We start from the raw sequence: 57,671 nt of genomic DNA on the forward strand, positions 1-57,671 counted from the left end.
GGCTTGGCCCCTCCCGCGACCGGACTTTCACCGGCTAGAAAAAGAGTGCTTGGCTGGGCACGCTGCTTCCGATGTGACTTTCTGCGAAAGTCTTTAGCTCCTTCACGAACTTTCCCTCTGCCCTGGGGTTGGCTCAGCGTGAAACTTAAAAGACTTTTGTGGCGGCCGGGGTGGTCGCCTTTTTTGGGTTGGGGGAAATGCGTACCGGCCGGTATCTACGGCCGGCCAGATTGTCGAGAAACAATTTGATGTAAAGCCAATTAGGTAGGTTCGATTGGAATGAGATGTCGGGGAAAACGCTGGAGAAATAAAGCAAGCGGCAAGAAGAATCTAAATAGCTGCGTATATGCCCTTATTCAGGCCTAATCTTACGTTTTTGAGCAAATAACTGCATTGATACATCTATTTTGAGCTTTTTCGCTGTAATTCGGCCTTTGGCTCCCGAATAGCTGCACCTGCGTCGCTATTTAAAGAAATCGAAGGATTTTGCACAAAATAAGTGTACCTGTGCCGCTATTTTCCGATCGGAATCCTAACTGGCTTTCTCGATAGCCTGACCGGCCGGTGTTTACGGCCGGCTTAAGTGGACCGAAAAATCGGGGTTGAGCGGGCGTCATAATACACAGAGTAGTGTACAGCGGAATGTAGAGAAGAATGAAAATCGAAAGATAAATTGAACGTATGTTCGCATGGGGCGTGCTTTGGGGCGGAATTCTGGTATAATCGATAAATAGAACGAAGCAAGCGCGATGGAGGGGAATCATGGCCAAGTTAACGCCGATGATGGAGCAGTATCTGAAAGTCAAAGAAGAAGCGAAAGACGCGATTTTGTTTTTCCGGCTGGGGGATTTTTACGAGATCTTTTTCGACGATGCTCTGGTGGCTTCGAGGGAGCTTGAGATTACGCTGACCGGGCGCAACGCGGGAATGGAAGAGCGGGCGCCGATGTGCGGCGTGCCTTACCATGCGGCGGAAGGGTATGTGCAGCGGCTGATCGAGAAAGGATATAAAGTCGCGATCTGCGAGCAGGTGGAAGATCCGGCGACGGCCAAAGGCGTGGTGCGCCGCGAGATTATCCGCGTCGTGACGCCGGGCACGCTGATGGAAAGCCGCGCGCTGGGAGAGAAATCGAACAATTACCTGGTCTGCGTCACCCGTTCGAACGGCATGACGGCGATCGCGGCCTGCGATTTGTCCACCGGCGATCTGCATGTCACGTCCGCGCCGGACAGCGACGAATGGCTCAAAGGCGAAGTCGGCGTATACCAGCCGGCCGAAGCGATCGGCGACGCGCCGCTGCTGGACCTGCTGGCTGCGCAGACCGCGCCGATGGAACGCCGGCTTGTGTGCACGCCGTGGGACAAGTCCAAAGAAGACGGCGCGCGCGAGCAGTTCGGCGAAGCGGTCTGGGCGCGGCTCGACGAAGAACGGCGGCTGTGCGTAGCGCGGCTGTTCGCTTATCTGGCGGAAACGCAGAAGAGGGCGCTGGGCCAGCTGACGAAGATTTCGGTGTACGAGCCGAATCATTACATGATTCTCGATCCGTTTACGCGCCGCAATCTGGAACTGACGGAAACGGTGCGCGAGCGCTCGAAGAAAGGCTCGCTGCTCTGGCTGCTCGATCGTACGAAGACGTCGATGGGCGGGCGGACGCTGCGCCGCTGGATCGACAAGCCGCTGCTTCAGCGGGGCGTGATCGAAGAAAGGCTGGAAGCGGTCGAATATCTGCATCGCGATCTGATCCTGCGCGGCGACGTGCAGGAAGCGCTGCGGGAGATTTACGATCTGGAGCGCCTGGTCGGACGCGTGGCGTTCGGCAGCGCCAACGGACGCGATATGGTCGCGCTGCGCGATTCGCTGCTCCAGATTCCGGCGCTCAAAAACATCTGCCTGAACGCCGGTTCGCAGACGCTCGCGGCCACGGCGAACCGGATGGACGAATGCGCCGATCTTGCCGAGGCGATCGCGTCGGCGGTGACCGACGAGCCGCCGGTATCGGTGCGCGACGGCGGGCTGATCCGCAAAGGCTACCACGAACATCTGGACCAGCTGCGCGAAGCGAGCGTGAACGGCAAGCGCTGGATCGCCGAGCTGGAAGCGGAGGAACGCCGCGTCACCGGCATCCGCTCGCTCAAAGTCGGCTACAACAAAGTATTCGGCTATTATATCGAGATCACCCGCTCCAACCTGAACCAGCTGCCGGAAGGCCGCTACGAGCGCAAGCAGACGCTGGCCAACGCGGAGCGGTACATCACGCCGGAACTGAAAGAAAAAGAATCGCTGATTCTCGAAGCCGAAGAAAAAATGGCCGATCTGGAATACGGATTGTTTCTCGAACTGCGCGAAAAAGTGGCGGAACGCATTCCGCGGCTCAAATCGCTGGCGGAGCGCGTGGCCGAAATCGATGTGTACCAGGCGTTCGCCGAAGCGAGCGCGGAGAAATCATTTGTGCGGCCTTCGCTGCACGACGGTTACGACCTGACTGTCGAAAACGGGCGGCATCCGGTCGTCGAAGCGGTGATGGAAGGCGGGTCGTTTGTCGCCAACGCGACCGATCTGACGCAGCAAGGCGCGAATATCATGCTGATTACCGGACCGAACATGGCCGGCAAAAGCACGTATATGCGCCAGGTGGCATTGATCTCGATCATGGCGCAGATCGGCTGCTTCGTCCCGGCGGACCGGGCGAACGTGCCGCTGCTCGACCGGATCTTTACCCGGATCGGCGCGGCGGACGACCTGGTCGGCGGGCAGAGTACGTTTATGGTGGAGATGGCCGATATTCAGGTCATGACCCAGCAGGCGACGGCGGACAGCCTGATTATTATCGACGAGCTGGGACGCGGGACGTCGACCAGCGAAGGCATGGCGATCGCCCAGGCGGTGATCGAGCATGTGCATCAGTCGATCGGCTGCAAAGCGCTGGTTTCGACGCACTTCCATGAGCTGGCGCATCTCGAAGAAAGTCTGCCGCGCCTGCGCAATTACTGCATGGCGGTGCGCGAAAGCGGCGACAAAGTCGCGTTTCTGCGCAAGCTGGTGCCGGGCGCGGCCAGCACCAGCTACGGCATTTACTGCGCGCGTCTGGCGGGGCTGCCGGGCAGCATTATCGACCGCGCTTATGGCCTGCTGCAGGGCTTCGAGCACGCGGCGGCCGAAGTGGCGGTCGGAACGAACGTTTCCGGACCGACGACGGCCGGCGGCTATTCGGTCGCAAACGGCGCGGCGGCAAGAAATTCCCAGGCCGAATCGGCGGGAACTCCGACTTCGCAGCCGGCGGACGACCGTGAAGACGGCAACCGCCGCCTTGAAGGCGGAGCGGACTATGCTATTTTGAAAGACGCGGACGACCTGTCCGGCGAAGTGCGCGAGCGGAGCCTGGCGGACAGCCGGTTCGGCGATATCGTCGAAGCGGCGCGCGGCGAGGAAGCTGTGGAAGCGCGGGACGAGCAAGCCGAAAAAGCACAGCCGGAAGCGGGAGATTCGCGGCAGGCGGGACCGGCCGACGAAGTCGTGCAGCTGTCGATCTTCGGCGACGACGAGCGGCCGGCCAAAGCGAATCATACGGCTGCCGCCAAAGAAGATCCGAAAGTGAAAAAGATGCTTCAGCGCGTACGCGAACTCGATGTGATGAATATGACTCCGCTTCAGGCGATGCAGATGCTCAACGAATTGAAACTCGAAGCGCAGCGGCTGTAAAAGCGAAAACGCACGGTTTTTTATCAAAATCAAAACGGGAAAGGAGCAGCGACGATGGCCAAAATTAAAGTCCTGGACGAACATATCGCGAACCAGATTGCGGCCGGGGAAGTCGTGGAGCGGCCCGCTTCGGTCGTCAAGGAACTGGTCGAAAACGCGATCGACGCGGGAGCGACCAAAGTCGACGTGTGGACCGAGGAAGGCGGACTTTCTTCGATCCGGGTCACGGACAACGGCTCGGGGATCGAGCCGGAAGATTGCGAAACGGCTTTTTACCGTCATGCGACGAGCAAGATTGCCGGGGGACGGGATTTGTTTCAGATCACGAGCCTGGGCTTTCGCGGCGAAGCGCTTCCGAGTATCGCTTCGGTCGCCAAAGTCGAAGTGCTCACCGCCTGCGGAGACGACGGAGCGGGGCGGCGGCTGGTAATCGAAGGCGGCACGCTCAAAAGCAACGAAGACGCGCCGGCGTCGCGCGGGACGGATTTTCGCGTTCGCGAGCTGTTCTACAATACGCCCGCCCGTTTGAAATACATGAAAACGGTGCAGACGGAGCTCGGGCATATCTCCGATTATATGTACCGGATGGCGCTGTCGCATCCTGAAGTGGCGTTTACGCTGCGGCATAACGGCAACTCTCTGCTGCAAACGCTTGGCGGAGGCGATCTGCTCCAGGTTATCGCGGCCGTATACGGCACGACCAGCGCCAAAGCCATGCTGCCGCTGGAAAGCGAGAATCTGGACTTCGCGGTAAACGGCTTCGTCAGCCTGCCGGACTTTACGCGCTCCAACCGGAGCGCCGTAACGACGGTGGTCAACGGCCGATATATCCGCAGCCATGTGCTGAACCAGGCTATCATGCGGGCGTATCATACGCTGCTGCCGGTCGGCCGCCATCCGCTGGTCGTGCTGCGGCTTGCCATGCACCCGTCGCTGGTCGACGTGAACGTGCATCCGGCGAAGCTGGAAGTGCGCTTCAGCAAAGAAGCGGAGCTGATCGCGTTTGTGGAAGAAGCGATCCGCGCGGCGCTGTCGCGGGAGGTGCTGATTCCCAAAGCGGTCAATCAGCGCGTCGGCAAAAGCAATACGATCGTGCAGGAGCAGTTCCATTTTCCGAAACGGGAAAACTTGCAGGAAGAACTGGCGGCGGGCCTGCCGCCGCAGAGCAAAGACGTCCCGGCCGGGCCGCCGGGAACGGCTTCCGGCGGGAGCGGCCCGGCTGAACGGCCGGGAGGCGATGCGGCCGGCACGGCGCTTGTCGGCGGCGTTTCCGGCGGCCTGCCGGGAACGGCGGGCGCCGGCGCAAGCGGCGCGGATGCGCCGGGGATTCCGGCGCAGGAAACCGGCGCGCCCGGCGAAGCGCGCCCAAGCGGCGCCGCCGCCGGAGCCGCGGCGGCGGGAATCCCGGCGGCCCGCGTCGCGGCCGCCGGCGCAGGCAGCGCCGCCTACCCGGCGGGCGGCGCGCGGTCGGGGCTCCCGCAGCAGGTGCGGGAGCCGGGCCACGGCGCCGGCTACGAAGGCGCGGCCGCCGGAACTTACGGCGGCCGGGGCAAGCGCGAGCCGGCGCAGCCCGATCGCGCCGGGAGCGCCGCCGCTGCCGCGAGAGCGGCGGGCGTGCTTTATACGCCGAGCGAAGCGCCTCAGCGTCCGGCTTTTCCGGAGATGACGCTGATCGGCCAGCATCACGGGACGTATCTGATCGCGCAGAACGATCAGGGATTGTACCTGATCGACCAGCACGCCGCGCACGAGCGGATCAATTACGAATACTACTATGAGAAATTCGGCCAGCCGGAAACGGCTTCGCAGGAACTGCTGCTTCCGATTACGCTGGAGTTCACCTCCGCCGAAAGCGCCAAGATCCGCGACCGGATCGGCTGGTTCGAACAGGCCGGCGTATACATGGAGCCTTTCGGCGGCCAGACGTTCAGAGTGACCGCTTATCCGCACTGGTTCCCGGCCGGCGACGAAGCGTCGATCATCCAGGAGATGGCCGATTGGGTGCTGAGCGAACGCGCCATCGACCTGGCCAAGCTGCGAGAGAAAGCGTCCACGCTTTGCTCGTGCAAAGCTTCGATCAAAGCCAACCAGCGCCTGAGCGACGTTCAAGCCCAGACCCTGATCGAACGCCTGGGACAGTGCAAACAGCCTTATACCTGCCCCCACGGGCGCCCGATCGTCGTATCTTTCTCGTCGTACGATTTGGAGAAATTGTTTAAACGGGTGATGTAAAACCTTCCCCCAATCCCAAAAGCGATATAATCAGATTTTCGAAACGGAACGCTCCAATCCGTTTCGAAAATGACCCGGGAGCGATCTAATCAACTGGGGGAAGGTTAGCTTCTTCGAATCCCAATCCCAAAAGCGACTTCCAATCCAGCCCGAAGCGCCGCCAAAGGCCGGCGTTCGAGCGGCCCGGGAGCGATTCAATCAACTGGGGGAAGGCAGCTTCATCGAATCCCAATCCCAAAGCCTATTCACTTGTCTCAACTAAAGGAGCACAACACGAATGATGATCGTAACCACCGGCTATTCGCCGTCCGAACCCGAGCTGGCGAGGGCGAAGAAGATTGCTGAGGAATCCGGCATCCGGCTTGTATCGCGGGGCCGGATGTCGATTCCCAAATTATTCACAAGCACCGGCGCGGACGCCGTCCTCATCGTCACGCAGGGCAAAGTCCGGCTGCTGCGCCAGGATCATCCGGTGCTGGAATATCATCCGAGCATGGGCTATGTCCGCGCCAAGCGGCTGCTCAAAGGAGAGCCAGACCCGATGATTGCGGCTTCGCGCGCCGAAGCCGGCGATTCCGTGCTCGACTGCACGGCCGGCCTGGGCACCGATTCGCTGGTATTTGCGGTGGCGGTCGGCACGCAGGGACGCGTGCGCGCGCTCGAAGCTTCGCCGGAGCTGGCGATTCTGCTGCGCGAAGGTTTGGCCAGCTACGAAGTGGAGAAGCCGTCCGTGACCGAGGCGATGCGCCGGATCGAAGTGCTGCGGACCGATCATCTCGATTATCTCCAAAGTCTGCCGGACAACAGCTTCGATATCGTGTATTTCGATCCGATGTTCCGCAAGCCGGTTTACGATTCGTCGGGGATATCCCCGCTGCGGGCATTCGCGGATGCCCGGGCGCTGAGCGAGGCATCGATCAGGGAAGCGCGGCGCGTGGCCCGCAAAACGGTGATTCTCAAAGAGAAAAAAGGCAGCGGAGAAATGGAACGTCTCGGCTTTGCCGCAGACGGCCGCGAGCATGCCAAAATTACGTACGGAGTGATTCAAGTTGACTGAACAGTATGCGAATGAAATTCCCGGCGCCTCCAAACCCAAACTGCTCGTGCTGATCGGCCCGACGGCGGTCGGCAAAACGAAGCTCAGCATCGAACTCGCCAAGCATTTTTCGTGCGAGATCATCTCGGGCGATTCCATGCAGGTTTATCGCGGTATGGATGTCGGAACGGCCAAGATTACCGGGGAAGAAATGGACGGGATTCCGCACCATTTGATCGATATTCATGAGCCGGACGAACCGTTTTCCGTGTCCGAATTCCAGGAACGCTGCGATGTGCTGATCCCGGAGATCGCGTCGCGCGGCAAACTGCCGTTTATCGTGGGCGGAACGGGGCTGTATATCGAGTCGTTTTGCTACAGATACGAGTTCGCCGAAAGCGGAGCGGACGAAGAGTTCCGGCGCGAGCAGGCTCTTTTTGCCGAAAGTAACGGAGCCGAAGCGCTGCACGGACGGCTGCGGGCGATCGACCCGGAATCGGCGGAGCGTCTGCATCCCAACGATACGCGCCGGGTGATTCGCGCGTTGGAGATCCACAAGCTGACGGGCGAGACGCTTTCGCAGCGCCTGGCCGCACAGAAAAAGACCACGCCTTACGACCTATGTTTGATCGGTTTGACAATGGACCGCCAAATGCTATATAACCGTATTGAAGAGCGGATCGACCAGATGATGGAACAGGGGCTGATCGAAGAGGTGGAAGGACTCCGCAAGCGCGGGTATACCCCGGACATGGTGGCGCTGCAGGGTCTCGGCTACAAGGAGATCTGGCCTTACCTGGACGGAACGTCGACGCTGGAAGAAGCGGTGTACCGGCTGAAGCGCGATACGCGGCATTTCGCCAAGCGGCAGCTTTCCTGGTTTCGGCATATGCGGGATATCCACTGGGTGGACGTCTCCGAGCCCGAAAACTTTTCTGCGAGCTACGAGAACATTCGTGCTATAATAGCGGGAAGGTTCGGCTCCGATTTTTGAAAAACAGCGACAGCCAAATCACAATTGGGGGTACCGGTTATGAACAAATCCATTAATATTCAAGACACGTTCCTGAACCAACTGCGCAAAGAGAATATCCCTGCCACGGTCTACCTGACCAACGGATTTCAAATTCGGGGCACGATCAAAGCGTTCGACAACTTCACGATCGTAATCGACAGCGACGGCCGCCAGCAAATGGTTTACAAACATGCGATTTCCACGTTTATGCCGCAGCGCAACGTTTCGCTGGCGCAGCAGGAAAGCCCTGCCGCCGAGTAAAGTAAACCGCTGCGCGTCGAAGCGCAAAGTCGTCCGTCCGCGGTTCGATTCCGGCAAAGTCCAGTCGATCCGGTAACGAGCCGATGACAATAGTGTAACGGCGATTATTGAAACTTTTTTGCCGCAATCACGTCTAAATCAATAGTTTACGAGGGGAGCAACCTGATTCAGGTTGTTCTTTTCGTTAGCATGGCAAGCAATTGAGCAATGCGCGTGCCGTACAGAAAGCAAAAGGGGTGTCAACTCAAACCATGCCTAACCCACAGCTCAGCCGCTCCAACCGGACTACGGGAAGCGGCGGCGGGAACGGCGGAGGCAAGACTCCGCCCAATTCGCCCAAAAAGAAAAGCTCTTCCAAGAAAAAGAAAAGAATTACCGGGAAGAGAGTATTTTGGACTTTGTTTTTCACGGCCGCGTTCGCGGTGCTCTGCGCACTTGGCGGATATTTGTTTATTACGATTAACGGAGAAAAGATTTTAGCGTCCAACAAAGACAAAATCGAGATTAAAGCGCCGACCGTTATCTACGATCGGACCGGCGTGCAGATTGGCGAAGTGAAGATCCAGCGCGGCGAAGAGGTGCCTGCGGAGGATATTCCCAAGCTTCTCCAAGAAGCGTTCGTCGCGACCGAAGACAAACGGTTCTTCGAACACTCGGGCGTCGACCTGAGATCGATCGGCCGCGCGGCGGTAAGAGACGTCGTGGCCCGTTCCGCGGTCGAAGGCGGCAGTACCATTACCCAGCAGCTGGCCAAAAACATTTTCCTGTCTTCGGACAAAACGTTTTTCCGCAAAGCGACCGAAGTATCGATTGCGCTGGCGTTGGAACGCAACTATAAAAAGCCTCAAATCCTTGCCATGTACCTGAACCGCATTCCGTTCGGCGGCCAGTACTACGGGATCAAAGCGGCATCGGAGCGTTACTTCGGACAAAGCGACCTGAACAAACTGAAGCTGTGGCAGGTGGCGACGCTGGCGGCAATGCCCAAAGCGCCGACCCGCTATAACCCGATCGCCAATCCGGACAAGTCCAAAGAGCGCCGCGGCGTCGTGCTTCAGTTGATGTACGAGCAGGGCTATATTACGGAAAAAGAACGGGACGAGGCGGCCAAGATCAATTACAACTACAAGCCGCCGGAAACGAAAGATACGCATTACCAGGCGTTTATCGACTACGTGCTTCAGGAAGCCGAAGACGCCACCGCCCTGTCGGAAGACGATCTGAACCGCGGCGGGTACAAGATTTATACGACGATGGACGCCAAAGCCCAGCAGACGCTGGAAGAAGCGTTTAAAGACGATTCTTTGTTCGAGGACAGCCCGGACGACCAGCCGGTGCAGGCGTCGATGGTGATTACGAACAGCAAAAACGGCAGCGTGATCGCCATGCTCGGCGCGCGCAACTATCACAAAGGCGATTACAACCGCGCCGTCAACAGCCGCCGCCAGCCGGGTTCGTCGTTCAAGCCGATCGCGGCTTACGCGCCGGCGCTGGATTCCGGGCAGTTTACAGTCGATTCGCCGCTGAACAACGAACAGCAGAGCTTCGGCAATTACAGTCCGAAGAACCTGCACGGCTACAGCGGCACCGTTTCGATGAAAGAAGCGCTGGCCGAATCGATCAATATTCCCGCCGTCTGGCTGCTTAATCAGATCGGCGTGGAGACAGGCTTCCAGTTTGCGGAGTCGCTAGGCATTCCGCTGACCGAAAAAGACCATAACCTGGCAATCGCGTTGGGCGGTCTCGCCACAGGCACGAATACGCTGGAAATGGCGACGGCCTATAATTCGTTCGCCAACGGCGGCAAGTTCAACGAAGCTTATGCGATCAAATCGATCCAGGATTCGAATCAAATCGAAATCTACAGCCGGATCGCCAGTACGAAGCAGGTCATGAGCGCCGAAACGGCGTACGAAATGACGCAGATGATGGAGAGTGTCGTTACCGACGGCACAGGCCGCAAAGCCGATATCGGGCGGCCGCTGGCCGGCAAGACCGGCACGACGCAGAGCGGTCTCCCCGGCAACAGCGGCAACCGCGACGTCTGGTTCGTCGGCTACACGCCGGAGTGGACCGGGGCCGTATGGATGGGCTACGACAAACCCGACGGCGAGCACATGCTCAAGAACAGCAGCGGCTTGGCTGCTTCGATGTTCGCGCGCGTGATGAGCAAAGCGCTCGAAGGCACGCCGGCCAGCGACTTCAAAGCGCCGGATTCGCCGGCCGCGGAAGCGCCGGTGGAACAGCCGCCGGCCGAACCCGAAACAAAAGAGCCGGTCGGCAGTCCGTCCGGACTCGTCGCTTCGTACGATGTGAACCGCGAAGCGGTTATGCTGTCGTGGCAGCCCGTATCGGGCGAGAACGTGCGCTACCGGCTTTACCGCCAGGAAGCGTCCGAAGCGCAGCCTTCTCTGCTCTCCGACGGCTTGAACTCGCCGTCGGCGGACGATCCGAGCGCACTTGCGGGATTGACGTACAGCTACGCGGTTACGGCTTATCGCGCCGGGGAAGATCCGATTGTCGAATCGGGCGCGTCCAATACGGTCAGCCTGACCGTTCCGGCGGACGACAATCCGGAAGAAGTCGTTCCGGATCTGCCGGAAGAGACGGTTCCTCCGGAAGAAACCGAAGAAGACACGCCTGCGCCGGACGAAGGAACGACCGTCCCGCCGGCCGATAACGGCCAGAACGGCGGAACGGACAACGGCGGAACCGGCGGCGACAGCGGGACCGGCGGAGACGGCGGAAATAACGGAAACAATGGAAACAACGGAAATACCGACAACGGCGGGACCGACAGCGGCGGCGACAACGGCGGGACGACCGTGCCGGGCACCACGTCTCCGGACCCGGGAACCGGCGGCACCAACGAAGGAACGCCGGGCGATTCCGTGCCGGGCGCCGTGACGCCGCCTGATTCCGGCGGCGATACGCAGCAGCAGGGCGTCACCGATCCGGCCGCGGTCGATCCGAATGCGTCCGGCGGTACGGGCGACGGCACCGGCGGCGCGGCGGACGGCACGGTAACCCAGCCTTAATCCTCGCGATTGCCAAGTTGGTTCGGCAGCGCGTCCAACCGGATGAATCAAGCAAGCTCCGAAAGCCGGAAACGGCTTCCGGAGCTTTTTTTGCGCAATTTTGTCTAAAACGGGTAATGAAGGTCAGGAGCAAGCCAGTTCTTTTGTGAGTGGACTGCGAATATGATAAGCTTGACTCAAACGGAGAATGGAAAGGGTCGGTTCCCTATGAAACGTAAATTTGCTGACAGAGCCAACTGGCGGCGCGTAACCGACCGGAGATTCTTGTGCCGGTATATCGACAGCCGCCGCTTTACGGGCTACGTAACCTTGTACAGTATGCTCAAACTGAAGGAACCGCTGATGAAAACGTATGGGGGACTCACGTTCTGTGTAGCGGACAAAGGCTATTCTTGGCTGCAGTATTTTCCCAAGGATGCCCACTTTATCGTAACGACCATGTTCAACGAGAAACGGGAAGTGGTGGAGTGGTACATCGATATCTGCAAATCGCAGGGCGTTACCGATCAGGGCGTGCCCTGGTTCGACGATCTGTATCTGGACATCGTCGTCCTCGGGGACGGCACGGTTTTTCTGCTCGACGAAGACGAACTGGACGACGCGCTGCGGCGCGGCGTGATTACGGAAGCGGATTACGCGCTGGCGACGCGCACGGCCCACGGCCTGCTGCGAATGATCGACGCTCACGCGTTTCCCTACTTCCGCCTCTCGATCGAGCACCGCAGACGGCTGTTCCCGGCTTCGGCTCTGCGTGTCTGAGCAGCCGACTTGGCGCAGAGGACCGGAACAGGATTACGGAACGTGATTGACGAAAAGGGGAGTTGAGCAGGTGGCTGAATTTGTGCGGTTTTACGAAAGCGAAGCGGGCGGTCCGGTAAAGTTTTCCGGCAGACCGACTCCGCGACGCAGCCGCAAAAAACGTGTTTTATGGATCGCGGCCGCTTGTCTGGCGCTGATGCTACTCTGGCTGCTCTATATCCAGGTGCGAATCTCGCAGGTCGACGATCTGGCATCCGGCGGCAAAACGGATGTAGGCATCGTGCTGGGCGCAAGTCTGTGGAGCAACAAGCCCAGCCCGGCGCTCAAAGAGCGGCTGGAAGCGGCGATCGCGGGCTATCAGGCCGGCGATTACCCGATGCTGATCGTCAGCGGCGGATTGGACAACGACCGAATGAAGCTGACCGAAGCGGAAGGCATGGCGGAGTATCTGGAGGAACGGGGCGTACCGAAAAGCGATATCCTGCTGGAAAACGAAGCGACGAGCACGTATGAAAATCTGCTGCTCAGCCAGCGCATCATGCAGGAACGCGGAATGAAAACGGCGACGATTGTTACGCACCGTTTCCACGGTTCCAGGTCGGCGGATATCGCGGAGTTTCTGCGCTACGATCATCCGCAGTACCGTCTGGCTTCTACCGAAGTGCTGACGCTCTGGCAGCGAAGCGGCCGCGAAACGCTGGCGTTTACCAAGTGGCTGCTGGACAAAGCAAGATTGCCGGCGGCCGAATAATCGGTCATAATGGATTGCCCGGCTGCTGTATACCGATAGAAAAAGGAGAACGAATGTATGCGAAGTACGACTTACGATACGGCGGCGGAAGTCCGTCCCAAAGCGGTGCTGGTCAGTCTGGTGACCGACGAAGTTAAACGTTCGGGCATCGACCCCGTTTACTCGCTTGAAGAATTGATGGCGCTTGCGGAAACGGCGGGAGTGGAAGTGCTCAGCACCGTCTCCCAGAACCGCGAAACCAAAGACACGAAGTGGTTTATCGGCAAAGGGAAAGTGCAGGAGTTGAAAGTCGTCGCGGACGAGCTGGGCGCCAACACGGCCATATTCGACCAGGAGCTTTCCGGCGCGCAGGTGCGCAATCTGGAAGAAGAACTAGATCTGAAAATTATCGACCGTACCCAGCTGATCCTGGATATTTTCGCCCAGCGCGCCAAAACGCGCGAGGGCATCATCCAGGTCGAGCTGGCGCAGCTCAGTTATTTGCTGCCGCGCCTGGCAGGGCAGGGCGGCAATCTGTCCAGACTCGGAGGCGGAATCGGCGCCAGGGGTCCGGGCGAAACGAAGCTGGAAACGGACCGCCGGCATATCCGCGGACGAATCGACGAGCTGCGGCGGCAGATCGGCGAAGTGGAGCGGCACCGGACGCTGCAGCGTCAGCGCCGGAAGAAAAGCGGGACGGTGCAGGTTGCGCTGGTCGGTTATACGAACGCGGGCAAGTCCACGCTGCTGCGTCAGCTCACCGACGCCGACGTTTACGTGGAGAACCAGCTGTTCGCGACGCTCGACCCGACTTCCAGAATGCTGGAACTGCCGGGCGGCCGCGAAGTTGTGTTGACCGATACGGTCGGTTTTATCCAGAATCTGCCCCATCATCTGATCGCCGCTTTCCGCGCGACGCTCGAAGAAGTGAACGAAGCCGATCTGGTGCTGCATGTAATCGACGCTTCTTCCGATATGCTGGGCGATCATATTAAAGTCGTCGACGGCATTTTGGAAGAACTCGGGTCCGCCGGCACTTCCCAGATTCGCATTTATAACAAAAAAGACCTTTGCACGCCGGAGCAGTTGGAGCTGCTGCCGGAAGACGAGCACAATCTGCGTCTCAGCGCCTACAACGAAAGCGATCTGGAGCGCCTGCTGAATCGCTTGCAGGAAGAGCTGACCGGCGGTACGGTAACGTATCGGATTCCCGCCGCGCGCGGCGATCTGTCGGCTCAACTCTACAAGATCGGCGAAGTCGTTTCGCAGGAGTTCGAAGAAGAAGACGTGGTGTATGAAGTGCGTCTGCACACGGGCGAAGCGGAGAAATACACGTATCTGCTGGAAGACTACAAAGTCGATCGTTCCTAAGCGAAAAAGACTTTTGGGCAGCGCAAAATTTTTGAACCCGCGATTCCGCGTCCGTCTTGAGACATCAACCTTACGCAGGAATGACGCGTTAAGGGCATAAAGGATTTACGGACGTCTTACATGCCAAGTAACCGGTATGGAGCAAAGTAAAAGAAACGGCGGATCGCGGGGCATATAGAAGGACGGAAAACGAAGACCTATGAAAACTTTTGACGCCAGAATCGAAGCATGGAAAAAGAAAGCGGAAGCGCTTGTGCGCCCGCGAATAGACGGAATCGACGAGATCGTCGAATACAATCAATGGAAAGTGATCGAAGCGTTCCGCGCCTGCAAAGTCAGCGATTATCATTTTAACCCGTCGACGGGTTATGCCTACAACGACCGCGGCAGGGAAGTGCTCGACGAGCTGTACGCCCGCGTATTCGGAGCGGAAGCGGCGCTTGTGCGCCCGCATTTCGCTTCGGGCACTCATACGATCTCGACCGCCCTGTTCGGCATACTGCGCCCGGGCGACGAACTGCTCTATATCACCGGATCGCCCTACGATACCCTGCACAAAGTGATTGGCAAAAGCGGCGACGGAACCGGCTCGCTGGCCGATTTCGGGATCGGCTATAAAGAAGCGGCGCTGCTGGAGAACGGCGGGATCGACTGGGAGAAGGTGCGGCGGCAGATTAGCCCGGCTACGCGGGTGATCGGCATCCAGCGCTCCCGCGGTTATGCGTGGAGATCGCCGTTTACAGTGGACGAAATCGCCGGGATGACACGCATTGTCAAAGAAATGTGTCCGGGCGTCGTCGTGTTTGTCGACAACTGCTACGGCGAGTTCACGGAGAAGACCGAGCCGACCGAATTCGGCGTCGACCTGATGGCGGGCTCGCTGATCAAAAACCCCGGCGGCGGCCTGGCGGAAACCGGCGGTTATATCTGCGGGCGCAAAGATCTGGTCGAACTGGCGGCTTACCGCCTGACCGCGCCGGGCATCGGAGCGGAAGTCGGCGCCATGCTGGGCACGACGCGCGGTATTTACCAGGGACTTTACATGGCGCCGACTATCGTCGGACAGGCGGTCAAAGGCAGTATTTTCGCCGCCGCCATGTTCGACTTTGCGGGCTTTGCCAGCAGTCCCGCCTGGAACGCGCCGAGAACCGACCTGATTCAGGCGATCGTGTTCGACCGCGCCGAGCAGCTGATCGCTTTTGTGCAGGGCATTCAACTCGCGGCGGCGGTGGACAGCCATGTGGTGCCGGAGCCGTGGGATATGCCGGGTTACGAGCATCCGGTTATTATGGCGGCGGGCACTTTTATCCAGGGCGGAAGTCTCGAATTGTCCGCCGACGCGCCGATTCGCGAGCCTTACATCGGGTATTTGCAGGGCGGTTTGACTTACGCTCACGTCAAATACGGTGTACTAAACGCCCTGCAGAATCTTTTCGATCGTAATTTACTGTGAGTTAATCTAACACATCATTGACGCCTTCCATCAGGATATGTACAATAGGCATAAGAGAGTAATTAAGAAAAGTACATTGGAAGGTTGATGAATAAATGGGCGACGATATTCGCAGAAATATGGCCTTGTTTCCGATCGGCATCGTGATGAAGCTAACGGATCTGTCGGCGCGGCAGATTCGTTACTACGAGCAGCACAGCCTGATCGTGCCGGCGCGCACGTCCGGCAATCAGCGGCTGTTCTCGTTTAACGATGTGGAACGCCTGCTCGAAATCAAGGCTCTGATCGAAAAGGGAGTCAACATCGCCGGCATCAAACAGGTGATGAATCCGGTCACCAAGGAGTCCGAAGAAGCGACGGTCCTGAACGCGGCGACCGAAGAAAAGCGCAAGGAGCTTTCCGATTCGCAGCTTCACCGCATGCTCAAGCAGCAGCTGGTATCCGGTAAGAAACCGGGTCAGGTTTCGCTGATTCAAGGAGAGCTGTCCCGTTTCTTTAATAGAAAATAAGATTTTCGCTTTAGAAGCGTTTTTGCGTGTTCGGCTTCCGAAGAAGAAAAGAGACGAAGAGGAGAGGGTATCTTGAGTTACTCGAAAGAAGACATTCTGCGTATTTCCAAAGAAGAAAACGTCCGTTTTATTCGCCTGCAGTTCACCGATCTGCTGGGCGCGATCAAAAACGTCGAAATTCCGGTCAGCCAGCTTGAAAAAGCGCTCGACAACAAAATGATGTTCGACGGTTCTTCCATCGAAGGTTATGTACGTATCGAGGAATCCGATATGTATCTGTACCCGGATCTCGACACCTGGGTAATCTTCCCCTGGGTAACGGAGAACCGCGTCGCCCGCCTGATCTGCGATATCTACCTGCCGGACGGAAAGCCGTTCCCGGGCGATCCGCGCGCCGTGCTGCGGCGCGCGCTGGAAGAAGCCGAAGAAATGGGCTACAGCGCGATGAACGTGGGACCGGAACCGGAGTTCTTCCTGTTCCGTACGGACGCGAACGGCAATCCGACGGAAGAGCTGAACGACCAGGGCGGTTACTTCGATCTGGCGCCGACCGATCTCGGCGAGAACTGCCGCCGCGAGATCGTCATTACGCTCGAAGAAATGGGCTTCGAGATCGAAGCTTCCCACCACGAAGTGGCGCCGGGACAGCATGAGATCGACTTCAAATACGAGAACGCGATGAAAGCCGCCGACCAGATCCAGACGTTCAAGCTGGTCGTCAAAACGATCGCGCGCCAGCACGGTCTGCATGCGACATTCATGCCTAAACCGCTGTTCGGCATGAACGGTTCGGGCATGCACTGTCACCAGTCGCTGTTCCGCGGCAGCGAGAACGCGTTCTACGACGAAAGCGACGCGCTCGGCCTGAGCGATACGGCCCGCTACTATATGGCCGGCATTCTCAAGCACGCCCGCGCATTCGCGGCCGTGACCAATCCGACGGTCAACTCGTACAAGCGTCTGGTTCCGGGCTACGAAGCGCCTTGCTACGTGGCATGGTCCGCCAGCAACCGCAGCCCGATGATCCGCATCCCGGCTTCGCGCGGCCTCAGCACCCGCATCGAAGTCCGCAACCCGGACCCGGCGGCCAATCCTTATCTGGCGCTGGCCGTTATGCTCAAATCGGGCCTCGACGGTATCCGCAGACAGCTGACGCTGTCCGCTCCGATCGACCGCAACATTTACGTGATGTCCGAAGAAGAACGGATCGAAGAAGGCATTCCGAGCCTGCCGGCCGACCTGAAGGAAGCGCTGAACGAACTGATCCGCGACGAAGTCGTCGTGCAGGCCATGGGCGAACACGCGCTGACCCACTTCTACGAGCTTAAAGAGATCGAATGGGATATGTATCGGACCCAGGTGCACCAATGGGAACGCGATCAGTACATGACGCTTTACTAAACGTTCAAGAACCCTTGACGCCTCCGGCGCCAAGGGTTTTTATTTTATCTGATTATACGGTATTTTTTCCTGATTATTTTTTTATGCGGTGGGTAATATTTTTTCGTGGCGCCACAAAAACCTTCTCGGCTTCGGTCGGGAAAACTTCGGGAGTCCAGACTCGGGAAACCTTGCGCTGGGCTCTCCGTTTTTTACCAGGCGAAAATTCCTTCCGCGTTCAAAAACTCTCCGTTGTGCCGCTTGCCGTCGGTTGCGTAATCCACAATGATTTTTGCACCGGCTTTTTTGGTTTGTCCGCCCTCCGCATTTCCGTTCAGATCGGTCTTCGTAAAGCCCGGCGTCACCGCAAATACCTGCGCCCGGCTGTTTTTAAGCTCGATCGACATCGCGACGGTCATCGCGTTGTTCGCCGTTTTGGAAGCATTGTACGTGAACACGTTGAGCGCATAATCCGAAGTCTGCATGTAGTTCAGCGAAGCCATGTCGGTTGAAACGTTGACGATGGTGCCTTCGTTTTGCCCGATCAGCGGCAGCAGGCTTTGATTCAAGCGGAACGTGCCGAAGAAATTGACCTCGAATGCGGCACGCAGATGTTCTTCCGCGGCACCGTTGAACGATGGAACGAATGCTCCGGGAATGCCGGCGTTATTAATCAACAGCGACAGTTCCGGGTAACCGGAACGAATATCGGCGATCGCCCGATCGATGCTTGCCGAGTCGGATAAATCAAGCTGGAGAAACTCCGCGTCGATTCCTTGTTCGCTCAGTTCGGCCGCCGCTTCCGTTCCCCGCTCCGCATTTCTGGCTCCCAGCACGACTTTCCAACCGCCTTGACCCAACTGTCTCGCAATCTCCAGCCCGATTCCTTTGTTGGCTCCCGTTACAAACGCAGTTTTTGTCATATTGAACCCTCGCTTTTTTGATTTAATGGTGTCTGCGTGATTAAGTCTAATATGCTACACTTAGTGCAGGGCAAGTCCAAATAGCGAGGAAGTGGAATTTATTTTTACCATCGGACAAACAGCGAAAAAAATCGGCATCAATATCGGCGCAATCCGGTTCTATGAACGTAAAGGGCTGCTGGAAGCGGTAGAACGCGACGAAAACAACAACCGCCTGTACAGCGACTACGATATAGGCTGGCTGCATTTTATCAAGTGCCTGCGGGCAACCGGCATGAGCGTCGAAGAGATCAAAAGTTATTATGAGCTGGTCAAAACGGGGATCTCCACGCTGCCCGAACGAACACGCTTGATCGAGGATCAAAGAAAAAAGCTGCTCGAAGAAATCGAAGTCAAACGCGTTCAGCTTGTACATCTGGACGAGAAGCTGGAACGGTATTACCGGGGCGAGAATTACTGAATGAACAAGCGAAAAAGAGCCGGATTATCCATGTTCCCGCGCCGCATCCGTTCATCCCGGCCCAAAGCCGCGCCGCGCAGCCGGCTGTTTAGTATCGCAATCGTGCCGGGCATTCTTTCCCTGATTATTTTCGGCAGCGAAACGCTGGTCCGACCCGACACGGCCGCTTACGGACTGATTGGGCTTTCTCCGGAAACTGCCGCCGCTTCTACGATTGCTGCCGATCCCGTGCCGGAGTTAAGCAGCCGGAACGACGACAGCCCGAATCTGTACGATTTGAAGCTGCGCAGTCCCAACGCCGTCTTGATTTCTCTTGACGACGGCAGCATGCTGTTCAAGAAAAACATCAACCAGCAGATCTATCCCGCTTCGCTCACCAAAATGATGACGGTGCTGGTGGCGCTGGAGAATCTGACCGATTTGAAGCATAAAGTCCGGCTGCCGAACGAAATTTTCCCCGCTTTGTACGAAGAAGGCGCGTCGATGGCCGGATTCGTGCCGGGCGAAGAAGTCAAAGCGGAGGACCTGCTGTACGGATCGCTGCTGCCTTCAGGAGCGGATGCTTCGCTGGGACTGGCACTGGACACGGCGGGCTCGGAAAAAGCGTTTATCGCCAAAATGAATGCCAAAGCGGCGGAGCTGGGGATGACGAATACGCATTTTGCCAATGTGACCGGGCTGCAAAGCAAGCAGCATTACAGTAGCGTCAAAGATATGGCGATTCTGTTGGAGTACGCGCTGAAAAACCCGGAGTTCCGCAAATTGTTTACGGCGCAGCGTCATTCCATCGCCCCGACCAACGGACATCCGGACGGCATAACGGTACGCAGCACGCTGTTCCAAAGCGCGGCGACCCTTCAATTTCCCGACGGAGAAATCCTGGGCGGCAAAACCGGATATACAAGCGCGGCGGGACTTTGTCTGGCTTCGCTGGCGGTAAAAGACGGCAAAGAATACATTCTGGTTACGACGGGAGCGAAAGGCGATCATACGACGGACCCTTATCATATCGAGGATGCGCTGAGCGTTTATACCCATCTCAATTAAATGTGGAAAAAGAACATCCGTTCGGATATAATACAAACATACGTTCCGTTCGGAAGGAAGTGCGAAGATGGGGATCAATGTTTTGGAACAGCGTGTGTTGGGGATGCTGCGACGCTATCGCTGGAGTTTGTTCAAACGCCTGTCGATGGCCAAACTGGTGCAGGGCAGCGGGGGAGAGTTTCGCGAAGTGACGATTGCGCTGATCAATCTGGAGCAGGAAGCTTATATCCGCTGGCCGGACAAGTCTTCGCTGCATCATATCGTACTGCGGCGCAAAGCTTACGGCCGGCGCGCTTTCGGCTTCCCGGTAATATCGGATCACAAACTAAGCGATCGCCGGACGGCGCAGCATAAATAAAGGCGGGACACTGCGGGGTCGATCAGACTCCGCCCGAGCTTGCCAGCGCGACGAGCGAAACGATAATCAGCAGGACGCAGACCAGCGCGATTCCGAAAAAGAGCCGGACCTGCTTGCGGCTGCGCCTTACAACGGCAATCGAACCCAGAACGACGGATACGGCGAATACGAAAAAAGAAATAGACATCAAATCGGCCAAAGCGGACACTCCTTGCGCGGCGGAATAAACGAACATACATCAGAATAGCATAAACGGAAAGCGGCAGGAAGAGGTTAAACCCGTCGGTTTCGCACATAAAAACTCCCCCGGCGACGAGACTCGGGGGAGTTATTTGCGACCGTGCTCCTGAAGAAGCCAAACGCGGCTCAATGAAAATTGCGGAACAGGCCGACCACTTTACCCAGAATCGTGACGTGCGTCAGCCGAAGCGGCTCGTAAGTGGGATTCTCGGGTTGGAGACGAATATGATCTTTTTCTTTGTAGAACGTTTTGACCGTCGCTTCGTCTTCTTCGGTCATCGCCACGACGATATCGCCGTTATTGGCGGTTTGCTGCTGGCGCACCACGACGTAGTCGCCGTTGTTGATGCCGGCTTCGATCATACTGTTGCCCACGACCGACAGCATGAACACCTGGTCGTCGCCCACCATCGCTTGAGGCAGCGGGAAGTAATCTTCGATGTTCTCGGTAGCCGTGATCGGCAAGCCCGCCGTAACTTTGCCGACAACCGGAACGCGCCGGATTGTGGCGGCGAACAGGTTGTTGTTCTCCGACTCTTCAAGACCGAGCAGTTCGATCGCGCGAGGCTTGGTCGGGTCGCGGCGGATCAGGCCTTTCTTCTCCAAACGATCCAGATGTCCGTGAACCGTCGAACTGGACGCCAGGCCTACCGCTTCGCCGATTTCGCGGACGGAAGGCGGATAACCTTTCGATTTGACTTCGGTGCGAATAAATTCCAAAATGGCCTGTTGGCGTATGGATATCTTCGACATATCGTTTCAACCCCATCCATTATCATTGATTTTGAAAACACCGGGAAAAGAAAAACGCCTCCCGAATGCTATATGGGCAAATTATAACATAGAACTTCCGTTCGCACAAACGTAAGTTCTGCGGATTTTAAGCCGTTTTGACGCTGTTCGCAATACGAACAAATTTTCGCGAACAAATGTTCCAAAACCTCTTGTTCGAAACGTATGTTCGTGCTATAGTAATCCGCATAGGGCAGAACAAACGTTTGGGAGAGTGTTGAGGATGCCAAAATATACGACTTATAAAAGTATTTACGAAGCGGGACAAGAGCAGAGCGCGGCGGCTGTTCAACCATCTTTACATAGCGGAAGATTTCCGCGCTACCGCTTGACGAGAAGCGGCGCGGTCAGACTGCGGCTGCTGCTGGTCGTCATGATCGGCTTGTTCGCGGGAAGCGGCGTTGTGCATGCGCTGCAAAGCGGCAGTGCGCAAGCCGAGGTCCATCGGGTTGTCGTAAGCGAAGGCGATACGCTCTGGTCCATCGCGGAACGCAACAAACCGAGCGACGCGGATACGCGGATTTTCATAGTGGGAATCCAGCAGAAGAACAACTTGACCGGCAGCGAAATTTATGCGGGCGACGAACTGATTCTTCCGAATTTTTAACGAACCGAATCATAAGGCGATCGGCCTTCGGCCGTTCGGCCGAAAAGACGTAAGAGCTTGCGGGGCGCGTGCCTTGACAAGCTCTTTTGTTCGTGTCAAAGTGATAAGGAGTATGTCGCGAGGAGGTACGTTATGGATATCGATGCTTTGGTCGGCCGGATCAACGAACTGGCCCGTAAACATAAAGCCGAAGGGCTGAGCGAAGAAGAAGCCGAGGAGCGCACCCGTTTGCGCGAGATTTACCTCGGAAACGTTCGCCGCAATTTCCGTCAGCAGCTCGATTCGATCGAGTGGACGGATGAAGAACAAGGCGGCGGAAAGCTTCACTAAAAGAGAGCATCCGGGTAACCGCGATTTTGCGCACGCGCCCGCAGAAAAAACGGCTCGCCGGTTCGCGGATGGGAGTGCCGCGAGGCGGCGGGTCTTTTTGCTATAAAGAATGAACAGAATGCTAAGGGGGAAAACGCATGTCCCGTTCGTGGGAAAGGCAAGTCCGCAAAAACCAGCACAAAGTCAACACATTAAGGCAAAAAACGGGTCAGGACCGGATCGGCGCTCAGGGAAAACAAACGTTTGAAGTCTACAAAGGGCGCAATTACATGTTCCCGGTGTTTCTGCTTATTATCGCTTTGTTCCTGACGATTATGACGATTGCGGCGCAAAATGCGAACGTGGAAGGCTCCACGGGCACTTCCTACTGGTTTATTATCGTGATGTATCTGGTACTGGCGGTGATTATGTTCCTGCGTCGTCCGTACCTGCGCATCGGCAAAGACCGGATCTCGACGATCCGCTTCAACCGCGAACGCACGCTGATGGCGGGCGATATCTCGAAGTTCCGGATCGAAAAAGGATTCGTGACGGTCGAAACCAAAGGCAAAAGCGCCAACTGGATCTTTTCGCGTTTTCTTAAACTGTTCAATACGCAGGAGATCGGCGGGCGCCTGGAAGAATTCGCGGCGCAGCATCAGATTCCGGTGGAAAGAAAGCAGTAACACGACAATACAGGGAAGAGCGAGGGGACGAAAATGACGGTAAAAGCGGTTATATTCGATCTGGACGATACGCTGCTCTGGGACGAGCGCAGCGTAAAAGAAGCGTTTCAGGCGGCTTCGCGGCAAGCGGCCGAGCGGACGGGAATCGATCCCGAAGCTCTGGAAGAAGCGGTACGCAGCCGCGCGCGCGAGCTGTATGCCGGCTACGAGACGTATCCGTTCACCCAGGCGATCGGGATCAGCCCGTTCGAAGGGCTGTGGGCGCGGTTCGACAAAGGCGAGCAGCCGGAATTCCGCAAGCTGCAGGAGATCGCGCCGGTCTATCGCAAAGAAGCGTGGCGGTCGGGCCTGGCCGATCTCGGCGTCGAGAACGAAGCGCTGGCGGGCGAGCTGGCCGACCTGTTCGCCGCGGAGCGCCGCGCGCGTCCGCTGGTCTACGAGGAAACGTACGAAGTGCTCGACGAGCTTAAAGGCCGCGTGAAGCTGCTGCTGCTGACCAACGGATGTCCGTCGCTTCAGCAGGAGAAACTGGACGGCGTGCCGCAGCTTGTGCCTTATTTCGACCATATCGTCATCTCCGGCACGTTCGGCAAAGGCAAACCGGACCCGGCGATCTTCAGCCATGCGCTGGGACTGCTCGGCGTGGAGCCGGAAGAAGCGCTGATGGTCGGGGACAAGCAGAGCACGGATATTCGCGGCGCGCTGGATTCGGGCATTCCTTCGGTTTGGATCAACCGCGGCGGCCGTGCGCCCCACTCGGGCATCGTTCCCGTGCACCAGATCGATTCCCTGCGCGAACTCCCGGAACTTGCGGGAATCCGCGTTTCTTAACGAACCGGCGTCACGGTTTTCCGTCCGCCCGCTGAGGCGGGCGGATTTTTTGTCGGCGGAGCCGAATCCGCGAGACGAGACAAATCGGCGGCGGTTCCGGCGGGCGGAATTGGGGTATTGAACTAGACCCAAAAGGATACAGGCACAACAAATCGAAAAAGGAGGAGTGCGGCTGTGGAACTTTATTTTCTCGGCACCAACGCGGGACTGCCGACCACGCAGCGCAATGTGACGTCTGTCGCGCTCCGCATGCTGGAAGAACGGCGCTCGTCCTGGCTGTTCGACTGCGGGGAAGCGACGCAGCATCAGATCCTGCATTCGCCGATCAAACTGAGCCGGCTTGAAAAGATATTTATTACGCATATGCACGGCGACCACGTCTTCGGACTGCCGGGTCTGCTGTCCAGCCGGGCTTCCCAGGAAGCAAGCGCGCCGCTTACGATCTACGGACCTCCCGGTCTGCGGCGGTTTCTGGAGGTGACGCTTCAAACTACGCAAAGCCGGATCGATTTCGAGCTGGAGATCGTCGAACATACAGGCGGTTTGCTGTTCGAGGATGCCCAGATCAAAGTGGAATCCGAAGCGCTGGAGCACCGGATCGAAAGCTACGGATACCGGATTACGGAAAAAGACCGTCCGGGCAGCCTCAATATGGAGCTGCTGCGCGAATGGGGCGTGCGTCCGGGCCCGGAATACGGTAAGCTTAAAAGCGGAATGAGCATTACGGTGGAAGGCCGCACGATTACGCCGGACCAGGTTCTGGGTCCGCCCAAGCGCGGCCGCATCGTGACGATTCTGGGCGATACGCGTCCCACGGCGGGGATCCGTCCGCTTGCGGCGGGCGCCGATCTGCTTGTGCACGAAGCAACGTTTACCGAAGAATTTGCGGATCTTGCGCATAAATATTACCACAGTACGGCTGTACAGGCGGCTTCCGAAGCGCGGGACGCGGGAGTGGGAGAACTGATTCTGACGCATTTCAGCTCCCGCTACAAAGATCTCGAACAGCTGGAGCCGCTGCTCGAAGAAGCGCGAAGCGTATTTGCGAATACACAGCTGGCGATGGAACATCGGTCTTATCCGGTGCGGCCGGCTCAAGACAAAGAAAAGGAATGAACCGGCAATGGCGAATAAAAGTGCTTTTCTGATCGATCTGGACGGAACGCTGTATCACGGGGAACGCATGGTGGCCGGTGCGGACGAGCTGATCCGGGCGCTGGAGGAGCGGAAGATCCCGTTTCTGTTCCTGACCAACAACTCCTCCGCTTCTCCGGAAACGGTCGCGCTGCGGCTCAATAAAATGGGCATTCCCGCCCGTCCGGAGCAGGTGTGCACTTCGTCGATGGCCGCCGCGGCGTATATAGCCGGCAGAAAGCCGGGAGCTTCCGTGGCGGTATTCGGCGAAGCCGGACTGCGCGGAGCGGTATCCGCGGCCGGACTGAAGGAGTTCGATGCAGGCGGAGACCGTCCCGACGTGGTGCTGCAGGGGATCGACCGCGAATTCTCATACGAAAAGCTGGCGCAGGCCGGCAGATGGGTGCTGGCCGGAGCGGAGTTCGTGCTGACCAATCCCGATCTGCTGCTGCCGTCCGAAGGCGGGCTGATGCCGGGAGCCGGAACGCTGGGCGCTTCGATCGAATCGATGACCGGAACCAAGCCGGCCGTGATCGGCAAACCGTCTCCGATTCTGATGAATTTCGCATTCAATCTGCTGGGCAGAAGCGCTTCCGAAGTCACGGTAATCGGCGACAATATGATGACCGATATCAAAGCGGGCGCCGATTCGGGCTGCGGTTCGCTGCTGGTGCTGACGGAAGAAGGCGTAACGACGCCGCACAATCTGGAGCGTCACAAGCAGTTGGCCGGCGCGGAGCCGGACCTCGTTATGCACAGTCTGTACGAAGTCAAAGAGTGGGTACTAAGCCGATAGAGAAAGGGAAGATGAAGCATGCCGGAACTGCCGGAAATCGAGCATTATCGCAGACAGCTTGGACAATGGATACTGGACCGTCCGATCGGGCGGGTTCAATTGAATAACGCAGGCAGCACGGACGTATCGCCGGAAGAATTCTCGGAGGCTTTGACGGGCCGCAGCATATTGTTCCTGGAGCGCAGAGGCACGTTTCTGATTCTGCATCTGGACAACGGGCACCGGCTGCTGATCGCGCTGGCCAAAGACGGCGCGCTGCACTGCGGCGAAGCGGGCGCCAAGCCTCCGTTCGCGGCGCAGGCGGAGCTGGAATTGGGCGACCGGACCCTGTGGATCGGCGGACGCGGCAGCGTGCTGCGGCTGCTTACGGTTAGAGGGCTCGACGATGTGCTGAAAGCGCTGGGCGGCGATCCGTTTTCGCGCCAGGTCACTCCGGAATCTTTTGCCAAACTGTTCAAGAAACGGCGCGGCGCGCTGCGCAGCACGCTGACGGGCCAGAAAACGGTCTCCGGGATCGGCCCCCGCTATGCGGACGAGATCGCTTTTGCCGCGGGGCTGCTGCCTTCGGTCAAAGTACAGGACCTGAACGACGAAAGCGTCGCGCGCCTGTACGAAGCGATGCAGCGCATCCTGCTGGAAGCTTCGGATGCCGGCGGCTGCCTGCAAACGCCGCTTTATGAAGGCGATACGCTGACGGGCGGCTACCTGAACCAGTGCCGCGTGTACGAGCGCGAAGGACAGCCGTGCACGCCGGAAGGCGCGAAAGTCGAAAAAATGGACGTATCGGGCAAAAAAGCCTACTACTGTCCGCAGTGCCAGTACGAGCAGACGCCCGTTTTTTCCTGAGCCGTAAATCGGGACGTCGGCAAACGCGAAAGGAGCGGAGGATATGGCAAACGAAGAAAGCAAACCTAAAATTCATCTTTATATGGACGATTGGCGGCCCTGTCCGGAGGGATTTGCACTGGCGCGGACCGGCGAAGAGTGCCTGGCAATGCTGCGGGAATGCGACGTGGATATCCTTTCGCTGGATCACGAGATGGGACCCGGCGAGCTGAGCGGAAGCGAAGTGGCGGCGAGAATCGTGCTGAACGGCACGTACCCGAACGAGATTTATTTGCATACGTCGAGCGAATACGGACGCCGCAGCATGTACGAGACGCTGTATGCGTCCAAGCCCGAGCGCGTAACGCTGCATCGCGGGGCCATGCCGGAAGACGTGCGGCGTCGGGTGGCGGCGCAGGCGTCGCGATGAGAGAAATTACCGAGCGGGAGCTGGGCGGCTGGATTGCGCGCGGCGAACGCAGGCTGATCGTCCTCGGTCATACGCCGTTTTGCGGAACGTGCAAAGCCGCCCGGCGTATGCTCGAAGTCGTGGAGGAACTGCGTCCGGAACTGGAAATTTACGCGCTAGACTTGAATTTTGCGCCGTCGTTCGTCCGGACGTACCGCATTTCGAGCACGCCTTCGCTCAGCGTTTTCGAGCCGGGCGGAGCGGGAACGCCGCGTACGATTTATGCCGTGCGCTCGGTGCCTTATGTGTTGGATTTTATCGAAAATGAGACGGGGTAATTCCCTGTGGAGGGTAACGTATTTTGAGTGAGCGGGATATGGAGAATGAAAAGTTGAACGCCGGGGAACCGGAATCAGAAACGGCCGCCGAAGCCGGGCAAAACGAAAACGCGCAGGAGGAGCCGCAGGGCGAAAGTCTATTCGTCTGCACGGCCAATCGCGGATTTGCGGCGTATGCGCAGGAAGAACTGCGGCGTTTGTTCGGCTCTGTCAAAAGCAGTGTGCTGAGCGACAGCGAGGTACTGCTGGTGCGGCTCGCGATGCCGGAAGAAGAAGCCGTTCGCCGCATTGCGGACAGCCGGCCGATCTTCCTGCGTCATATTCAGCCGGTCGGCTTCGAAAAAGAAGGCGATAATACAGGCGCGCTGCTGGCCGACGCCGCGGCATACGTGCTCGGAGACGGACGGCTCGGCGCGGGCGTAAAAGCGGCGCTGCAGGTGCGCAGAAGCGAAGGGACGGGCGAAGAAAGCGCGTCGCAGCTGCGGGACTGGCTCGAAGAGCTGCTGCGTCCTTCGGAAGCCGAATTCGTCGCATCCGGGGCGGACTGGATCGTCTCGGTTTATTTGACGCCGTCCGGCGCATACGCGGGCATTTCCCGGCCGGAAAACAATCTGTCGGACTGGAGCGGCGGCGCGGTTCGTTTCCGGCGGGAAGAAGGACAGCTGTCGCGCGCCAAGTTCAAGCTGCTCGAAGCGGAGCGCGAATTCGGCCTCGATCTGTCGGCCTACCGCAGCGCGGTCGATATCGGTGCGGCGCCGGGCGGCTGGACGTCGCTGCTGCTTGAGCGCGGATTGAAAGTAACGGCCGTCGATCCGGCCAAACTGCATCCTTCGCTGCTCAAAGCGCCGAACCTGACCTATATCCGCAAAAACGCGGGCGAAGCCAAATTTTCCGACAACGAATTCGATCTGCTGGTCTGCGATATGAGCTGGAGCCCCAAATTGATGGTGCAGCTCGTAACCGGGCTGCTGCATGCGCTGGCGCCGGGCGGCACCGCGATCGTAACGATCAAGCTCATGCACAAAAAGCCGATGGCGCTGATCAAAGAAGTGATGGCTTCGTTCGAATCGTCGCGTCTTCAGGTGCAGCGGGCCAAGCAGCTGTTCCACAACCGCGAAGAAATTACGCTTTATATGATCAAATACTAAGAATGGGTCTTTACACTTAGCAAGCAATAGGTTTATAATGATCTCAAAATCATATGAACGACAGTAAAGGGAAAGCATCCCTCGCGAATCGGTCTTCGGACCCGGTTCTTGAGGGGTGCTTTCTTTTTTTGTCCGGAAAGGGGAGAAGGCTATGCCGTACCCGTCGAAGCTGGAGCGTGGAGCCGTGATCGGCGACCGGTACCGGGTGGAACGACAATTGGGCAGCGGCGGAATGAGCCGGGTTTATCTGGCTTCCGATGCAAAGCTCCCGGGCAAATGGTGGGCGGTCAAAGAAACGATGGCCGATACGGCGGATTACGAACGAATCGAGAACGAAGCCCGGATGCTGACGCGCCTGCGCCACCGCAGCCTGCCGCAGATCGCGGACTTTTTCGCCCCGGAGGCGGAAGGGCGGGCGTTTCTGGTCATGGAGTACATCGAAGGACGCAATCTGGACGAGTGCGTTCGGGCGGCCGGCGGCCGGATCGGCATTTCGTTTCTGCTGGAGTTTGCGCTGCGCATCTGCGAGGTTCTGGAGTATCTGCACGCGCAGAGCCCGCCGGTAGTGTTCCGGGATCTGAAGCCCGGCAATGTGATGATCGGGCCCGACGGCGCGATCCGGCTGATCGATTTCGGGATTGCCCGCAGCGCCGGGCCGGAGAAAAGCGCGGATACGGTCAAGCTCGGCACGATCGGATTCGCCGCTCCGGAGCAGTACGAAGGACGGAGCGATCCGCGCAGCGACCAGTACGCGCTGGGCGCGCTGCTGCTGTATCTAAGCACCGACGGACGTTTCAGCGAATGGACGACGGAAGCCCGGCAGGCCCTGCGGCCGGATCTGCCTCGGGAACTGGTTCCGGCGATCCGCAGAATGCTGAATTTTCGGCTGGAGGAACGATATGCCGGCATGACCGAGATCAAAGCGCTGTTTCAACCGGTCGAAAGCGCCGGGTCTTCGGAAGCCGAAGTCTCGGCCGGCACTTCGACGGTCGCCGTGATGGGCACTTTCCGCGGCTGCGGAACGACGCATACTGCGATCGCAGCGGCGCATACGCTGGCCCGCGAAGGCGGCCGGACGGCGGTCGTCGAACTGGACCGCTCGGCGGGAGCGTTCGAAGCGATTGCGCTCGAATGGGAAGGCGAACCGCTGCGCGGACGACGGACGTTCGAAATCCGCGGCGTCGATTACTGGCCGGGCGCCGGGTGGGAAGAACTGGCCGGCATCTTCGGCCGGGGGTACCGCTATGTGGTGCTGGATCTCGGCTTATGCGGAGACGCCCGCGGATTCGAAGAATTTATCCGCGCCGATGTGCCGGTCGTTGTCGGCTCGGGCAGCGAATGGCGAAGCGCCGCTCTCGTGACGTTCGGCGGCCGAGAGCGGCTGCGCATACGTCCGCACTGGTCTTACTGCCTGCCGCTTGCGGCGGAAGAAACGGTGAAGGAACTGCGCGGCAAGCTGGACCATAAGCGCGTATTCGCTCTGCCGGCGGTTCCGCGTCCGATGGACGGTTCGCAGCGCGAAGCGTTTGAACCGCTGCTCGGCGGATTGTACGCGCGCAAAGCGCGGCGCTCGAGGCTGAAGCTGGGATTTCGCTAAAGCGGCGCGCATGAAGCAAGAAGGTTGATGAATTGCAGGAGACGAAGGGAGAACATACATGTCGAGAATCAGATTTCGCCAGCGGCAGAAGCTGCTGGCGGCAGCGGCCGGAGCGGCAGCGGCGCTGCTGCTCAGCACGGCGGCCGGTACGCTTTATGTGCGGCAGATTGAACAAGATTACCGCGAGGATCGCAGCGGATACGAACAGCAAATCGCGGCGATGGAAGCGCAGCGGATTCCCGTATATGCGCTGACGCGCGATATCAAAGCGGGACAAAAAATTAGCGAAAACGATCTGACCGAGATCGAAGTCGTCCGCGATACCGTTCCGGCGGATATGCCGAAACGGAAAGACGCGATCGGGCGTTATAGCAAGATCGCTTTGTCGAAAAATACGCCGCTTACATCGGAAATGCTGTACGAAGGCGCGGTGACGCCGTCCGATCTGCGCAGCCAGGAATTCCGTTTGATCGAGCTGCCGACGCGTCTTGCGCAGGGCGATTACGTCGATGTCCGCGTCAAGTTCCCGACCGGCGAAGACTTTATCGTGTTGTCCAAAAAGAAAACGGAAGACCTGGCTTCGGGCACGATCTGGGTGCGGATGAACGAACGCGAAATCCTCACCATGTCGTCCGCCGTCGTCGACGCTTATCTGAACGACGCTTCGATTTACGCGGTGAGCTATATCGAACCGGGGCTTCAGCAGGCGGCGGTTGTCACTTACCCGTCCAACTCCAGCGTGCTCGACCTGATCGAAAGCGATCCGAATATCGTGGAGCGCGCCAAGACCGAGTTGGAACGGCGGATGCGCGACAAGCTGGAAACGGGACTCGATCTGCTGACGCCGGAAGAAATCCAGAAATACCTGAATAACAAAGCCAACGCAAGCGCGGTCAATCCCGGCACGCAGAGCAATTCGCTGATCGAAAATTCGCGGCAGAACGCGGACGAGACCGGCGGCGCCCAAACGGAAGCGGATATTTTCACGGACGGCGGCAGTACGGATACCGGAAATTAGAAAAGAGGCGACAACGGTGAAAAAAGCGATTTTTATCGGATACCACGACAAAACAGACCTGCTGTTCTATCTCGCCAAAACCCTGTCGGCCGCCGGACGCAAAGTCCTGATCGTGGACGCCACGGCGGAAAAGCGTTATGAATTCGCGTACCCCGCGCTCGATATTCCGGGCGAGCCGCAGGAGTACGACGGCTTCGACGTCTGGATTCCTTCCGGCACGCGGCATGCGGTCGATCTGGGCGCTTACGAATTCGTCCTGTACGATACCGACGATCCCGGCGCGCTCAAAAACTGTCCGAGTGCGCAGTGGAATTTCCTGGTCGGCGGTTATGAACAAACTTCGATCCGGCGCAACGTCCGGCTGCTGGAATCGTTTTTTGCGGATAAGCCGGCTTCGGAACTGTGCGGGTTTTACAAGATTTTGTTCGAAGCGTCGACGGAACCGGGCGAAGCGTATATCGACGAACTGCTGGAACGTTTTCCGATCGACTGGAAAGGAACGTTCGCATATTATCCCGACGAGCGCAATATGGCGATCAAGATCGGCAATCAATATGCCGCAAGGCTCAAGATGAAAGGCCTGTCCGCAGAGATCAAACGGGTCGTGCAATCGTGCGCTTCCGCGCTGCTGGAGCTGGATGAACGCGGCGCGCGCAAACTTTGGAAAACGGCCGAGAGGAGCAGATAAAATGGGACAAATCGCTTTTTGGAGCGTGGGACACGGAACGGGAGTCACATCGAGCGTCGCGGCAATCGCTTCGGTAATCGGCAGCGATTACCGCATCCGTACGCTGGTGTCGCAGCCGCAGGGGGAAGAGCGCTCGCTGGAACGGGGCTTTATGCGCTCGATCAATACATACAGCCATCACCTGGCGGGCGAAGCCGGAACGGGCATCGACGCGCTGGTCCGGCTGGCCCGCAGCGGCAAACTGGAGCGCGAAACCGTCAAAAACAACGCGCTGCTGCTCGAACCCGGACGGCTCGACCTGCTCAGCGGCTCGGATCGCATGAACAGGCTTCAGTTCGAGAACGCCGGAGCGCTGATCGGCCAGGTATACGAAGGCGCGCGCAGCTATTACGACTGCATCCTGCTCGACGTGCGTTCGGGCACCGACAGTCAGACCGCCCGCGAGATGCTGGCCGGAGCGGATTTGGTCGTGATCTGCCTCAACCAGAACGCGGGCGTGCTGGAACGCTATTTCGACCGGAGCGGCTGGCCGCGGGAACTGGAAGGCAAAAAGCAGCTGCTGCTGTTCTCCGGCTACGACCCGCATTCCAAATATAAAGCGGCCAACATCCTGCGCAAATACGGACGGCGCGAAACCGTGCTGACCGTGCCGTACAATACGGATTTTCGCGATGCGGCCAACGACGGGGATATCAAAGGATTCGTTTCGCGCAGCCGCGGTATCGACCGGAAACATCGGAACTACCCGTTTATGGCGGAAGTCCGGCGGACCGCCGAAAAGCTGCTGGAAGAAATCGGCGTCAATACGCGTCTGAAGCACACGGATATCGAGAAAGGGGCTTCCTGACGCATGAACGCGATAAATCTGCTGCTGATCGCCTCGATTCTGGCCGGAATCCTGGGCTGGCTGCTGTTCGTCCTGCGTCGCAGTCCGGATGCCGGAAGCGGTCTGTGGAACGCTGAAGCGGAAACGCCCGCGCTGGAAGACATCCAGGCCTACGTGACGGCGGCAATTAACGACTTCACCAATGCGAACCTGCTCGATCTCGGTCTTTCGGCCGAAGAATTCGAACGCCGCCGCAGCGTGGTGGCGGAGCTGAAAAGCTCGCTCAAAAACTGCAATTCGGGCAGCCTTGCGGACAAAACCTACGTCAAATCGTTTATTTACGACCTGATTTTTCGCGGCGGGATCGTTACGGAAACCAGTATCGACCGGATCTTTCCGTTCGGCGACGAACGTCTGCTGACCGATCAGGACAAATTCGATCTGCTGCTCTACCAGTATAAACGCGAGCACGGTTTGCAGGCGCTGAGCGTATTGATCGAACAGCACGGACTGGCCGAACCGAAATGTGTGATTGAAAACGGAGAAACGGAATCGTACATCGTTACGCCGGAAGAAATTCGGGATATTTACCGGCGCGAAGCAGGCAATCTGTCGTTCGAAGACAAAATGCAAATCATCGTTCAGCGCGTCTACCAGCAGTACAAAGGTTTTGGGGCGATCGACGAACTGCGCGACCAGAATATCGACGGCGTTTCGGCCGGCGTTTCCGGACTTCCGGCGGATATGCAGGAAGTGGAGCACGAAGTCGAGCTGATGCGCAGCATGCGGAGCAGGACGCCGCGCGGATGCGACAGCGTCTGGATCTTTTACCGGGGCAAATCGATTCGGCTGGCCTGCCTGGGCTTCGGGAGCGATCTGGAACTCAAGCGCGTTTGCCAAAACATTTATAAATTCGGCAACCCGGGTCAGCTCTCGGAAGCCAAAGCGTATATGGTCAACGAAATGCAGGACGGTTCGCGGGTGGTGGTCGTGCGTCCGCCTTTTTCCGAAAGCTGGGCGTTCTTCGTCCGCAAATTCGATCTGCCGAATCTCAGTCTGGAGCGCCTGCTTGCGTCGGAACGGGTAACCAATGCCGAGCTGCCGATGAAGATGCTCGATTACCTGATGAAAGGCGCGCAGGTGACGGCGGTGACGGGCGAGCAGGGTTCGGGCAAAACGACGCTGCTGATGGCGATGGTCAAGTCGATCTACGGCACGTTCAACCTTCGCATCCAGGAGCTGGCGTTCGAGCTGCATCTGCGGCGCCTGTATCCGCAGCGCAATATGCTCGCATTCCGCGAAACGGACAAGATCAGCGGCCAGGAAGGACTGGATTTGCAAAAAAAAACCGATGGGACCGTAAATATTCTCGGCGAAGTCGCCACCGATCCGGTTGCGGCCTGGGCGGTGCAGATGTCGCAGGTGGCGAGCAAGTTTACCGTATTCAGCCATCACGCCAAAACGACGAAAGACCTGATCTGGTCGCTGCGCAACTCGCTGCTCAAAACGGGAACCTTCCAAAACGAGCGGATCGCCGAAGAGCAGGTAGCCAGCGTAATCGCGTTCGACGTCCATCTGGAAAAAGAGCGCGACGGGACCCGCTTCATCGAACGGATGACGGAATGCGTCGCGATCGACGCCGACGAGTCTTCGTTTACGGAACTTGTGCGCGAACTGGGAAAAGATGCGGACGAAGCTTCGGCGCTGCGGATTCTGACCCGGGCCAATCTGGACTACTACCGGCGCTTGACGGGACGCACGTTCGAATCGCGCAATATTATCGAATTCCGCGACGGCGCTTACGTTCCGGTCGAGCGGCCTTCGCCGCGCAAAGTGGAGCTGATGGCCGGCAATATGTCCCGCGAAGACGCGGCCGCGTTCCGTGCGTTTCTCGACCTCTACTGGGGGAGTGAAACGGCATGAATCTTAAACTGCTGATTGCGGCGGCGCTGGTTCTGTACACCGTTCCGCTGATGCTGCTCGTGTGGATGAAAAGGCGAAAAAAGCGCACTGCGGACGAAGTCGTTATGCCCGGGGATTGGATGAACCGGCAGCCGGGGCGCAAACGGGAAAACCCGAAGCTGGCGCGGTTTTATCATTCTTCCTACATACGCTCTTCGCGCATTCCGCTGTTTCGAGGCCAGGTGCGCAAGATTCGTCAGCGTCTGGCGGTAATCAGCCCGTACGACGAGCTGACGCTGCGCAAAGAAACGATGAAAATCACGTATGCGGTGCTGCTGATTATCCTGGCTCTGCTGCTGGCGCTCGCGCTGCTCGGACGCAGTCCGATCGTGCTGCTGCTCGGTTTGATCGGCTGCCTGGTGCTGAACGGCATGCTGATCGACGTGTTTGTGCACCGCGTGGAGAACCGGCTGCTCAAAGACTTTCGCGATTTTCTCGAAGACAACCGGCACCAGTTTCAGGCGACGCGCATGGCGGACGAAGCCATTTACGAAGCGGCGCAGCTGGCGGGGCACGATATGAAGCTGCACGGCGAACGGATGCACGATGTGCTGACCGCCCGGGACCCGGATCGGAGCCTGGCGGCTTATTACGAAGTGGCGCCGAACCGCTACCTGAAAATTTTTACCGGCATCTCCCGCATGATTATGGAGTACGGCGACAAGACGACGGCCAAAGGATCGCTCTACCTGAATGCAATCGGCAAATTCGTGCAGGATATCAACTTCGATCTGCTGCGCCGGGGAAGGCTCAGCTATCAGCTGAACAGTCTGACGATTATCGCGCTGGCGCCTATTCTGCTGTCGTTTCCGCTTCAGCGCTGGGCCGAGAAATATTTTCCGATCATGGGCGACTTCTATACGGGCAGACTCGGTACGGCGGCCAAGCTGCTGCTGTACGCGATCGCGGTGTCGGCCTACGTGCTGATCCGCAAGCTGGCCGAAACGGAAGAATCCCGGTACGTGCCCAAATCCGGCGGTATCCGCTGGGAGAAAAAGCTGTACGCGTACCGGTGGGTTCGTTTTATCGTCGATCGTTTCGTTCCGCAAAAACATACCCGTGCGCATGCCCGGCTGTCGGCGCTGATCAAAGAATCGAATTCGCCTTTGCTGATCGAATGGCTGTATCTGCGTCGTCTGCTGCTTGTTCTGCTCGGCGCGGCGGTGACGGTCGCCATGTTTGCCGCTATCCATATCAACCAAAGTCACCAGATCCGGAATGCGCCGACCTACGCCAAAGGCGGATTGATGATCGGACGCGTCAACGGCGAAGAAGCGCTGGAAGCGAGCCGGCGGACGGAATTCGACCGAAGCGTGATGCGGGACGTATCGGGTAAAGGCGCGGAGCTGGAAGCGGAGGTTCGGAAGCGTGTGCTCGAAGCTGCGGACGGGACGCTGAGCGAGCTTCAGCAAAGCGAAGCGTCCGCGCGAATCGCGGACAAGCTGGAGCGTTTGCGCGGCGAGTATCTGAAATGGTGGGAAGTGCTGATCGCCGCCGGTGTGGGCGCTGCCGCGTTTTTCTTTCCGGTGTGGACGATGACGTTCCAGCGGCGGGTGCGCCGGCTGGACATGCAAAGCGAAGTCGACCAGTTCCGCATGCTGATCTCGATTCTGAGCCAGTTCGACCGCATCAGCGTGCAGGTCATGCTGGAGTGGATGGATCGGTTCGCGATTATTTTCAAACCGGCGCTTCAGCGCTGTCTGCTCGATTACGACGGCGGCGCGGCAAAAGCACTGGCCGGGCTCAAAACGGAAGCGCCGTATCCGCCGCTGGTCCGCCTGGTCGAACGGCTGGAGAATGCGCTGGAACGGATCTCGATCCGCGAAGCGTTCGACGATCTGGAAACGGAGCAGGAGTATTACCGGGAGCGGAAAAAAGAAACGATGGACCGGCTGATCGACAGCAAAGCGAACTGGGGGCGGGATATCGGTTTCGCTCCGGTGATGTTTATGCTCGGTGCATATATCGTGTTCCCGTTTTTGTACATGTCGTTTATGCAAATGAAAGATTTAATCGCTCAATTGAGCCAAATTTAATTTAAAGGGGACGAATATTATGGGAAGCAATGCAACTTCGGGACTGAAACTGGCGGCGGGAATTTTCCTGACGCTCGCGCTGATTACGACGGTCGTCATTATTTTTATTTCTTCGCAGGACGCGGCCAAAGAAGGCCAGACGCAGTTCTCGGCGATCCAGACGCAGCTGTCGCAGACCCGCTTCAATATTTACGAAAACACTACGCTGTCCGGCAGCCAGGTGATGAATGCGGTCCGCCAGTACAACAACGACGCTCAGTTCGGCGTGTACGTGCAGACGGGCAAAGGCGGTTCGACTTACTACGGCAGCCAGTTCAATCAGACGACGGGCATTATTACCGGCGAAGATAAAAATACGAATCTGAGTCCGGCGCTGAACGAAGCGGACAACAACTTTATCAATCCGTCGGGCAAATTCAAGTCCTTGATCGTGCGCGACGCCAACAATATGGTGCGGGGGATCGTTTTTACCCAGGCCAAGTAAACGAGCAGATCAAGGACCGTTCTCCCGGCGCGGCCGGGAGGACGCTCCGGTAAGGAGAACGGGATGAGCAATGCGAGAAACTTTATGATCCTGGCTGCGGCGTTCCTGCTGTTTATCGGCGCGTGTACGTATGCGGCCGGTACGGTGAGAGCCGTGGACGATGCGGCGAAGCTGGCCTACAATCTGAACGCGGAGAACGACCGCAAAGTCAAAACGGCGCTCGGCGCACCGGGCGACGAGCTGTACTCCGGCGCGCAGGTGGTTTATATGATCCGCAATATTGCGGACGGCGAAGCGGATATCGAAGTAGACGGCGTGCTGTTTCCGCGCTGCGCCCAGTACGAAGACATGGACCCGGCTGTCGTGGCGCTGAACAAAACTTACCGGGCAGTCTATCGCCGAGATGCCGCCGGATACCTGACCAAAATCGTGTTTAGGAGCTAAAACATGAAATACATAACCGGCATTTTTGCCGCGCTGCTGGCCGTTTTGCTGCTGTTTATGTACCCGCTCTACGAACAAGCCAGAAGCCAGGACAAAATCGCGGGCGCGATTGTGCAGGGGGCGGCTACCCATTTTATCGACGGCGCCCGCACCAAAGGCTATATCACGCCGCAAATGTACGAAGAATTCAATGCGCAGCTCGCGGCTACCGGGAACGCCTACGAAGTCGAGCTGGAGCACCTGCATAAACGATACAGCCCGGATTACAGCGATCCCGCGAATCCGGCGACTTTTCAAAACAGCTTCACCACGTTTTACGACGGATTCTACAGCGAGCAGATCCTGGGCGTGTTGTTCCCGGACAACGGGAGGGACAAAAAAGATTCCGGCCGCAGATACGAGATGCAGGTCGGCGATTATATCGGGATCGAGCTGAAAAATATCAACCGCACCGCGGCGGCGCAGCTCTGGGACTTTTTGATGAACGACAATACGCAAGAACATGCGGCGATCCTGATGAATTACGAAGGAATGGTCCTCAATGAAGATTACTAGCCTGGCCGTTATTTTTGTCATGATCTTTTTTCCGCTTTTTCAAATCGCTTCGATGCATCTGGACGACGAAGACGAAGCGCTGCGGCTTGGCGAACGCTACAACGCGGTGCTCAAATCGGCGGTCCGGGACGCCGGCTACGTGCTGAACGATACGGTAGAGCAGGACTATCAGCCGGGCTACGGATCGAAAAAGTTTTTCCGGGCGGACAAAGAACGCGCCGTCGATACGTTTTACCGTTCGCTTGCGCTGAATTTCAACGCCGAAGGCGACCCCGTCGCGCTGGGCGCGCTCGCCGGCTATATTCCCGCTATCGCGGTGATCGATTACGACGGCTATTACATTTACGCGACCGAGTCGTTTGTCGATTCCGCGGGTCAAAGCCGGCTCAAAGCGGTCTGGTCGCCCAAGAAGCCGTACGCTTACGCGGACAGCCGCGGCAATACGATCCAGTTTACGCTCGACGGCTTCGTCAAAGTATACGACCGCAGTTCGTCTTCGTGGGTGCAGGGATTTCGCGAAGAAATAGCGGTAAATGTGCAGATTCCGCTGCTGCGCGACGCGAAGAATTTCGAAAGCGTGCGCCGGCGGAGCATCGTCAACGGCATTCAAAACGATCTGGCCTACGTCATCAACCGCCACAATCAATATGCGACGCGTTACGGGATCGATTACGTCTTCACGCTGCCGCAGATCTCGCAGGAAGAATGGGACAACGGCATCGACGATATCGGCATCGCCGCTTTTGTGCAGGGAATCCCGGTCGGCGACCGGGCGTACAACAACTATGCGTTCGGCAGTGGGCGGCTGGTGAAGAAAAAGCTGCTGTACGGTTCGGTCGATCCTGCAACCGGCATCAAATATTATTCCCGGTATCCGGCCGAGCTGCCGTCGAAAGTCGAAGAAACGTTCGACAGCGAGAAAGAAGCCGCGCGGGCGGGGTATTTTCCGATTCGATAAAAGAGGAGCGTTAAAGATGAAAAAGCGAAAAATAGCAGCAGCGGCTGCTGCCGCTTTGTTGGGCTTGCAGCTGCTGACCCCGGCATTTACCGTACAAGCCGAGACCGACAACCCGGCCGCGGAAGCACCGCCTGCCGTCGACGATCGTCCGGCGGCCGAGCAGGAGATTCCCGCTGAAGAAAGCTCCTTATCGGAACCGGAAGGCGGCCCGGTTCGGACCGAGGCGCCTTTTTTGGCGGAAGAGCCGGACGCTGCGGAACCGGCCGACGCTGCCGTCCATTTGAATAGCGCCGCGGATTTCGCCAGGCTGGCCGGCGATCCGGCCGGATATTATATCCTGGACGGCGATATCGACTTCGACGGTCAGGCGTGGCCGAAGCTGACAGCGTTCTCGGGAACGCTGGACGGCGGGAACCATACGCTGTCCGGGCTGGATGTGGGCGAATCGCTGCTGGGCGATTTCACCGGCAGTCTGCTGGATATCACGATTGCCGGGCTGCATGCCGATACCTCTTCCGCAACCGGGATTCTTGCCGACACGGCTTCCGGCGCTCGGATCGGCAATGTACGGCTGCCGGCATGGGAAGTCACGTTTCGAACGAACAATACGATTCAATACGTCGACGATTCCATGTCCCTCGCAACGGACGCCGATCCGGACCATCCGGGAATCGGCGTGCTGATCGGCACAGCCCGAAATGTCGAGATGCAGGACGTTTCGTTTAGCAATACCCGGCTGGTTCTGGACCCGTCGGCGTCGGGAAGCGTTTATGGAGCGAAGCACGTCGGGCTGCTGGCCGGCGACTCGGAAAATTCGCATTATCGGAAGGTGAGCGCGTCGGGAACGGAATTTCATTTGCCGGCTGCGGGAGCCGCTTCGGCTTACCTGGGCGGCTTGGTGGGCCGTTCGCAATCGGATTCGTTCAGCGAAGCCGCTTCGGCGGTCCGGGCTTTTCCCGCTTCCGAGTTGGTCCAATTCGGAGGACTGGTCGGCAGAGCCGATCGAACGTCCATGACCTCGGTCCGCGGCGAAGTTGCGCTGGACGCAAGCGGGGGCGTGATTGGAGTAGGCGGTTTGGCCGCCGAAGGAGCGGCGCTCGTCCTGGATGGAGCCAACGGCAGCGTCGTATTGGAAGGAAGCGGACAGGAAGTGCGGTTTGCCGGAGGGCTGGTGGGCAGCGAAGGCGGCGGCGCCGGCGCAGAGACTTCGATTTCCAATGCGGACGGCACGCTGCAAATCGCCGATTTCTCGGCGCTTCGTTCGTCCGGCGGGCTGATCGGACCGTTCAGCCGCGTGGTTATCGATCACGCCCGTTCGAAGCTGGACGCGCAAAACGGTGTGGAAATTTTGCAAAGCGGCGGAGCGGGTCCTTATGCGGACCGGATTGGGCATATCGAAGCCGAAACGATTATGGACGCGGAGAAGATCGAATTCAGCGGCGGTCTGGTGAACGGCGCGGCCGAAGTGACAGACGGTTCGCTCAAAGCGGATATCGATATTCGTTCGGGAGATCCGGGAGAAAGTTCTTATGTCGGCGGCATCGCCGGAAGCGGAATACGTAAAACGGAGAAATTGGACGTGGATATCCATTTTTATGCGCGCGGGCAAAATGCTTATACGGGAGGACGGTTTATCGGCGGAATGTTTGGCAGAGCATCCGAGCAGACCGGAAGCGAGATGACGGGAATGTCAGGTCGGGTGGACTTCGAATTCGATTATCCCGACGCCGGCGCTTATTCATTTCAAGCCGCCGGTCTGGTGAACGGGAAGATCGAGACGTTCAGCGGCAATAACCTGCAGGTCAAGCAGCGGTTTGCGGCAAAAAGCATGAACCGGATTTATATGCTCGGCCCGATCGACCGCTTCTGGGACAACGATCTTCGAGTGGAAAGCGAAACGGTCAGCGGGGAATACAGCTGGCAGATTGCCGTGCTTGAGCAAATCGAATCGGCCAAACGCAACCGCCTGGATTTTAAAACAAGGCTGGAAGCGCGGCAGGAATCCTGGTCCTCCGGCGGTGTATCGGAACGGATGCGCTCCATGCAGGGCAACGAGATTCGCTCGGAGCTTACGCTCAGCGTTCCTTACGTTTCCTCCATTACGCCCGGGATAAGCGATCTGGGCGGAGAGGAAAGTAGCAGCGGCAATACTTTCGATCTGACTTTGAATACGGAAGGCAATACTCGTTTGGACAATTTGGGGGCGCTTGCTCTCGATATGACCGGAACCTGGGAGCGCAACGCTGTGACGCTTCAAGGCGAGTTACAAGGAATGACAAGCGAATACTATTACGGCTATGCGCGGCTTGCCGGCAATGCGAGGGATCTGGAGATCCGCCAAATGACAATCGACGACCGGGCCGACATCAAACTGAACAGTCCTTATCCGGAAGAAAAAGCGCGGGTAGCGGTTCTGTTCAACGAAGCCCAAGACAAAGTCCGGCTGAGCGAAATCGCTTATCACGGCAGCAAGTACGATCCGCTGCTCAATAAACAGCCGGACGACACGGAGATCCGGGACAGTTATTTTTTCTTTGACGAGGGTCTGGTATTAAACTGCTTGATTGGAACGGGGCTGCCGGATTCTTACGAAGAAGAATTTTCCGGAACGCTGCGGGCGGCCCGTGTATACCTGAGCACGCCGGAATATGTCGGGTTTTTGCTCGATTCGGATACGGATACGCTGGAGATCGAACATCCCGTCGCCGATTTGACCGATCCGAAAAGTTTCGACGGATTCGACCGGACGCCGTGGGAACGGCAGACGACGGCCGGAATCGACTCGCCCCGGCTGACGTTTGCCATCGACGATTATCGCACGGAAATCGCGCCGGCCGGCCGGCTTTCCTCAGACCGGCTTCGGCTGAGCTGGACGCCGCACGGGAGTATTCAGGATTATCGGTTGTGGAAAGAAGGCGATCGTTCAAGCGTCCGCCCTGTGGCGAAAGCCGAAGCGGAACTGACGATCGATCCGAAAAAAGAGAGCGGTTCGCTGTACAAAGCAACGGTGATGGGAGCGTGGGGCGCGCCTGTGCAGGCAAACGGCTATTTGTACCGATACGCGGAAGAACCGGCGGCGCCGGAACCGACGAATCCGGGCATTCCCGATTCGGCCGCGCCGCAGCCGGTCGCGCCGTCCGAGCCCGCTTCGCCCGCCCGGCCGCAGCCGGTTGTCCAAACGCCGGTCTCGAATGCAGCTTCGGAAGCTGCGAAAGAAACGCCTGCACCCGGTGCGGAAGCCGCCGTTTGCGGTATCCCGGATTCCCAAGACGCACGGCTGCGCGTTTTTATCGATTGTGAAGAAGTTCAATTTCCGGATGCGCAGCCGTATATCTCGCACAATCGCGTCATGATTCCGCTGCGATTCATTTACGAAGATCCGCATATCCAAAATCCGGTTTATTGGAACCCCGCAAGCCGTACGGCGGTTACGGAAACACCGTACGGAGAAACGCTGCAATTCACGGTCGGCAAACCGGAAGCCGTCGCGTTCGGGCGTCCGTTTCAACTGGAACTGCCGCCGATTCTGATCGAGGAGCGCGTTTTTCTGTCGCTGCGCGCCTACATGGAACTGCTCGGGGCCGACGTAATATGGAACAAGTCGAAAAATGCGGTTGAAATCCGTACGACCGAAGCCTACCGCAAGACGTTAAAACCGGCGGACGAGTGGCAGACGCTGCTCGGCGTCAAAAGATCGGCCGGGGCGGACTAAAACTGAAATCCGAAGGAGCGACCGAATTCCGCGGCAGTAGATATTCAGGTTTCGCGGTGCGGTATGAGGCTGCCGAGCAGACCGATCAGATTTTTGCGCTGCGACTCGTCCATTTTGGAAAACAGGGAAAGCAGCTCTTTTTCATCGTTGGCAAGAGGGCGCTCCAGCAGATCGTCGATCGGCAGCAGCTCCGACAGCGGAATGCCGAGCGCCCGGCTCAGGCTGCTTAACGTGTTCAGCCGCGGAGAGCGGCGATTGCATTCGATATCGCTGATCGACGATTGAGAAATGTTGGCTCGCTGGGCAAGTTCGACAGAAGAGAGATGACGGGATTTGCGCAGATAGCGCAGTTTGCTTCCGATATCCATAGAATCCGCCTTTCTGTAACGGGAAATGTTCATCTAAGTAAACCGGACGAAATGGTTCGCGCCCGAATATATGGAGTAGGGAAGAATGGAGGGTGCGGAGAAGCAGCGGCGGCGAGGGAGTAGTGTTCTGATTTGAATATATACCGAATCGGAGTTCGCGGTCTACGTATTCTTTTTACACTATGTAACGCTTTCATACGTCCGTTCCGGAAAGAGCCGGCGGCAGGCGCCGAATGCTCGAACCGGAATCGGACAGGAAAATGCGAACGATTCCGGGAGCAGGCTCAATCCCGGCTTTGAATGACAAGCAGAAGGCCGCTTTCGATCGAGACGATTCCTTCCGGGGCGGCGAGTTTGTTGCTGACGGACAGGGACTGCCCTTGACGCAGCGTAGCGTTTTTCAACGGGTATTCGAACCCTTCGAGCGTGACTCCTCCGACTTCCATGGTGGCCGGAATCAGCGAAACGTATGTAAAGCCTTGATTGTGTACCGTCAGCTGGCTGCCGGTCAGCTGAATATAGTTGTTATGATCGCGAATACTGCAAACGATCTGGTGCCGAAGCGCTCGGATCAGCAGCTGCACATTGGCAAGGGTATGATCCATTCGTCCGCCGGTCACTCCCAGCATCAGGATTTCCGAAGGCCGTTCGTTCAGCGCCAGCTCAAAAGCCAGTTCGGTATCCGTATAGTTCTTGTCGATTGGATCGCAGGAGTCGATACGCCCGCTGGCGGAGCGAATTCGCTCTACGTCGGCCGGAGAAACCGAGTCGAAGTCGCCGACGGCGACGTCGGGCCGCAGGCCGTTCTCGATCAGCTGCAGAGCGCCCCGATCGGCGCCGATCAGCATATCGTCCGGGCGAAGCTCCCTGAGATAATCGTCGGTCCAGGGCCCCCCCGAGACGATGACGATGCGTTTCGCATTCACGTCTGTTCCTCCTTTCGTAAAGTATAGGCAACGCCGGTCGTAAAGATCGAGTGAGTCTAAATTCAGTATACCGGACGGCAAGCCGGATTTACAATCATTTCGGCTCCGGCACAACCCAATAAGCGGACGGCGTCTCTCCCAAAAGAGTCCGCTGTCCGCTTATTTACTCTGTTTTCGCCAAATCGCCATTTTTAACCGCGTTGCGTTGGGCTCAACGGTTTAAAAAATACATAAGTGCGTCCGAAAGTTCCTGCTGCCAGAATCCCCACAAATGCTTGCCGTCTTTCTCTGTATAGCTTACGGTCGATTTCCGTTCCGTCAGCAGATCGCGCGTTCTGCGGTTGAGGTCGACGAAATCGAAAACGCCGTGATCCGTCTCGTAACGATCTTCCTGCAGACCGACGATCATATAGACGTCAAGCCAGCTTAGATCGCGCTCGCGGGCGATAACTTCCTGGGACTCTTGATAGAAAGCGCCCGATAAACTGATCACGCGCGGGTATTCGCGCGGATAAAGCAGCGACAGGTGGAGCGACAGCGATCCGCCGAGCGAATCGCCGGCCAGAATCCGTTCTTCGCTGCGGGCGCGGTACTTTTGTTCGATAAACGGAACGATCTCTTCGGCCACGCAGCGGGTATAAGCTTCATGCAGATCGCCGAAAGGCGCATATTCCGCCGTCCGCTTTTTGACGTCCACTTCGATCCCTACAATAATGAAAGGTTCCGTCCCTTCATCGAGAATCAGCCGATTCGCGTGCGTGGCGATCCGTCCGAAGTTGAAGAACTCTTCGCCGTCCTGGCAGTAGACCACCGGATAGCTGAGCACTTCGTTATAACCGGGCGGAAGATAAATGCGCAGCGCGCGTTCTTCGTTCAAAAAAGTGCTCGCAATGACTTCCTTCACAATCGTCCGTTTCAAATAACGGGAGTCGGTCATAAGGCTCATCTCCATTTCTATTTTTACATGCGTTTTGGATGCGCTTTACATCGCGGTCCGCAATGCGGTAAGATTGAAGCAGTGCGGACGAAATGACGAAAAACGTTCGAATTTCCTTCGCTGTTATATTAATATCACAAACCTGTTATATATACAAAAAATGAAATTAGCAAATAATTGTGCTCAATTTCTTTGACGAACCTATAGAACAGGTGTATAATAATGATATAACAGAGGAGCATGATATTCAAATTCTTTATTGAGGTGAAAATAATGAGCAAGGTTCCTTATGAAGTATATACGGAAGAAGTAGAAGCTCTTTCCGTTCTTTCGCCGGATGGCGAAATTGTTAACGAAGCATTGATGCCGGAACTGACCGACGATCAATTGAAAGAAGTAATGCGCCGTATGGTGTTTACCCGTACCTGGGACGAAAGAGCGATCAACCTGGGCCGTCAAGGCCGTCTGGGCTTCTACGCTCCGGTCTCCGGTCAAGAAGCAACGATGGTCGGCAGTGAATTCGCTCTGCAAAAAGAAGACTTCGTGTGCCCGGGCTACCGCGATATTCCCCAGCTCGTATGGCACGGGCTTCCGCTGTACCAAGCATTCCTGTACTCCCGCGGTCACCAGCACGGCGGACAGATTCCGGAAGGCGTCAACGTGTTGATGCCGCAAATCATCATCGGCGCGCAGATCCTGCACGCGATGGGGATTGCCATGGGCTTCAAGCTCAAGAAACAAAAACAAGTCGCGATTACTTATACGGGCGACGGCGGTTCGTCGGAAGGCGACTTCTACGAAGGCCTGAACTACGCGGGCGTGTACAAACTGCCTGTGATCTTCTTCGTGCAAAACAACGGCTATGCGATCACGACTCCGTTCGCGAAGCAAACCGCCGCTCTGTCGATCGCCCACAAAGCGGTTGCCGCGGGCATCAAAGGCGTTAAAGTCGACGGCATGGACGTATTCGCCGTCATCAAAGCGGTTCAAGACGCAGCGGAACGCGGACGCAACGGCGAAGGCGCGACGCTGATCGAAGCCGTCACTTACCGCTTCAAGCCGCACTCCCTGTCCGACGATACTTCCAAGTACCGCACGAAAGAAGAAGAAGGACAATGGAGCGAGAAAGATCCGATCACCCGTCTTGCGAAATACCTTGAGAAAAAAGGCTTGTGGACTGCGGAAGACACGGAGCGCGTAAGAGCGGAAGCGAAAGAAACCGTGGCCGAACAAATCAAAAAAGCCGAAAAAACGGACAAAATGACCGTTGCCGGCCTGATCGATTCCATGTTCGAAGTAACGCCGCAGTACCTGGAAGAGCAAAAAGCCGATTTCCAATAAAACGACCGGTTTCGGCGGGGCGCCCGTTCAGGCGCTCCTTCCGAACCTTTTCCTTGCGCATAAAAGCTTGAAGATACAGGAAGCAAGACCGGCATTCCATTGAACGTAACGTTAAGGAGGAAATGTAGTAATGGCACAAATGAATATGAAAGAAGCAATCCGCGACGCAATGCGCGTGGAACTGAAACGCGATCCCAACGTGCTGATCTTCGGCGAAGACGTGGGTAACGTCGGCGGCGTATTCCGGGTAACGGAAGGGCTGCAAAAAGAATTCGGCGAAGAGCGCGTATTCGATACGCCGCTGGCCGAATCGGCTATCGGCGGCATGGCTGTCGGTCTGGGCGTGCAAGGTTTCCGTCCGATCGCCGAAATCCAGTTCGTCGGCTTCATCTTCGAAGCTCTCGACCAAATGATCGTTCAAGCGGCGCGCATGCGCTACCGTTCGGGCGGACGTTACCATTCGCCGATCGTATTCCGCACGCCTTTCGGCGGCGGCGTTAAAGCGGCCGAGCTGCACACGGACGCGCTCGAAGGTCTGCTGATTCAGAGTCCGGGTATCAAAGTGGTCGTTCCTTCGAACCCTTACGATGCCAAAGGCCTGCTGATCTCCGCGATCCGCGACAACGATCCGGTCTTCTTCATGGAGCACCTCAACCTGTACCATGCATTCCGCGCCGAAGTGCCGGAAGGCGAATATACGGTTGAACTGGGCAAAGCCAACGTCGTTCGCGAAGGTTCGGACGTAACGATCCTGACTTACGGCATGTGCGTGCATACGTCCGTCAAAGCGGCCGACCAGCTCGAAAAAGAAGGCATCAAAGCCGAAGTGATCGATCTGCGTACGCTGAATCCGCTCGATATCGACACCATCGTCGCTTCCATCAAGAAAACGAACCGCGCCATCGTTGTTCAAGAAGCGCAAAAAACAGCCGGCGTAGCCGCCGAAGTGATCGCGCAAATCAACGAAAAAGCGATTCTGCACCTGGAAGCTCCGGTACTGCGCGTAACTCCTCCGGATACGGTTTACGCATTCGCGCAAATCGAGGACGCATGGCTGCCGACGCCTGAGCGCATCATCGCGAGCGTCAAAAAAGTTCTTGAATTTTAATTGATTGATATCCAGAAGGAGGTAGTGCAACGTGGCAAAATTCGAATATAAATTCCCGGAACTCGGCGAAGGTCTGCACGAAGGCGAAATCGTCAAACTGCATATCAAAGCCGGGGACAAAGTCACCGACGACGACATCATTATGGAGGTTCAAAACGACAAAGCGGTCGTTGAAGTCCCTTGTCCGGTCAACGGTACGATTCTGGAAGTTCGCGTAGCCGACGGTCAGGTCTGCCATGTAGGCGAAGTCGTGGCAGTGATCGAAGCGGAAGGCGAACTGCCGGAAGGTTCGGAGGCGGAAACGGCTCCGGGTCCTCAAGCGGACGCGGCGCAGGAAGCCAATGCGGCCGTAGGCGGAGCGGATACGACTTCCTCGCCGGCATCGGCCGATCCTTCGGCTTCGAAGGGGTCTTCCCAGGCATCGGGCGGCAATAAATTCGCTTACAAGTTCCCTGAACTGGGCGAAGGCCTGCACGAAGGCGAGATCGTCAAGATGCACATCAAAGCCGGGGACAAAGTCACCGACGACGATATCATCATGGAAGTTCAAAACGACAAAGCGGTTGTCGAAGTGCCTTGCCCGGTTAACGGCACGGTGCTCGAAGTTCGCGTAGCCGACGGCGAAACCCACCACGTGGGCGACATCGTGGCGATCATCGAAGTGGAAGGCGAACTGCCTGAAGGTTCGGAAACGATCGAAGAATCCGCTCCGGCTGCCGAAGCGAAAGCTCCGACGTCGGCTTCGCCGGCTGCCGCCGCATCCTCTGCTTCTTCCAACCGCGAAGTGCTCGCTACGCCAAGCGTACGCAAGTTCGCCCGTGAAGAAGGCGTGGAGATCGGCCAGGTTCAAGGCTCCGGCAAGAACGGCAAGATCTCGCGCGAAGACGTCGAGAACTTCAAGAAAAACGGCGGACAAGCACCGGCTCCGGCAGCGTCCGAAGCAGCGGCTCCGACGGCTCAGTCTCCTGCAGCCGCTAAATCGGAAGCCCCTGCGAAAGCTGCGGCGTCCGCGCCTGCCGCATCCGCGGCGGTCGACGAAGAACGCGTGCCGTTCAAGGGTATCCGCAAAGCAATCTCGAACGCAATGGTCAAATCGGCTTACACCGCTCCGCACGTTACCATCATGGACGAAGTGGACGTAACCGAACTGGTCGCTTTCCGTACCCGCATGAAGCCGCTGGCCGAAAAGAAAGGCATCAAAGTTACTTACCTGCCGTTCATCGTCAAAGCGCTGGTTGCCGCAGTACGCGAATTCCCGGCTCTGAACGCTTCGATCGACGAAGAGAAGAGCGAGATCGTCTACAAGAAGCATTATGATATCGGCATCGCGACCGACACCGAAAACGGTCTGATCGTTCCGGTTGTCAAAGACGCCGACCGCAAGAGCGTGTTCAAGATCGCCGAAACGATCAACGATCTGGCGAAACGCGGCCGCGACGGCAAGCTGACTGCAACCGAAATGAGAGGCAGCACCATCTCTATCTCGAATATCGGTTCCGCGGGCGGCATGTTCTTCACGCCGATCATCAACTACCCTGAAGTCGCAATCCTCGGAACGGGCCGCATCAGCGAAAAAGCCATTGTGAAAAACGGCGAAATCGTAGCCGCTCCGATGATGGCTCTGTCCCTGAGCTTCGACCACCGTCTTATCGATGGCGCTACTGCACAAAACTGCATGAACTATCTTAAATCCCTGCTCGCTAATCCCGAGCTGATGGTAATGGAGGTATAAACAATGGTAGTAGGAGACGCTTCCCTGGATATTGACACATTGGTAATCGGTGCCGGACCCGGCGGCTATGTAGCCGCCATCCGCGCCGCTCAATTGGGACAAAAAGTTCTGATCGTGGACAAAGCGGAGCTCGGCGGTGTCTGCCTCAACCGCGGTTGTATTCCTTCCAAAGCTTTGATCTCGGCTGCGCACAGCTATGAAAATGCGCTGCACGGCGATGCTTTCGGCGTAACGGCAAGCGACGTCAAAGTCGACTTCGCCAAAACGCAGGAGTTCAAAAACGGCGTCGTCAAAAAAATGACGAGCGGCGTCAGCGGATTGCTGAAAGGCAACAACGTCGAAGTCTTCAACGGCGAATGCATGTTCATCAATCAAAACGAAGCACGCGTATTCAACGAACACGAATCGCCGCGCTACCGTTTCAAGAACTGCATCATCGCGACGGGTTCCCGTCCGATCGAACTGAAGCCGTTCCCGTTCGGCGGACGCATCCTGTCTTCGACCGAAGCACTGAACCTGCCCGAGATTCCGAAAAGCCTCGTTGTAATCGGCGGCGGCTACATCGGCGCGGAGCTGGGTCAAATGTACGCGAAGTTCGGCACGCAGGTGACGATCATCGAAGGTCTGGATACCGTACTGCCGGGCTTTGACAAAGACATGACGACTCTCGTGTCGAAAACCATGAAGAAAAACGGCATCGAAATTCATACCAACGCCAAAGCCGAGAGCGCTACGCAAACGGACAAAGACGTTACCGTGAAATTCTCCGTCGGCGGCGAAAGCAAAGAAATCACGGCCGACTACCTGCTCGTAACGGTCGGACGCCGTCCGAACACCGACGGCGAACTGGGTCTGGATCTGATCGAACTTGAACTCGACGAGCGCGGCCTGATTAAAGTCGATCAGCAGGGCCGCACCAATATCCCGCACATCTTCGCTATCGGCGATATCGTACCGGGTCTGGCATTGGCTCACAAAGCTTCGTACGAAGGCAAAGTTGCGGCTGAAGCGATCGCTGGACATTCGTCCGTCGTCGACTACAAGTGCATGCCGGCTGTAGTCTTCACCGATCCGGAATGCTCGAGCGTAGGCCTGACCGAAAAAGAAGCCAAAGAAAAAGGCTTCAACGTTGTGGCCGGCAAGTTCAGCTACGGCGGTAACGGTCGTGCCGTATCGTTGAACCATCCGGAAGGCTTCGTGAAAATCGTCGCTGAAGAAAGTACCGGCGTCGTACTGGGCAGCCAGATCGTCGGTCTGGAAGCAACGAACATGATCGCTGAAATGGGTCTGGCCGTTGAAATGGGCGCCACTCTCGAAGACCTGGCTCTGACGATTCACGCTCACCCGACACTGGGCGAGATTGTGATGGAAGCCGCCGAATTGGTTCTGGGCAACCCGATCCACGCGCTGGCTCCTAAAAAACGTTAATTGATACCCCGGAATCCGGAGGTTTGCGCATTGCTGTTTGCACAGCGGCGCGGAGCTTTCTTTCCGAACCAAACGGACGTCTTCGGACGTCCGTTTTTTTGCGGGTTGATGCAGTTTTTATATTGCGTGTCAAGCCTGTCAATGCAGACACTGCCGTGATAAACTAAACGAACGAATATTTGTTTCCGGCTTCACAATAGGAGAGCAACGATAGATAAGGGACGATTTTCGCGCTTTTTCCGGATTGGATTCGCCGATTAAGTCGGTACAGTTCGATCTGGGTCCAAGCATGCGGCGTCCCGGAACGAGGTGACTTTTTTTGCGTCAATATTTGGATTTGCTGAAAGATGTGCTGGACCATGGTACACAAAAAGGAGACCGGACCGGAACGGGAACGACTTCCGTCTTCGGCCGTCAGCTCCGCTTCGATCTGTCCGAAGGATTCCCGCTGCTGACGACCAAAAAGCTGCATTTGAAATCGATCGTGCACGAGCTGCTCTGGTTCCTCAAAGGCGAAACGAACGTCGGCTATTTGCAGGAAAACGGCGTGCGCATCTGGAACGAATGGGCGGACGAGAACGGCGAACTGGGACCGGTATACGGTTCGCAGTGGCGCGCCTGGGAAGCGCCGGACGGCCGCAAGATCGACCAGATCGCCCAACTGATACAATCGATCAAGCATAATCCCGATTCGCGCCGGCATATTGTCAGCGCGTGGAACGCAGCCGAGATCGACAATATGAAACTGCCTCCGTGCCATCTGCTGTTTCAATTCTATGTGGCGGACGGAAAACTGTCGTGTATGCTGACGATGCGCTCGGTGGATACGTTCCTGGGCCTGCCGTTCAATATCGCCAGCTATTCGCTGCTTACGCATATGATCGCGCAGCAGTGCGGCCTCGAAGTCGGCGAATTCATCTGGTCGGGCGGCGATGTGCACATCTATTCGAACCATATCGAACAGGTGAAAACGCAGTTGGAACGCGAACCGGGGGAACTGCCCAAGCTCAAGATTCTGCGCAAGCCGGACAGCATTTTCGATTATGCGTATGAAGACTTCGAATTCGAAGGTTACAACCCGCAGCCGGGAATCAAAGCGCCGATCGCGGTATAACGGGAGGATACGCATATGCCATTGATTACGATGATCTGGGCACAGGACGAGAACGGACTGATCGGGAAAGACAACAAGCTGCCGTGGCGCATTCCGGCGGATATGGCTTATTTCAAAGCGCAGACGCTGAACAGGCCGGTGGTGATGGGACGCAAAACGTGGGAGTCGTTCGGTTCCAAGCCGTTGAAAGGCCGGCAGAATATCGTGCTTACCCGGGATACCGGATTTGACGCCGAAGGCGCGAACGTCGTTCATACGCCCGAAGAAGCGCTGGAGGCGGCAGAAGGCGAAGAAGTCATGATTATCGGCGGAGCGCAGATTTACGAGCTGTTTTTCCCGCGGGCCGATCGTTTGCGGGTGACGCGTGTGCAGGGCACGTTTGAAGGGGACACGCATTTTCCGAAGCTCGATTGGACGCCGTGGACGCTGGCGCAGTCGGAAGAAGGACCGCGCGACGAGAAGAATCCGTATCGCTACGAATTCGAAATCTACGAGCGATCTTCGGAAAGTGCAAATTAAATTCCGCATAATCTATTTCAAATTGCGATTTCAAAATGATAATATGGTTGAAATATATCGCTTGTGATAAAATAGAGAACAAAAAAAATCAAGAACTTATGCGGATGGGGGAAACGTTCGATGTCTACACCTACTGGATTTATGGAATACAAGCGGCAGCTTCCCGCGGACCGCAGTCCGCTGGAGCGCGTGAAAGATTGGGAAGAGTTCCATAAACATATGTCGGAGGAAGAACTGCGTACGCAGGGCGCGAGATGTATGGACTGCGGAACGCCATACTGTCATGTGGGCGTGAACATGAGCGGCGGAACCTCCGGCTGCCCGGTGCACAACCTGATTCCCGAATGGAACAACCTTGTTTATCGCGGCCTCTGGAGAGAAGCGCTCGACCGTTTGCATAAGACGAACAACTTCCCGGAATTCACCGGCAGAATCTGTCCGGCGCCGTGCGAAGGCTCCTGTACCGTCGGCCTGATCGGACAGCCGGTTACGATCAAGACGATCGAAGAAGCGATCATCGAAAAAGGCTTTGCGGAAGGCTGGGTGCAGCCGGAACCGCCGAAGAACCGTACGGGCAAAAAGGTTGCCGTCGTCGGTTCCGGTCCGGCCGGGCTCGCCTGCGCCGCCCAGCTCAACAAAGCCGGTCATACCGTAACCGTGTACGAACGCTCCGATCGGGTCGGCGGACTGCTGACTTACGGCATTCCGTCCATGAAGCTGGAGAAAAATATCGTGCAGCGCCGCGTCGACCTGCTGGAAGCGGAAGGCATTACCTTCGTAACTTCCACCGAAATCGGCAAAGACATTCCGGCGCAGCAGCTGGTGGACGAGTTCGATGCCGTCGTACTTTGCGGCGGTGCAACGAAGCCGCGTGAATTCAATATCGAAGGCAGCCATCTCAAAGGCGTTACTTACGCGATGGACTATTTGAACGGAACGATCAAAAGTTACCTGGATTCCAATCTGGAAGACGGCAGCTACATTTCCGCGGCGGGCAAAGACGTGATCGTAATCGGCGGTGGAGACACCGGCTCCGACTGCGTGGCGACTTCCCTGCGCCACGGCTGCAGCAGCGTCACCCAGTTCGGCACGCACCAGAAAGCGCCGATGGAACGCGACCAAATCGCCAATCCGTGGCCGCAGTTCCCGAACGTATACACGCTCGATTACGCGCAGGAAGAAGCCAAAGCGATCTTCGGCGACGATCCGCGCGAGTTCTCGATCATGACGACCAAATTCGTCGGCGACGAAGACGGCAATCTCAAAGAGCTGCACACCGTGCAGATCCAGCGGACCGTCGACGAGACCGGACGCAAATTCTATGCGCCGATCGAAGGCACCGAGCGGGTATTCCCGGCGCAAATCGCGCTGGTCGCGATCGGCTTCGACGGACCGGAGCAGACCCTTGCGCAGCAGCTCGGCCTGCAAACGGACCGCTGGACGAACGTTAAAGCCAAATACGGCGATTACAAAACCAATGCCGACAAGATCTTCGCCGCCGGCGATATGCGCCGCGGACAAAGTCTCGTCGTCTGGGCGATCAACGAAGGCCGCGAAGCGGCGCGCGAAGTCGACAAGTACCTGATGGGCGCGACCGTCCTCGTCTAATACCTTGTCAACGCTAAAGGCAAGGTTACGCCCGCCTATAACGCGCCTGGAGCGTGTGCATTTCAGGCGAACGCAAACCTCCGATCAAGAGTTGACAACGTACCAATCCCGAATGTTTACGGGTGACGCTTTACCGCGTCGATCATTAAGGGCCGCACCTTCCGGTGCGGTCCTTTTTGTGCTAAAATGAATATTCGGATATCATTTTTGCGGTAAACGTGACCAGGCAGGTCGGGAGGATGACTCTCGGCCTTTTGCATGCTTTTTGCACATACAGGAGGAGATCGACGTGCAGCTTATTATTGCGGAGAAACCGGACCAGGGGGCCAAGCTGGCCGCTCCTTTCAAACACAAGAAAACGCAGGGCTATATCGAAATCGCCAAATGCCCGACGTTTCCGGACGGCGCTTATGTGAGCTGGGCGGTCGGCCATATTTGCGAGCTTGTGCCGCCGGAAGAGTACGATCCGGCTTACAAGCGCTGGAGCCTGGACAGCCTGCCGATTCTGCCCGGCAAATTCAAGCACCGCATCACTCCGTCCAAAGCCAAACAGTTCAATCTGCTCAAAGATCTGCTGAAACGCCCGGAGGTGGGCGAGATCATTATCGCGAGCGACGCCGGGCGCGAAGGCGAGTACATCGTACGCATCATCATCCAGCTCAGCGGGGTGAAGAAGCCGATGAAGCGGCTGTGGATCTCGTCGCTGACGCCGCGCGCGGTCGAACAGGGCTTCGCCAATCTCAAAGACGAGAGCGAAACGCGCAATCTGTACTACGAAGCGGTCAGCCGCTCCTGCGCGGACTGGCTGGTCGGCATGAACGGCTCGCGCGTCTATTCGCTGCTGTTCCAGCGGCGCGGCATCCGGGACGTGTTCTCGACCGGCCGCGTGCAGAGCCCGACGCTTGCGCTGATCGTGTCGCGGGAGAAAGAAATCGCCAATTTCAAACCCGAACCGTTCTGGGAAGTGAAAGCCAGATTCGATATCAACGGCGCGGAATACGAAGGCACCTGGTTCAAAGGCGAGGAGACGCGGCTGAAAACGCCAGAAGAAGCGGAAGAGATTCGTGCCCGCTGCGAAGGCAAAAACGCGGTCGTCGACTCGATCGAAACGGAGCGCAAAGAATTCCAGCCGCCGCAGCTTTTCTCGCTGTCTTCGCTCCAGGCTTCGGCCAACCAGATCTATAAATACTCGCCGCAGGACACGCTGAGCGGCTTGCAGCAGCTGTATCTGGACGGTTATATTTCGTATCCGCGTTCCGATTCGTCTTATGTGACGGACGAGGAAGCGAAGCAGTTTCCGGACATCCTCAAAAAGCTGGAAAACTTCGATGCGCTGAAGCCATTTTTGCCCGCGCCCAAAAGTACGCTGATCGGCAATAAACGCTACGTCAACGCATCGAAGGTCGGCGATCACTACGCGATCGTCCCGACCGAGCAGGTGCCTGCTCCGGGCAGGCTGCAGGGCATGCACCTCAACTTGTATCTGCTGATCGCCAAACGGCTGATTGCGGCGCACGAGGAAAAAGCGGTTATCGACTATACGACGCTGGTTACGCTGGTGGACGGCAGAGATCCTTTTCAAACCAAAGGCAAAGTGATCGTGCAGGAAGGCTGGCGCAAAGTGCTGTACGACAGTGCGCCCAAGAAAAAAGCCAAAAACGCCAATGCTAAAGACGAAGATAAAAACGACAAAGACGACGAGGAAGACGATCTGTCCGTCCTGCCGCCGGTACAAAAAGGCGACGAAGGCAAAGTGGCCGACGTCCAGGTGAAAGAAGGCAAAACGCAGCCGCCCAAGCGCTATACGGAAGGCCAGCTGATTACGCTTATGAAAACGGCCGGCAAGCACCTGGACAACGCGGAGCTGGAGAAAGTGCTGCAGCGCACCGAAGGACTGGGCACGGAAGCGACGCGGGCGAATATTATCGGGGGATTGAAAGACCGCAAATATATCGACGTCCGCAAAAATATGGTATATGCGACCAACAAAGGCACGGTGCTGATCGAAGCGCTCGGCGAAAGCGTGCTGGCTTCGGCGGAAATGACGGCCAAATGGGAGCAGCGGCTCGGCGAGATCGGCCAGGGCCAGGAATCGCCGAAGACATTTATGGAACAGGCCCAGCGGCTGGCGGAGAAGATCGTATCGGACGCGGTGGCGGGCGAAAAAGGATGGGCGTTCAGCGTGGAACCGCCGAGCGGGGAAGATCGCCCGTCTGCCGGCAATCGTCCGGGAAACCGCGCCGCCGGTTCAAGGAACGCAGCAGCCGGAAGCGACAATAAAGGCGGCGCTCCGTCGGCCGGAATCGGCGCCTGTCCGATCTGCGGCAAACCGGTCGTCGATAAAAAGAACTTTTACGGTTGTACGGGCTATCCGGCCTGCAGCTTTACGATTTCCAAAAAGATCCTCGGCAAAGCGCTGTCCGAAACGCAGGTCAAGCGGCTGCTGGACAAAGGCCGTACGCTGACGCTCAAAGGCTTCAAAAAAGGCGAGAAAACGTTCGACGCGGCGCTGTCCTGGAATCCGGAGCAGCGAAAGCTCGACTTTATTTTCCCGGACCGGGAGGACAAAGCCAAGCCGGGAGCGGTACAGGCCGGCCGGGAATCTTGACGGTTTGCAGATCCGTCCGTTCCCGGCATCAAAAAAACGGACCCTTTAAAGGGTCCGTTTTTGAAACGACGTCCGGGCGAAATCGCTGATGATCTCCGGAACTTGAGGAAGCCGGGAGACCGTATGCAGCGTGCCTTTGGAATGTTCGTTCAGCTCGATCAGATTGTACGCCCATTCGCGCTCCTGCTTGAGATAGACGGCGTTGATATCGGCGCTGAGCGCCGGAGCGATATCGGTGCGCAGCGAGTTGCCGATCATCCAGGTGGACGGCCGCGGCAGCGAACGCGCGCCGAGAATGCCTTCGAGCGCCTGGACGTTCTTGTGCTGGCGGATGAAAATATCGGAGCCGAAATAAGAACTCAGCTTCATCTGGTCGATCTTGCGCTGCTGGATCTTCTCTTCGCCTCCGGTATACAGATAGAGGGCGTGGCCTTCGCTGCGCAGAACTTCGAGCGTATCGACCATGCCGGGATAAGCCTCCACTTCGTAATCGTAGACGCTGAGCCCCAGCTTCATCAGCGCGGCTTCTTCGGCGTCGCTGCCGATCCGTTTATAGACGGAAGCGAAGTGCCGGTACGTCGCGATCAGCGATTCCGGGAAGTGGTGGCTGGCGAAGCCGACCACGTGCACGCCGGCGATATCGATCTCCAGCTGCTTGTCCCGCACTTCCTGAACGCTCAATCCGTAATCGGAGAACCAGCCGGTCATCAGCGAGAAGAACTCGTCCAGGATCAGATCGAAATACTTATTGCAGTAGACGAGCGTATCGTCGAGGTCGAAAATGAGATGTTGTTTGCAGGTACCCGTCACGGGATATTCACTCCTTCTTGCATCCCTGCGGGGGCCGATTCGCGAAAAGTGTCAAAAGTTTCGGTCAAAGACGCAGATAGGACTCCAGAAACATTTGCAGTTCCGACGCCCCGTCGGGACGAATGCTGAATTTTTCATTGAATTGTTCGCCGATGTGCGTGCGCAGCAGACCGGCCGTTCGCAGCAGGACCATGTGATGCTTGAGCGCTTCGGCGGGCTGCCCCAGATCGCGTTCCATTTCCTGCAGGGAACGCGGCTGGTCGGCGACGTAGCGCAGCAGCTTGAGCCGGTCCGGCATCGCCAGCGCGCGCGTCATGCGCAGCAGCACGGTCGGCGGTTCGTCCTCATGGGCTTCCGGCGCGTCGACCGGGTACTGGATCAGCAGCACGCTGCGGTAAAAGCAGTACGTGTTCATCGGCCGGTTGTGCACCGTCGGGAACAGGATCACCGTACGCAGGTCGAGCGGCGTTTCGATCACCAGGCCGCCCGACGCGTATTCCACCAGC

The 57,671-nt window shown here is 57.5% G+C and carries 52 protein-coding genes (1 of these 52 running past the window's edge); 44 read left to right on the forward strand and 8 right to left on the reverse strand.

Going from position 1 to position 57,671, the window contains the following annotated elements:
* The first annotated feature begins 762 nt into the window (after nt 1-762).
* The 12 genes from mutS (at nt 763) to glnA (ending at nt 17,504) form a co-directional block, all read left to right on the forward strand.
* Nucleotides 763-3,699 (forward strand): DNA mismatch repair protein MutS, encoded by a 2,937-nt coding sequence (gene mutS, locus QWJ34_RS23805; RefSeq protein ID WP_302731604.1) that lies wholly within the window; start codon nt 763-765, stop codon nt 3,697-3,699.
* 54 nt (nt 3,700-3,753) lie between these two features.
* Nucleotides 3,754-5,931: a DNA mismatch repair endonuclease MutL gene (gene mutL, locus QWJ34_RS23810; RefSeq protein WP_302731605.1), complete on the forward strand. Its 2,178-nt coding sequence runs from the start codon at nt 3,754-3,756 to the stop codon at nt 5,929-5,931.
* A gap of 277 nt (nt 5,932-6,208) precedes the next feature.
* On the forward strand, nt 6,209-6,988 hold the full coding sequence (locus tag QWJ34_RS23815) for a class I SAM-dependent methyltransferase (RefSeq protein ID WP_368047095.1): 780 nt from the start codon (nt 6,209-6,211) through the stop codon (nt 6,986-6,988).
* A gap of 16 nt (nt 6,989-7,004) precedes the next feature.
* On the forward strand, nt 7,005-7,961 hold the full coding sequence (miaA, locus tag QWJ34_RS23820; RefSeq protein WP_302731662.1) for a tRNA (adenosine(37)-N6)-dimethylallyltransferase MiaA: 957 nt from the start codon (nt 7,005-7,007) through the stop codon (nt 7,959-7,961).
* A 39-nt stretch (nt 7,962-8,000) separates the two neighbouring features.
* On the forward strand, nt 8,001-8,243 hold the full coding sequence (gene hfq, locus QWJ34_RS23825) for an RNA chaperone Hfq (protein WP_302731606.1): 243 nt from the start codon (nt 8,001-8,003) through the stop codon (nt 8,241-8,243).
* Nucleotides 8,244-8,494: 251 nt separating this feature from the next.
* Nucleotides 8,495-11,281, forward strand: a complete 2,787-nt coding sequence (locus QWJ34_RS23830) for a PBP1A family penicillin-binding protein (protein ID WP_302731607.1) — start codon at nt 8,495-8,497, stop codon at nt 11,279-11,281.
* A gap of 207 nt (nt 11,282-11,488) precedes the next feature.
* Entirely contained in the window at nt 11,489-12,040 is a 552-nt protein-coding gene (locus QWJ34_RS23835) for a ribonuclease FAU-1 family protein (RefSeq protein ID WP_302731608.1), read from the forward strand.
* Nucleotides 12,041-12,110: 70 nt separating this feature from the next.
* Nucleotides 12,111-12,791, forward strand: a complete 681-nt coding sequence (locus tag QWJ34_RS23840; protein ID WP_302731609.1) for a YdcF family protein — start codon at nt 12,111-12,113, stop codon at nt 12,789-12,791.
* A 57-nt stretch (nt 12,792-12,848) separates the two neighbouring features.
* Nucleotides 12,849-14,141, forward strand: coding sequence for a GTPase HflX (gene hflX / locus QWJ34_RS23845; protein ID WP_302731610.1), 1,293 nt, complete (start codon nt 12,849-12,851; stop codon nt 14,139-14,141).
* Between the two features lie 199 nt (nt 14,142-14,340).
* Entirely contained in the window at nt 14,341-15,594 is a 1,254-nt protein-coding gene (locus QWJ34_RS23850; protein ID WP_302731611.1) for a methionine gamma-lyase family protein, read from the forward strand.
* Nucleotides 15,595-15,689: 95 nt separating this feature from the next.
* Complete coding sequence (locus tag QWJ34_RS23855; RefSeq protein WP_018977629.1) at nt 15,690-16,103, forward strand: MerR family transcriptional regulator; 414 nt, start codon at nt 15,690-15,692, stop codon at nt 16,101-16,103.
* A gap of 72 nt (nt 16,104-16,175) precedes the next feature.
* The gene (gene glnA, locus QWJ34_RS23860; RefSeq protein ID WP_302731612.1) at nt 16,176-17,504 is read left to right on the forward strand and encodes a type I glutamate--ammonia ligase; all 1,329 of its coding nucleotides are present in this window, start codon (nt 16,176-16,178) and stop codon (nt 17,502-17,504) included.
* A gap of 191 nt (nt 17,505-17,695) precedes the next feature.
* Here the strand turns inward: glnA and QWJ34_RS23865 are convergent, their stop codons facing one another.
* Nucleotides 17,696-18,406 carry an SDR family NAD(P)-dependent oxidoreductase gene (locus tag QWJ34_RS23865; RefSeq protein ID WP_302731613.1) on the reverse strand — a complete coding sequence of 237 codons (711 nt, stop codon included), beginning with the start codon at nt 18,404-18,406 and terminating at the stop codon, nt 17,696-17,698.
* 91 nt (nt 18,407-18,497) lie between these two features.
* On the opposite strand from QWJ34_RS23865, the gene QWJ34_RS23870 reads away from it, so the two are divergent.
* From QWJ34_RS23870 to QWJ34_RS23880, 3 genes are all read left to right on the forward strand, one after another.
* Nucleotides 18,498-18,866 (forward strand): MerR family transcriptional regulator, encoded by a 369-nt coding sequence (locus tag QWJ34_RS23870; protein ID WP_302731614.1) that lies wholly within the window; start codon nt 18,498-18,500, stop codon nt 18,864-18,866.
* On the forward strand, nt 18,867-19,913 hold the full coding sequence (locus tag QWJ34_RS23875; protein WP_302731615.1) for a D-alanyl-D-alanine carboxypeptidase family protein: 1,047 nt from the start codon (nt 18,867-18,869) through the stop codon (nt 19,911-19,913).
* Between the two features lie 67 nt (nt 19,914-19,980).
* On the forward strand, nt 19,981-20,271 hold the full coding sequence (locus QWJ34_RS23880; RefSeq protein ID WP_302731616.1) for a hypothetical protein: 291 nt from the start codon (nt 19,981-19,983) through the stop codon (nt 20,269-20,271).
* A 22-nt stretch (nt 20,272-20,293) separates the two neighbouring features.
* On the opposite strand, the gene QWJ34_RS23885 is transcribed toward QWJ34_RS23880, so the two are convergent.
* Both QWJ34_RS23885 and lexA read right to left on the reverse strand, forming a co-directional pair.
* A complete protein-coding gene (locus QWJ34_RS23885) occupies nt 20,294-20,470 on the reverse strand; it encodes a hypothetical protein (protein WP_302731617.1) in 177 nt (58 codons plus the stop codon).
* Nucleotides 20,471-20,637: 167 nt separating this feature from the next.
* On the reverse strand, nt 20,638-21,264 hold the full coding sequence (gene lexA / locus QWJ34_RS23890) for a transcriptional repressor LexA (protein WP_302731618.1): 627 nt from the start codon (nt 21,262-21,264) through the stop codon (nt 20,638-20,640).
* Nucleotides 21,265-21,526: 262 nt separating this feature from the next.
* Here lexA and QWJ34_RS23895 point away from each other — a divergent pair, with 262 nt between their 5' ends.
* The 21 genes from QWJ34_RS23895 (at nt 21,527) to QWJ34_RS23995 (ending at nt 42,666) form a co-directional block, all read left to right on the forward strand.
* A complete protein-coding gene (locus QWJ34_RS23895; protein WP_302731619.1) occupies nt 21,527-21,910 on the forward strand; it encodes a LysM peptidoglycan-binding domain-containing protein in 384 nt (127 codons plus the stop codon).
* A 132-nt stretch (nt 21,911-22,042) separates the two neighbouring features.
* Nucleotides 22,043-22,240 (forward strand): DUF896 domain-containing protein, encoded by a 198-nt coding sequence (locus QWJ34_RS23900; RefSeq protein WP_302731620.1) that lies wholly within the window; start codon nt 22,043-22,045, stop codon nt 22,238-22,240.
* Between the two features lie 137 nt (nt 22,241-22,377).
* A complete protein-coding gene (locus QWJ34_RS23905) occupies nt 22,378-22,905 on the forward strand; it encodes a hypothetical protein (RefSeq protein ID WP_302731621.1) in 528 nt (175 codons plus the stop codon).
* 33 nt (nt 22,906-22,938) lie between these two features.
* Entirely contained in the window at nt 22,939-23,736 is a 798-nt protein-coding gene (locus QWJ34_RS23910) for an HAD family hydrolase (protein ID WP_302731622.1), read from the forward strand.
* A 174-nt stretch (nt 23,737-23,910) separates the two neighbouring features.
* Nucleotides 23,911-24,852, forward strand: a complete 942-nt coding sequence (rnz, locus tag QWJ34_RS23915; protein WP_302731623.1) for a ribonuclease Z — start codon at nt 23,911-23,913, stop codon at nt 24,850-24,852.
* Nucleotides 24,853-24,859: 7 nt separating this feature from the next.
* Nucleotides 24,860-25,666: an HAD-IIA family hydrolase gene (locus QWJ34_RS23920; protein ID WP_302731624.1), complete on the forward strand. Its 807-nt coding sequence runs from the start codon at nt 24,860-24,862 to the stop codon at nt 25,664-25,666.
* An 18-nt stretch (nt 25,667-25,684) separates the two neighbouring features.
* Nucleotides 25,685-26,512, forward strand: coding sequence for an Fpg/Nei family DNA glycosylase (locus tag QWJ34_RS23925; RefSeq protein WP_302731625.1), 828 nt, complete (start codon nt 25,685-25,687; stop codon nt 26,510-26,512).
* A 43-nt stretch (nt 26,513-26,555) separates the two neighbouring features.
* A complete protein-coding gene (locus QWJ34_RS23930; protein WP_302731626.1) occupies nt 26,556-26,921 on the forward strand; it encodes a cyclic-phosphate processing receiver domain-containing protein in 366 nt (121 codons plus the stop codon).
* Nucleotides 26,918-27,238, forward strand: coding sequence for a thioredoxin family protein (locus QWJ34_RS23935; protein WP_302731627.1), 321 nt, complete (start codon nt 26,918-26,920; stop codon nt 27,236-27,238). Before QWJ34_RS23930 ends, QWJ34_RS23935 begins: the two co-directional genes overlap by 4 nt.
* Nucleotides 27,239-27,261: 23 nt before the next feature.
* A complete protein-coding gene (locus QWJ34_RS23940) occupies nt 27,262-28,386 on the forward strand; it encodes an SAM-dependent methyltransferase (RefSeq protein WP_302731628.1) in 1,125 nt (374 codons plus the stop codon).
* A 151-nt stretch (nt 28,387-28,537) separates the two neighbouring features.
* The gene (locus QWJ34_RS23945) at nt 28,538-29,983 is read left to right on the forward strand and encodes a serine/threonine protein kinase (protein ID WP_302731629.1); all 1,446 of its coding nucleotides are present in this window, start codon (nt 28,538-28,540) and stop codon (nt 29,981-29,983) included.
* A gap of 58 nt (nt 29,984-30,041) precedes the next feature.
* A complete protein-coding gene (locus tag QWJ34_RS23950) occupies nt 30,042-31,001 on the forward strand; it encodes an SAF domain-containing protein (RefSeq protein WP_302731630.1) in 960 nt (319 codons plus the stop codon).
* A 16-nt stretch (nt 31,002-31,017) separates the two neighbouring features.
* Nucleotides 31,018-31,689 carry a hypothetical protein gene (locus QWJ34_RS23955; protein WP_302731631.1) on the forward strand — a complete coding sequence of 224 codons (672 nt, stop codon included), beginning with the start codon at nt 31,018-31,020 and terminating at the stop codon, nt 31,687-31,689.
* A gap of 1 nt (nt 31,690) precedes the next feature.
* Nucleotides 31,691-32,536, forward strand: coding sequence for a hypothetical protein (locus QWJ34_RS23960; protein WP_302731632.1), 846 nt, complete (start codon nt 31,691-31,693; stop codon nt 32,534-32,536).
* Nucleotides 32,537-32,539: 3 nt separating this feature from the next.
* Complete coding sequence (locus QWJ34_RS23965) at nt 32,540-34,438, forward strand: P-loop NTPase family protein (RefSeq protein ID WP_302731633.1); 1,899 nt, start codon at nt 32,540-32,542, stop codon at nt 34,436-34,438.
* On the forward strand, nt 34,435-36,513 hold the full coding sequence (locus tag QWJ34_RS23970) for a hypothetical protein (protein ID WP_302731634.1): 2,079 nt from the start codon (nt 34,435-34,437) through the stop codon (nt 36,511-36,513). The genes QWJ34_RS23965 and QWJ34_RS23970 overlap by 4 nt, the downstream gene beginning before the upstream one ends.
* A gap of 19 nt (nt 36,514-36,532) precedes the next feature.
* On the forward strand, nt 36,533-36,997 hold the full coding sequence (locus tag QWJ34_RS23975) for an ABC transporter permease (protein WP_302731635.1): 465 nt from the start codon (nt 36,533-36,535) through the stop codon (nt 36,995-36,997).
* A 63-nt stretch (nt 36,998-37,060) separates the two neighbouring features.
* Nucleotides 37,061-37,441, forward strand: coding sequence for a hypothetical protein (locus QWJ34_RS23980; protein ID WP_302731636.1), 381 nt, complete (start codon nt 37,061-37,063; stop codon nt 37,439-37,441).
* A 3-nt stretch (nt 37,442-37,444) separates the two neighbouring features.
* Entirely contained in the window at nt 37,445-37,996 is a 552-nt protein-coding gene (locus tag QWJ34_RS23985; protein WP_302731637.1) for a hypothetical protein, read from the forward strand.
* Nucleotides 37,983-38,954, forward strand: a complete 972-nt coding sequence (locus QWJ34_RS23990) for a hypothetical protein (protein ID WP_302731638.1) — start codon at nt 37,983-37,985, stop codon at nt 38,952-38,954. The genes QWJ34_RS23985 and QWJ34_RS23990 overlap by 14 nt, the downstream gene beginning before the upstream one ends.
* Before the next feature lie 16 nt (nt 38,955-38,970).
* Nucleotides 38,971-42,666 (forward strand): stalk domain-containing protein, encoded by a 3,696-nt coding sequence (locus tag QWJ34_RS23995; RefSeq protein WP_302731639.1) that lies wholly within the window; start codon nt 38,971-38,973, stop codon nt 42,664-42,666.
* Nucleotides 42,667-42,710: 44 nt separating this feature from the next.
* On the opposite strand, the gene QWJ34_RS24000 is transcribed toward QWJ34_RS23995, so the two are convergent.
* The 3 genes from QWJ34_RS24000 to QWJ34_RS24010 form a co-directional block, all read right to left on the reverse strand.
* Nucleotides 42,711-43,034: a helix-turn-helix domain-containing protein gene (locus QWJ34_RS24000; RefSeq protein WP_302731640.1), complete on the reverse strand. Its 324-nt coding sequence runs from the start codon at nt 43,032-43,034 to the stop codon at nt 42,711-42,713.
* 284 nt (nt 43,035-43,318) lie between these two features.
* Entirely contained in the window at nt 43,319-43,960 is a 642-nt protein-coding gene (locus QWJ34_RS24005) for a thiamine diphosphokinase (protein WP_302731641.1), read from the reverse strand.
* Between the two features lie 211 nt (nt 43,961-44,171).
* The gene (locus QWJ34_RS24010) at nt 44,172-44,897 is read right to left on the reverse strand and encodes an alpha/beta hydrolase (RefSeq protein ID WP_302731642.1); all 726 of its coding nucleotides are present in this window, start codon (nt 44,895-44,897) and stop codon (nt 44,172-44,174) included.
* 273 nt (nt 44,898-45,170) lie between these two features.
* Between QWJ34_RS24010 and pdhA the strand changes: the two genes are divergently transcribed.
* The 8 genes from pdhA (at nt 45,171) to QWJ34_RS24050 (ending at nt 56,355) form a co-directional block, all read left to right on the forward strand.
* Nucleotides 45,171-46,238, forward strand: a complete 1,068-nt coding sequence (gene pdhA, locus QWJ34_RS24015) for a pyruvate dehydrogenase (acetyl-transferring) E1 component subunit alpha (RefSeq protein ID WP_302731643.1) — start codon at nt 45,171-45,173, stop codon at nt 46,236-46,238.
* A gap of 130 nt (nt 46,239-46,368) precedes the next feature.
* The gene (locus QWJ34_RS24020) at nt 46,369-47,346 is read left to right on the forward strand and encodes an alpha-ketoacid dehydrogenase subunit beta (RefSeq protein ID WP_302731644.1); all 978 of its coding nucleotides are present in this window, start codon (nt 46,369-46,371) and stop codon (nt 47,344-47,346) included.
* 31 nt (nt 47,347-47,377) lie between these two features.
* On the forward strand, nt 47,378-49,078 hold the full coding sequence (locus QWJ34_RS24025; RefSeq protein ID WP_302731645.1) for a 2-oxo acid dehydrogenase subunit E2: 1,701 nt from the start codon (nt 47,378-47,380) through the stop codon (nt 49,076-49,078).
* Nucleotides 49,079-49,081: 3 nt separating this feature from the next.
* A complete protein-coding gene (gene lpdA, locus QWJ34_RS24030) occupies nt 49,082-50,506 on the forward strand; it encodes a dihydrolipoyl dehydrogenase (RefSeq protein ID WP_302731646.1) in 1,425 nt (474 codons plus the stop codon).
* Nucleotides 50,507-50,825: 319 nt separating this feature from the next.
* The gene (locus QWJ34_RS24035; RefSeq protein WP_302731647.1) at nt 50,826-51,620 is read left to right on the forward strand and encodes a thymidylate synthase; all 795 of its coding nucleotides are present in this window, start codon (nt 50,826-50,828) and stop codon (nt 51,618-51,620) included.
* Nucleotides 51,621-51,635: 15 nt separating this feature from the next.
* Nucleotides 51,636-52,139, forward strand: coding sequence for a dihydrofolate reductase (locus tag QWJ34_RS24040; RefSeq protein WP_302731648.1), 504 nt, complete (start codon nt 51,636-51,638; stop codon nt 52,137-52,139).
* A gap of 120 nt (nt 52,140-52,259) precedes the next feature.
* Nucleotides 52,260-53,747: a glutamate synthase subunit beta gene (locus tag QWJ34_RS24045; protein WP_302731649.1), complete on the forward strand. Its 1,488-nt coding sequence runs from the start codon at nt 52,260-52,262 to the stop codon at nt 53,745-53,747.
* Between the two features lie 289 nt (nt 53,748-54,036).
* Nucleotides 54,037-56,355, forward strand: a complete 2,319-nt coding sequence (locus tag QWJ34_RS24050; RefSeq protein WP_302731650.1) for a DNA topoisomerase III — start codon at nt 54,037-54,039, stop codon at nt 56,353-56,355.
* Between the two features lie 45 nt (nt 56,356-56,400).
* Here the strand turns inward: QWJ34_RS24050 and QWJ34_RS24055 are convergent, their stop codons facing one another.
* Together QWJ34_RS24055 and QWJ34_RS24060 are read right to left on the reverse strand one after the other, a co-directional pair.
* Entirely contained in the window at nt 56,401-57,165 is a 765-nt protein-coding gene (locus QWJ34_RS24055; protein ID WP_302731651.1) for an HAD family hydrolase, read from the reverse strand.
* A 64-nt stretch (nt 57,166-57,229) separates the two neighbouring features.
* Nucleotides 57,230-57,671: the 3' portion of a helix-turn-helix domain-containing protein gene (locus tag QWJ34_RS24060; RefSeq protein ID WP_302731652.1), read on the reverse strand. Its footprint extends 479 nt past the window's final position; the window shows 442 of its 921 coding nt (coding positions 480-921); the start codon falls outside the window, past its right edge; the stop codon is at nt 57,230-57,232.

The organism is Saccharibacillus sp. CPCC 101409, from assembly GCF_030518235.1.
In the GTDB taxonomy this organism is placed as follows: domain Bacteria; phylum Bacillota; class Bacilli; order Paenibacillales; family Paenibacillaceae; genus Saccharibacillus.

Excerpts from the sequence above, each read along its gene's own strand:
- mutS (WP_302731604.1), top strand. The coding sequence starts at position 763 with ATGGCCAAGTTAACGCCGATGATGGAGCAGTATCTGAAAGTCAAAGAA.
- mutL (WP_302731605.1), top strand. The coding sequence starts at position 3,754 with ATGGCCAAAATTAAAGTCCTGGACGAACATATCGCGAACCAGATTGCG.
- QWJ34_RS23815 (WP_368047095.1), top strand. The coding sequence starts at position 6,209 with ATGATGATCGTAACCACCGGCTATTCGCCGTCCGAACCCGAGCTGGCG.
- hfq (WP_302731606.1), top strand. The coding sequence starts at position 8,001 with ATGAACAAATCCATTAATATTCAAGACACGTTCCTGAACCAACTGCGC.
- QWJ34_RS23830 (WP_302731607.1), top strand. The coding sequence starts at position 8,495 with ATGCCTAACCCACAGCTCAGCCGCTCCAACCGGACTACGGGAAGCGGC.
- QWJ34_RS23835 (WP_302731608.1), top strand. The coding sequence starts at position 11,489 with ATGAAACGTAAATTTGCTGACAGAGCCAACTGGCGGCGCGTAACCGAC.
- hflX (WP_302731610.1), top strand. The coding sequence starts at position 12,849 with ATGCGAAGTACGACTTACGATACGGCGGCGGAAGTCCGTCCCAAAGCG.
- QWJ34_RS23850 (WP_302731611.1), top strand. The coding sequence starts at position 14,341 with ATGAAAACTTTTGACGCCAGAATCGAAGCATGGAAAAAGAAAGCGGAA.
- QWJ34_RS23855 (WP_018977629.1), top strand. The coding sequence starts at position 15,690 with ATGGGCGACGATATTCGCAGAAATATGGCCTTGTTTCCGATCGGCATC.
- QWJ34_RS23865 (WP_302731613.1), bottom strand. The coding sequence starts at position 18,406 with ATGACAAAAACTGCGTTTGTAACGGGAGCCAACAAAGGAATCGGGCTG.
- QWJ34_RS23875 (WP_302731615.1), top strand. The coding sequence starts at position 18,867 with ATGAACAAGCGAAAAAGAGCCGGATTATCCATGTTCCCGCGCCGCATC.
- QWJ34_RS23880 (WP_302731616.1), top strand. The coding sequence starts at position 19,981 with ATGGGGATCAATGTTTTGGAACAGCGTGTGTTGGGGATGCTGCGACGC.
- lexA (WP_302731618.1), bottom strand. The coding sequence starts at position 21,264 with ATGTCGAAGATATCCATACGCCAACAGGCCATTTTGGAATTTATTCGC.
- QWJ34_RS23895 (WP_302731619.1), top strand. The coding sequence starts at position 21,527 with ATGCCAAAATATACGACTTATAAAAGTATTTACGAAGCGGGACAAGAG.
- QWJ34_RS23900 (WP_302731620.1), top strand. The coding sequence starts at position 22,043 with ATGGATATCGATGCTTTGGTCGGCCGGATCAACGAACTGGCCCGTAAA.
- QWJ34_RS23905 (WP_302731621.1), top strand. The coding sequence starts at position 22,378 with ATGTCCCGTTCGTGGGAAAGGCAAGTCCGCAAAAACCAGCACAAAGTC.
- QWJ34_RS23910 (WP_302731622.1), top strand. The coding sequence starts at position 22,939 with ATGACGGTAAAAGCGGTTATATTCGATCTGGACGATACGCTGCTCTGG.
- QWJ34_RS23920 (WP_302731624.1), top strand. The coding sequence starts at position 24,860 with ATGGCGAATAAAAGTGCTTTTCTGATCGATCTGGACGGAACGCTGTAT.
- QWJ34_RS23925 (WP_302731625.1), top strand. The coding sequence starts at position 25,685 with ATGCCGGAACTGCCGGAAATCGAGCATTATCGCAGACAGCTTGGACAA.
- QWJ34_RS23930 (WP_302731626.1), top strand. The coding sequence starts at position 26,556 with ATGGCAAACGAAGAAAGCAAACCTAAAATTCATCTTTATATGGACGAT.
- QWJ34_RS23935 (WP_302731627.1), top strand. The coding sequence starts at position 26,918 with ATGAGAGAAATTACCGAGCGGGAGCTGGGCGGCTGGATTGCGCGCGGC.
- QWJ34_RS23945 (WP_302731629.1), top strand. The coding sequence starts at position 28,538 with ATGCCGTACCCGTCGAAGCTGGAGCGTGGAGCCGTGATCGGCGACCGG.
- QWJ34_RS23950 (WP_302731630.1), top strand. The coding sequence starts at position 30,042 with ATGTCGAGAATCAGATTTCGCCAGCGGCAGAAGCTGCTGGCGGCAGCG.
- QWJ34_RS23960 (WP_302731632.1), top strand. The coding sequence starts at position 31,691 with ATGGGACAAATCGCTTTTTGGAGCGTGGGACACGGAACGGGAGTCACA.
- QWJ34_RS23965 (WP_302731633.1), top strand. The coding sequence starts at position 32,540 with ATGAACGCGATAAATCTGCTGCTGATCGCCTCGATTCTGGCCGGAATC.
- QWJ34_RS23970 (WP_302731634.1), top strand. The coding sequence starts at position 34,435 with ATGAATCTTAAACTGCTGATTGCGGCGGCGCTGGTTCTGTACACCGTT.
- QWJ34_RS23975 (WP_302731635.1), top strand. The coding sequence starts at position 36,533 with ATGGGAAGCAATGCAACTTCGGGACTGAAACTGGCGGCGGGAATTTTC.
- QWJ34_RS23980 (WP_302731636.1), top strand. The coding sequence starts at position 37,061 with ATGAGCAATGCGAGAAACTTTATGATCCTGGCTGCGGCGTTCCTGCTG.
- QWJ34_RS23985 (WP_302731637.1), top strand. The coding sequence starts at position 37,445 with ATGAAATACATAACCGGCATTTTTGCCGCGCTGCTGGCCGTTTTGCTG.
- QWJ34_RS23990 (WP_302731638.1), top strand. The coding sequence starts at position 37,983 with ATGAAGATTACTAGCCTGGCCGTTATTTTTGTCATGATCTTTTTTCCG.
- QWJ34_RS23995 (WP_302731639.1), top strand. The coding sequence starts at position 38,971 with ATGAAAAAGCGAAAAATAGCAGCAGCGGCTGCTGCCGCTTTGTTGGGC.
- QWJ34_RS24000 (WP_302731640.1), bottom strand. The coding sequence starts at position 43,034 with ATGGATATCGGAAGCAAACTGCGCTATCTGCGCAAATCCCGTCATCTC.
- QWJ34_RS24010 (WP_302731642.1), bottom strand. The coding sequence starts at position 44,897 with ATGACCGACTCCCGTTATTTGAAACGGACGATTGTGAAGGAAGTCATT.
- pdhA (WP_302731643.1), top strand. The coding sequence starts at position 45,171 with ATGAGCAAGGTTCCTTATGAAGTATATACGGAAGAAGTAGAAGCTCTT.
- QWJ34_RS24020 (WP_302731644.1), top strand. The coding sequence starts at position 46,369 with ATGGCACAAATGAATATGAAAGAAGCAATCCGCGACGCAATGCGCGTG.
- lpdA (WP_302731646.1), top strand. The coding sequence starts at position 49,082 with ATGGTAGTAGGAGACGCTTCCCTGGATATTGACACATTGGTAATCGGT.
- QWJ34_RS24040 (WP_302731648.1), top strand. The coding sequence starts at position 51,636 with ATGCCATTGATTACGATGATCTGGGCACAGGACGAGAACGGACTGATC.
- QWJ34_RS24045 (WP_302731649.1), top strand. The coding sequence starts at position 52,260 with ATGTCTACACCTACTGGATTTATGGAATACAAGCGGCAGCTTCCCGCG.